We start from the raw sequence: 53,517 nt of genomic DNA on the forward strand, positions 1-53,517 counted from the left end.
GGCGGTGAGGCTTGGGTCGGTGGCGCGGCAGCTGGCGCAGCGCCCACGCCGCAACTGACGGACAACAGAAAAATCGAAAGCATGATTGCCAGCTTGAACCGGAACACGGATGGGCCCTCTTCGGCAGTCTCTGTAAGAAACTGAGTGCCTGGGCATCAGCAAAGTTCGGTTCGAAGTGGATGAAGATTCCCCGCCACCCGGTATCACGGCGGTCATCACACGCCGCGCATGGGAGCGATCAACCAGGGGATATTTGCATTCAGTTCAAATATGTTGTGCCGATACCTGTATTTTTCCGCACAAGTGAAACAACGACACTGCGCTCCTGATTTAAACCCACCGGAGTTTGCAGCCATGCCCATTGCCTTGCTCGCGCTGACCCTAAGCGCCTTCGCCATCGGGACGACCGAGTTCGTCATCGTTGGCCTGTTACCCACCATCGGCACCGACCTCGGGGTCAGCCTGCCATCCGCCGGCCTGCTGGTCAGCCTGTATGCCCTGGGTGTCGCCATCGGCGCCCCGGTGCTCACCGCCCTCACCGGCAAGGTCCCGCGCAAGTTGCTGCTGTTGTCGCTGATGGTGCTGTTCACCCTCGGCAACCTGCTGGCCTGGCAGGCGCCGAGTTATGAATCGCTGATCATTGCGCGGATCGTCACCGGCCTGGCCCACGGCGTGTTCTTCTCCATCGGCTCGACCATCGCCACCAGCCTGGTGCCCAAGGAAAAAGCCGCCAGCGCGATTGCGATCATGTTTACCGGCCTGACCGTAGCGCTGGTCACCGGCGTGCCCCTGGGGACTTTCATCGGCCAGCATTTCGGCTGGCGGGAAACCTTCCTGGCGGTCTCGGCCCTGGGTGTGATCGCCTTTATCGGCAGCCTGATCTACGTGCCGAAAAACATTGCCCACAGCAAGCCGGCGTCGCTGCTGCAACAATTGCAGGTGCTGAAACAGCCACGCCTGTTGCTGGTGTATGCGATGACGGCGGTGGGTTACGGCGGTTCGTTCATCGCCTTCACCTTCCTCGCGCCGATTCTCCAGGACATCTCCGGCTTCAGCGCCGGGACCGTCAGCCTGGTGCTGCTGGTGTATGGCATCTCGGTCGCCGTGGGCAATATCTGGGGCGGCAAGCTGGCCGACAAGCGTGGCCCGATCGGCGCGCTGAAACTGATCTTCCTGCTGCTGGCCGCCGTGCTGTTCGTCCTCACCTTCACCGCCAGCAACCCGTGGCTGGCCTTGGCTACAGTGCTGGTCTGGGGTGCGGTCGCCTTCGGCAACGTGCCAGGCCTGCAAGTGTATGTGGTCCGCCAGGCAGAGCATCACACTCCGCAAGCGGTGGATGTGGCGTCAGGCTTGAATATCGCCGCGTTCAACCTGGGTATCGCCGGCGGCGCCTGGGCCGGCGGCCTGATCGTCGCCCACCTGGGTCTGATTCATACCGCCTGGATCGGCGGGCTGGTGGTGCTGGTCGCCCTGGCGCTGACCGCCTGGAGCGGTCGCCTCGATCGCCTGGGGCCGGTGTATGCCGAACCCGCGCCAGGTTCGGCACGGGTGGTGGGCGGACACTGAGTCCGCCCCATGGGAGGCGGCTTGCTGTGGCGATGGTATCGACGCGATCTCCTGTCAGACCGCGTTGCCTGGATCGCCGGCAAGCCGGCTCCTACAGGGGGTTGGATTCGGACTTGAGGATCTCGGTGAGACTCAAGCCGCCGTGCCCCCAGTTGTCGGTATCGATTTCCTCGATCACCACATGGGTCAGGTCCGGAGCCTTGCCGAGCACCCGCTCCAGGGTCTCGGTGATTTCGGCGATGACCTGGGCTTTCTGCTCCCGGGTCACGCCCGTACGGGTGATGCGCACACTGACAAAAGGCATGTTGTTCTCCAAGGGATTGCGTCCACGTTGAACTCACTGTATTGATCAACCGCGGTCGGGGCAATATCGAGCCCCGACCTTTATTTGATCCTCGGTGTAATCAATCATGCGTAGACAATTCGATGACATCCTCCTTGGCAGCATCGAGCTGTTCTGCCTGGCCGCCGAAGCCGGCAGCTTCACCGCCGCCGCCTCGGTGGCCGGGGTCACGCCGGCGGCGGTGAGCCGGTCGATCTCGCGGATGGAGGAACGCCTGGGGGTGCGGCTGTTTACCCGCACCACCCGCAGCGTGCGCCTGACCGAAGGCGGCCGCGCTTATTTCGAACAGTGCCGGCAGGCGCTGACCCAACTGTCGGAGGCCCAGCGCGAGGTCATGGGCAAGCAGCAGGAACCCGCCGGCACCCTGCGCATCAGCATCCCCACCACCTATGCGCACCACCGGATCCTGCCACTGCTGCCGGCGTTCCGCGCCCGCTACCCGGCGGTGAAGGTCGAGACCCATATCAGCAACCGCAATATCGATTTCGTCGAGGAAGGGTATGACCTGGCGATCCGCGTCCGCGTGCTGCCCGACTCCGGGCTGATTGCCCGGCACCTGGAGGACGCGGCGCTGGTGATGGTCGCCAGCCCCGACTACCTGCGGCGGGCCGGAACACCCCAGTGCCTGGAGGACCTGCAACAGCACGAGTGCATCCAGTTCGAGCTGCCCAGCAGCGGTCGACGGATCGCCTGGCTGTTCAAGGAAGACGGCAAGGACCGGGAAGTGCTGGCGGACAGCGGCTATTGCTGCTCGGAGGACGTACTCGGTGGCGTGACCCTGGCCAGGCATGGCGCCGGCCTGTTCCAGACCTACCGTTTTATCGTCGAGCAGGAACTCGCCGAGGGTACGCTGGTGGAAGTACTCAAGCCCTACACCGGACGCTCGCGCCCCTTCACCCTGCTCTATCCCCATGGCCGACATGTACCGCAGCGGCTCAAGGCGTTCGTCGATTTCCTGCTGGAACAGCGGGCGAACTGGAAAACCTGAGCCGGCGTTCAGGCAGACCGGTCGAGAACCGCCAGCAGCTCGGGCATGGTCGCGGCAAAGCCGAGCTGCTCGGCTTCGCGGCGGATGGCACGCAGCAACTCGGCGCTCGAACGATCGCCATTCCGCAGCCAGTGCCCTGCCGCGCCGATCAGGCGCACATGGTGTCGGATCCAGGCACAGGAAGCCGACTCGGGAAGAACCGCCATCCGCTGTCCATGACTGATCGCCTGTTCGATATCGCCCGCCAGCAGGCAGATTTCGGCGGCGCTCACACGGAACTGCAGGACATTGTGCGCCAGGCACGCCTGGTCGAGCAGGGCCTCGCCCCGCTCCAACGCCTGGCGTTTGAGAACCTCGTCGTCGAGCATCAATGCCAGGCTGCCGTAGACCCAGGGGCCGATATAGCGTTGCAGGCCAAAACGCTCGACCCGCTCCACCGCCTCCATGATCAAGCCCTGCGCCCGTCCCCGCTCGCCCTGGCGCAGCGCCACCCGCGCCAGCCCTTCCAGGAGAATCGCCTCGAAACGACTGGCACCGAGGTTACGCGCCAGCTCAAGGGCTGCGGACAACGCCTGCCCCGCTTCGCCATCGCGGCCGGCCGCCGACAGCACCCAGGCGGCGGTCAGGCGGGAAAACACTTCCGCCCGGTGGTTGCCGATCCGGCGACTGCTCTCGATGGCCTGCATCGCGTCGCGCAGGGCCGGTTCCGAGTGGCCCAGGTAGAACTGCGCCGAACCCCGCGCACTGCGATTGCCCGCCTCCACTTGCACCAGCTCATGACGCTCGCACAGGCGCACACACTGATCAAAGACCTCGTAGGCGGTCTGCATGCTGCCCTGGGCATAGTAGGAATCGCCGATGCCGCTGAGGGCCTTGGCCTGGGTTTCGAGGTGCAGGCCGATGCGGGCAAAGGACAGGGACTCTTCGTGCAGGCGACGACACTCGGCATAGTCGCCCCGCGGGAAATAGATGTTGCCGCGCAGGTGATACAGCCGGGCCAGTGCCGTATGTGCCTGCTGCTCCCGGGCGACGGGCAGGGTCTGTTCGATCAGGTGCTCTTCTTCGTCCAGGCAATCGAGGGTGTTCAGTACCGCCGCCAGTCCCAGCGCCGCTTCGATCCGTTCTTCGTCCCGGGCGGCCAGTGTCAGTGCCTGCTGGAAACTGTCACGCGCCTCGAGCGTCCGGCCCAGGCCCGAGCATGCCTGGGCGCGGAGCAAGGCCAGGTCGAAGCTGCTCGCGGCCCGCTCGCCCCGACTGGCCGCCTGCTGTCCCAGGGCAAGGACGCTGTCGTACTGGCAGGCCTGGAGCTTTTCGCGCATCGCCACCAGTAGCGCGTCGAAGGCCTCCGGCGCGTCGGCGCGCAGCAGATGCTGGGCATGCAGGATGGGGTCGCGATGGCGGTAGAGCGTTGCCACCGCGCGGTGCAATTGTTCGCGCAGGGCCTGCGGCATCGCGTCGTAGAGACAGTGCATGACCAGATCGTGGACAAACATGTAGCTGCCCGGCTCGACCTCTCGCAACAGGCTCTGGCGCCACTGCACGTCGGGGACGTAGTCGGGCTTGCCCAGCGCCTCGCGCCAGAGCGCCAGTTCGAAGCGATTGCCGAGCACGGCGGCGTAATGCAGGGCCCGGCGCTGTTCCGGGGCAAACCGGTCCACCCGGGTCTGCACCAGATGCCGCAGGCTGTCCGGAAGCACGCCCTCCTGGCTCGACAGCAATTGCGTGAGGTACAACGGATTGCCCTGGGCCCGCGTCACGCAGTCGGCGCGATAGGCCGGATCGATCTCGGGAAACTGCTCCGCCAGCACGGCCGCCTCGCGGGTGCGGATCGGCGCGATATCGAGCAGGCTCATGGGATTGGCGCAGTGCGGGCGCAGCTGGCTTTCCAGCGGATCGCCCTCGGGGCGGGAGGTCAGCAGCCAGACGATCGGAGCCTCGTCGGTGGCATTGAGCAACTTGCCGAGCATGGCGAAAAATGTCGCGTCGCCCCAGTGCAGGTCCTCCATGGCAATCAGCAAGGGTTGCTGCACCGCGATCCGCAGCAGCAAGTGCAGCAACCCGTTGAACAGGCCTTGCGTGCGTGCCTCACTGCTCATCGCCGCATACAGCGCCTGTTGCGCCTTGAACGACTCGCCGGCGGGATGCAGGCCCGTCAGCATCTGCAGGAACATCAGTTGCTCGGCTGACAGTTTCAAGCCCATCGCCGCCGCTTCCAGCGCCGTCCCGCTCATGGGTGCCGACGTCCCCGGCGCCAGCAGGCTGCACACCAGTTGCCCGAGGGGCCAGAGGCCGTGGTCCATGCCGAAATCCAGCACATCGCCGCGATGGCAGGCAAAACCGCCCTGCCGGGCCATCTCGAAAAACTCGCTGACCAGCCGCGTCTTGCCGATGCCGGCCATGCCACGCAGGTAGACCACATGACCGTCCTGGCACTCCTGGGTGGCTTCGATCACCCCCTTGAACTGCAGCACTTCTATCGCCCGGCCCACCAGCGGCCGCGGTGCGTTTTCATCGAGACTGCGCTGGCGCTGGCATCGCCGATAGGCGGGAAACGCGGCATCGCCCGCGGCGAACTCGAACCGCGACGACAGTTGCTCGACCAGGTTCTGCGCGACATGCACCGGGGCATTGCCATGTTGCACGGGAAACCCATGGTGAATCAGGGCCAGCGCCTCGGCCGGCAGCGCCTCGACGTCGCGACGCTCGCGAACCAGCCGCAGCGCGATACCGTGTCCCGCCCGCACAAACTGCTCGCGGCTCAGCGCCAGGGCACACAGCAAGGCGCGTTCGCTGTCACTGCGATAGGCCTGTGGCGAACCGAACCGGGCGATGACCAGACCCGGCGCACCCTCGACCGGCACACCGCCGAACTGCCGGATCAAGCGTTGGATTTCTTCGGCAAACAGCAGCGCCGAGGCCGTGGTATCGGAGAGTGGGTCGGTGACGAAGCACAATTCCAGCACATAACGAATGACCGCATAATCCGCCGCCTGCGCCGGAAATACGCTGTCGTGGAATTCGCCAATGGCCTGCTCGATCTCGTCCAGTGCCGTCGCCACCGATTGCCCGAGCAGGGCACTGACATCGACGTCGAAGGCGCTGGCCAGGTGGCGAGCGGTGCGATACAGCACGGGCTTACCCGTCTCGGCCCGCTTGATGGACGCGATGGACACACACAGGTGACGGTTCAGGCAGGCTTCGGCGAGGGTTTCCTGGCTCAGGCCATGCTGTTTGCGCAGGCCTTTCAGCAACCCGCCATCGAGCAACACGCGGCCGTCGGAAATCACCGGCTCAGTCCTGGCCGTGGCGGAAAATGAAGGGTTCCTGGAATCCATGTCGATAGCCCCGGCCGCCCCGTCACCCTGGGCAGGCACGCCAATAACCGCACAAACGGATGTCGAGATCAGCGAATGCCGGGCCGTGATGGCCTGGCAGCCGGTCGAGTGTACCCCAGCATCCTGGCCGCGATCACTGGCTGAACCGACTGTTTGGTGATTTAACTGATACCGAACTGATACCGGACTGACACCGCTCTGAACTGTCTCCTCCGCCCCGCTCTTCCGATACTGGTTCCCGTCAGTTGGAACCAATCAATACAACCGGGCCGAGGGAGAAAACGATGAGCAATGACATCGGTGGTTCACAGTTGCTGGGACGTGGTTTGAACAAACTGGACTGGGCCAGCGAAAGCAAGGAATGCCAGAAAGTCGGGGATACCGAAAGCGCCAAGCGTACGGTGACCCATGACAACAAGTCCTACAGCATCGGCCAGCACGTCACGCTGGATCCGATGAGCAAGGAAGACTATTTCACGGAAAGCTTTTCCTCCCATGACGAGTATGAAAAGCACACCCAGTCGAGCATCGAGGCCAAGGGCAGCTACGGTGCCTTCTCCGCCGGCTTCAAGGCCACCTTCGGCAGCGATATCTCCCAGCTTGAAGAGCGCGAAGCCGCCATCTACAGCCACACCGTGCGCTTGTGGAAACTGACCCTGGCGGTCAATCCGGACAATGCCACCGAGGTGTTCAAGAACCGCGTCAAAGAACTGCCCCAGACCTTCGATCAGGCCGATCCCAAGACGTTCTTCAACTTCTTCGTCGATTTCGGCGCCGATATCGTCAACGAAGTGCTCGTCGGCGGCTCGCTGAACTATGCCATGACCGCGTCCAAGAGCTACCTCAGCAGCAAGACCAGCCTCAAGGCGATGGTCGAGGCAGAGTACGGTGCGTTTGTCAGCGCCACCGCCTCCACCGAGATCAAGGAAGAGGTCAAGCGCCACCTGGCCAATCGCAACAGCCGGCTGACCACCTCCGGCGGTACTCACTCCATCAGCTTCAACTCGCTCACGCCACGTGACTACAGCGCCGATTTCGCCGCCTGGCGCAATTCCCTGCCTGACAGCCCACGGGTCGTCGAACTGAAGCTGGCGCCGGTGTTTCTCTTTGTCAAGGAGGGGCCGACCCGCAACGCCCTGGAAGAGGCCTACCAGTGGTACACCAGCTACAAGGCGGAAATTGACGCGAACTGGGCCGACTCGGTGATCGTCATCGGTCGGGCCACGCGCCAGTCTTCGCTCAATGCCGCGGCCAACGGTCCGGCCTTGCGCACGGTGTTCGTCGACAACAAGAGCAAGAACACCAGCGAGAGCTTCCACTACCCACCCGCTGCCGACGCCAGCCCCACCGCCTTCGAACAGTTCTGGGATGCCCTGGCGCTGCTGCTGAAACAGAAGAGCGGACACAAACTGTTGCTGACCACGGAGCGCTGGCCGCGCCATGGCAACTACTACCCGAGCCGCGCCATGCGCGAAGCGCTGCTGGACAACGGCGCCAGCGAAAAGGCCCTCAAGCGCTGGGAAATCCTGACCAAGCATATGCAGCCCAACCCACAGGCCGGCCTGACCTATGCACTGGCGGGCAACGACCTGGAAGTGCCGGGAGTCGATGGCCTGATCGCCGGCTTCGGCAAGCCGGGCTATGACCTCAACCCACGGGTGAAAATCAGCGCGCGCCTGTCCCATGACTCCTTCGGCAGGGTGAAGCTGGTACAGACCGGCAGGACCATCGAGGACACGCAAACCGTCCTCTACCTGATACGCAACAACACCGGCGATCACCCGGCGCTGGCCGTCGACCCGCAGAACAAGACCCGGGTGGTCATGCAGGCTCCGGACACGGGCAATCCCGGGCAATTCTGGTACATGCCGGAGCTGGAAAAACCCTATCCGGAAATCAATAACCCGATCCTGCTGATCAACTACGAGACCGGCAGTTGCCTGCAGGGCATGCTCGACCAGGGCGATTGCCGGCTTCACCCCGTCAAGCCGGGCCGGCAGGAAGATGATGTGATCTGGGACCGCCGCGGCGGCGACATCTTTCACCTGCTGATGGTGTACTACCATATGCGCAGCCTGTGCCTGACCCAGGTCGAGAAACGCGCGGCGGTCCGCAAATGGCGCGAGCCCCATGGCATGGACTGGTTGCGCGAGCAGCAACAGCCGCATCGTTAAGGGCTGTCACGGCGGGTCTGCCACGATGGCCGGACCCGCCGTCGGCGTAACCGATCTTCCTTGCAGCCCCTGAATGAGCGATCTCTTCATGATGCAGTTTTTCAACAGCGTGCCCTTTATCGGCGAGGGCACGGAAACGGACCTCGACCTGCGAACCTTTCCCTACCTGTTCAATGACCGTGGCCTGGCGCAACCCAGTACCCAGGTGCGCGGCACCCTGATTCAGCTCAGCCCGGAGAATCCCGGCCTGGTTCGCGGCGCCCATTACGCAGGCATCAGCTGGAAAGACCGGCAGGTGCCGACCGCCAAGAGCTCGTACACCATCAAGGCCTTCGACTTCCACACACGGGAAGTGCGTTATGAGGCGATGTGGGCAACCCGGGAAACCGCACAGGCCTTCGGCATGACCCTGCTGGCCAACGGTGAATGCATTCGCTTCGACCATGACCAGTTGATCCTCGGCCAATACACCTACGGCAAATGGGCAGGCCATCAGTCGCCCTATCTCGGCCCGGAGCGCCAGCGCGAGTTGCTGACCTACAACCCGACCGACCTCGAATACCACAACTTCGCCCACGCCTTCTTCTCCCGGCACGGACGTTTGCCACTGGTCATCAGCGTCGCCCGCTGGCGCCCCCGGGAACACTCGATTCACCTGGCCGACCTGTGGGTGCACCCCGGCGATGCCCTGGTCCTGCCACCCAAGCACTATCCCCCCATCCCGCCGAGCGACAGCCCCGACCTCGGCCGATGGCCGGGAGTCGTCGACATGCACGGCAATCGCAACTCGGCGCTGGCCTGCTGGTTCAAGGACGGCGAGGACGCACTGCTGACCGAGACCATCCTGGCCAATGCCAAGCTGATGAGCTCCGATGTGGGCAAGCCGCATTACCACGAGGAGACCACGCCTACCCGACATGAACTGCCGCCGGGGTATCCACATATCGACTTGTAGGAGCCTGCTGCCGAGTGCGCTTTACGGCTTGTCCTGTTCGCGCGCGCTGATGATTTTCAGGGCGTCGCGCGTACACCACAGCCTACGCGCTGGCGTAATAACGTCTGCAGTGTCGCCTCATCGACGTAGCCGACGTCAGCGGTTATTGCTTCACACCGACCGTTGCAATAGCGGGTACGCAGGACATCGTTTTCAACCCGTAGTTGCAACGCACTCTGGATTACAGATCAGATAGCGCTGCGCAGTTAAGAAAAAATTGGGATAACCTGAAAATCTTATGATCTTACTGCTCCGCTGAAGAAAAATTGTTCGGACTGATCAAAAATGAGGATTTTCACTCAGATTCCAGCACCCGCACTTGAAGCCGAACTACAAGCCTGACTGAAGAGTGGACGAGCTTGCGTTACTCACCACGCTGCTATACTGAGTGCTCAGGTATTATGTGTCAGCCAGTAGTTGGCAAGCGCTCTCGCGCCTTCGTCATTGCTGTATTCATTGCGTTTACCTCCCAAGATAAAAGGAGAACGGTAATGAAGAAGAGCACCCCAAGCCCTGATTTTGCAGCACCAAACAAGGCAAACGACTCCGGCTCTGCCCAGCAGGCAAAAATCCCAGACCTCCCATGCAAAATAGTCTCGTCTGCAGACTCACGGAGTTATCTCTATTTTATCAGCCTGAACAATAGAGACATCAGGATTACTCGAGCAGAAAACTTGCCAGCTTACTCGCAGTGGAGGTTCCACAGTTTGGATCGTGGCACTTATAATATTCGGTCCCATCCGGATAGCGATCTGTATTTCACCTGGACAAATAACAATACGGTTTTCGTTAGAAGTTCTACTGGAGGGGATGATCAACGCTGGGAGGTTGTAGATGACGGAAGTGGCCTTGTATACATACGACGTGTCTTGGCTACTGGCGGGGGTGGATATTTGTGTGTCGACAATAACTTGACTGAGGGCTCCGCAGTAGAATTACGATATTTTGAAAATATTAAATGGCAGAAATTTATGCCAATACTGTAGTTTTGACTTTTCAGGAGTTGAGTAAACAGGGAAGGCGTTGGACTTTAACTGCGCGGCAGTAGGCTGCTGCTGAAAACTGCTCGGAATGAGCCAATCCGCAGACCTCACCAATAAACTTTTATTTCCAGGCCCCTGAAAATCCCCCCTAATCAAGGGTGTTTTGTATCGCAGACACCCTTACATCAACCGGAACCGCCGGAACCAGATGGCGGCTTCTTGACATATTTCCGAAGAGAAGCTCTGTATATACGGTATTCATCCATTACCGCCTCGTGTCACGTCCCAGAACAGATCAGGGTACTCGGTTCAGGAAGGAGTGGTCGACTACATCGAGCAGGTCACACAAACCCTGCTCAGGGAGCTCGAGGAAGATGCATGAGGCCTTGGTGAGCGCGTATGCTGCACAGGGTAGCGGTGTAGGTAGGTAACGGCAGGCAATAAAAAAGCGAAGCCAGATCAATGGCTTCGCTTTTAATGTTTACGGTCCTGAAAAAGCTGCGGGTCAGAACGGAATATCGTCATCGAAGCTGTCGAAGTCCGGAGCCGGCTGCGGTGCGGCCTGCTGTGGAGCTGGGCGCGACTGCTGCGGAGCCGACTGCTGTGGACGCGGCGCCTGCTGGCGAGGGGCTTGCTGGCGTGGCACGGACTGATCGTAGCCACCGCCTTGTTGGTCGCCCTGTTGTGGACGGCCGCCCAGCAGCTGCATGGTGCCCTGCATGTCGACGATGATCTCGGTGGTGTAGCGCTTGATACCGTCTTTTTCCCATTCGCGGGTCTGCAGCTTGCCTTCGATGTAGACCTGCGAACCCTTGCGCAGGTATTCACCGGCGATCTCGGCGACCTTGCCGAACATCGAGACACGGTGCCATTCGGTCTTTTCGACTTTCTGGCCGGTCTGCTTGTCGGTCCATTGTTCGCTGGTCGCCAGACTCAGGTTGGTCACGGCGTTGCCGTTAGGCAGGTAGCGAACTTCAGGATCCTGGCCGCAAGTACCGACCAATATGACTTTGTTAACCCCACGGGCCATAACGTTCTCCTAGGCTTCGCACGCTTGCGACGCAGGCTCATTGACCAGGCGCTCAAGGGTCGTGCGATCCAACAATTCGGTGTCCAATTTGATGTAAATGGCGGCCTCTTCGGCCACCACCACTGCATCCGTTACCCCTACGACGGCCAACAGGCGCTCGACCAGACCGGCTTCGCGGATCGCTTCGGGCGATAACGGCACGCGCAGGCTGGTCACGTAGGGAGGTTCACGCATGGTAACAGCAAAGGCCAGCCAGAGGGCAGCCAGACCGGCGCATCCAAGGAATACCGCCGACAAACCGCCATGCTGGAACATCCAGCCGCCCAGAATACCGCCGAGAGCCGAGCCAAGGAACTGACTGGTGGAGTAAACCCCCATCGCCGTGCCCTTGCCACCGGCCGGTGAAACCTTGCTGATCAGCGACGGCAGCGAAGCTTCCAGCAGGTTGAAGGCGATGAAGAACACCACCGTACCGATCACCAGGGCCCGCAGGCTGTTGCCGAACTCCCAGAAGAATAGCTCAGTGAGCATCAAGGTCGTCACGGCGCCGAGTAAAACTCGTTTCATTTTGCGTTTCTTCTCGCCGTAGATGATGAACGGGATCATCGCGAAGAAAGAAATCAGCAAGGCGGTCAGGTACACCCACCAGTGTTGCTCCTTGGGCAGGCCGGCCTTTTCCACCAGCGCCAGGGGCAAGGCGACGAAGCTGGACATCAGCATCGCGTGCAATACGAAGATCCCCAGGTCCAGGCGCAGCAGGTCCGGGTGCTTGAGCGTCGGCATCAGCGCCTGGCGCGCCACGCCGGACTCACGGTGCTGCAACGGCCCGATGGCCTTGGGCACCATGAAGGCGACGATCAGGATGCCCACCAGCGCCATCCCGCCGGTCGCGAGGAACAGCCCCGAGAGACCGAAGGCACGGGTCAGCAGCGGGCCGACGACCATCGCCACGGCAAACGACAGGCCGATGGTCATGCCGATCATGGCCATGGCCTTGGTCCGGTGCTGTTCACGGGTGAGGTCGGAGAGCAGGGCCATGACCGCCGCGGAAATCGCCCCGGCACCTTGCAGGACCCGGCCGGCGATCACGCCCCAGATCGAGTCGGCATTGGCCGCCAGCACGCTGCCGAGGGCAAACACGATCAATCCCAGGTAGATCACCGGGCGCCGGCCGATGCGGTCGGAAATGATCCCGAACGGGATCTGGAACAGTGCCTGGGTCAGGCCGTAGGCGCCGATGGCCAGGCCGATCAGTGCGGGGGTCGCGCCGGCGAGATCCATCCCGTAGGTCGCCAGGACCGGCAAGACCATGAACATGCCGAGCATGCGGAATGCGAACACCAGGGCCAGACCACCTGCCGCGCGGGTCTCGCCGCCACTCATGCGTTCGCTGTGGGGATCGTGCATGGAAAAACCTCGTGTGAACCGGCGGCGATTCTATCAGTCCCATCGTTTGAGGGGGTATAGGGCGACGCTTTGTCGCGAACTCGTTCAGCATCCTGTCATGCAAGCCTGCAATGCTGTGCTGCAATAGTGTGCATCCATCCAGTATTTAGCCTTATACTCCTGCGTTTACCGCCCGCCGTGCGAGGCCACTTTGGACAAGATCCTGATTCGTGGGGCTCGAACCCACAACCTGAAGAATATCGACCTGACCCTGCCCCGGGACAAGCTGATCGTGATCACCGGCCTGTCCGGGTCCGGCAAGTCTTCCCTGGCGTTCGATACCCTGTACGCCGAAGGCCAGCGCCGCTATGTCGAGTCGCTGTCGGCCTACGCCCGGCAATTCCTGTCGATGATGGAAAAACCGGACGTGGATACCATCGAAGGCCTGTCGCCGGCGATTTCCATCGAGCAGAAATCGACCTCGCACAACCCGCGTTCGACGGTCGGCACCATCACCGAGATCTACGACTACCTGCGCCTGCTGTACGCCCGCGTGGGTACGCCGCGCTGCCCGGACCACGATATCCCGCTGGAGGCGCAGACCGTCAGCCAGATGGTCGACCTGGTCCTCGCCCAGCCGGAGGGTGCCAAGCTGATGCTGCTGGCGCCGGTGATCCGCGAACGCAAGGGCGAGCACCTGTCGGTGTTCGAGGAGCTGCGGGCCCAGGGCTTTGTCCGGGCACGGGTCAACGGCCGGCTCTGCGAGCTGGACGAAGTGCCCAAGCTCGATAAACAGAAGAAGCACTCCATCGATGTGGTGGTAGACCGCTTCAAGGTCCGTGGCGATCTGCAACAACGCCTGGCCGAGTCCTTCGAGACCGCGCTGAAGCTGGCGGACGGCATCGCCCTGGTGGCACCGATGGATGACGAACCGGGCGAGGAGATGATCTTCTCCGCGCGCTTCGCCTGTCCGATCTGCGGCCATGCCATCAGCGAACTGGAGCCCAAGCTGTTCTCCTTCAACAACCCGGCCGGCGCCTGCCCGACCTGTGACGGCCTGGGGGTGAAGCAGTTTTTCGACATCAAGCGCCTAGTCAATGGCGAACTGACCCTGGCCGAAGGGGCGATACGCGGCTGGGACCGGCGCAACGTCTATTACTTCCAGATGCTCGGGTCGCTGGCGTCCCACTACGGCTTCAGCCTGGAAGTGCCGTTCAACACCTTGCCGGCGGACCAGCAGAAGCTGCTGCTGCAGGGTAGTGGCAGCCAGAATGTCGACTTCAAGTACCTCAACGACCGGGGCGATATCGTCAAGCGCTCGCATCCGTTCGAAGGCATCGTGCCGAACCTGGAGCGGCGCTACCGCGAAACCGAGTCGGCCACCGTGCGCGAGGAACTGGCCAAGTTCCTCAGCACCCAGCCGTGCCCGGATTGCCGTGGTACCCGCCTGCGTCGCGAGGCGCGGCATGTGTGGGTCGGCGAAAAGACCCTGCCCGCCGTCACCAACCTGCCGATCGGCGATGCCACCGACTACTTCGGCACGCTGAAACTGACCGGGCGACGTGGTGAAATCGCCGACAAGATCCTCAAGGAAATCCGCGAGCGCCTGCAGTTCCTGGTCAACGTCGGCCTCGACTACCTGACCCTCGACCGCAGTGCCGACACCCTGTCCGGCGGCGAAGCCCAGCGTATCCGCCTGGCCAGCCAGATCGGCGCCGGCCTGGTCGGGGTGATGTACATCCTCGACGAACCGTCCATCGGCCTGCACCAGCGCGACAACGACCGCCTGCTGGGCACCCTCAAGCACCTGCGCGACATCGGCAACACGGTGATCGTCGTCGAACACGACGAGGATGCCATTCGCCTGGCGGACTACGTGGTGGACATCGGCCCGGGTGCCGGCGTGCATGGCGGGCATATCGTCGCCCAGGGCACCGCGGCCGAGGTCATGGCGCATCCAGACTCCCTCACCGGCAAGTACCTGTCGGGCCGGGTGAAGATCGCGGTGCCGGGCAAACGCACGCCGCGCAACAAGAAGCTGTCGCTGACCCTCAAGGGCGCCCGCGGCAACAACCTGCGCAATGTCGACCTGGAGATTCCGATCGGCCTGCTGACCTGCGTGACCGGTGTGTCCGGCTCGGGCAAGTCGACGCTGATCAACAACACCCTGTTCCCCCTCAGTGCCACCGCCCTCAATGGCGCGACGACACTGGAAGCCGCGGCCCACGACAGCATCAACGGCCTGCAGCACCTGGACAAGGTGGTGGATATCGACCAGAGCCCGATCGGCCGTACCCCGCGCTCGAACCCGGCAACCTACACCGGCCTGTTCACGCCGATCCGCGAGCTGTTCGCCGGCGTGCCGGAGTCCCGCTCCAGGGGTTACGGTCCGGGGCGCTTCTCGTTCAACGTCAAGGGCGGGCGTTGCGAGGCCTGCCAGGGTGACGGCCTGATCAAGGTGGAGATGCACTTCCTGCCGGACATCTACGTCCCTTGCGATGTCTGCAAGAGCAAGCGCTACAACCGCGAAACCCTGGAGATCAAGTACAAGGGCAAGAGCATCCACGAAGTGCTGGAGATGACCATCGAGGAGGCCCGGGAGTTCTTCGACGCGGTGCCGGCCCTGGCGCGCAAGCTGCAGACACTGATGGACGTGGGCCTGTCGTATATCAAGCTGGGGCAGTCGGCGACCACCCTGTCCGGCGGCGAGGCGCAGCGGGTCAAGCTGTCGCGCGAGCTGTCCAAGCGTGACACCGGCAAGACCTTGTACATCCTCGACGAGCCGACCACCGGCCTGCACTTCGCGGATATCCAGCAACTGCTGGACGTGCTGCACCGCCTGCGCGACCACGGCAATACCGTGGTGGTGATCGAGCACAACCTGGATGTGATCAAGACCGCCGACTGGCTGGTGGACCTTGGGCCTGAAGGTGGTTCGAAGGGCGGGCAGATCATTGCCGTGGGGACACCGGAGCAGGTCGCGGAGATGTCGCAATCCCATACCGGGCATTATCTGAAGCCGCTGTTGCTGCGCGACCGGGCATAAAGCGGTGAAATGAAAAAGCCCCTGTCATCAAGTGGTGACAGGGGCTTTTTTATTGAGGCTGAAATGGCTATCGCCAGCAAGCCGGTTCCTACAAGGGTCAGGTATGGCGACACCTCTGCGGTGAGCGCCAAACTGCAGGAGCCGGCTTGCCGGCGATCCGCTGCACAGCAGCGGCCATTCTCAGAACTGCGATTGCAGGTAATTCTCCAACCCGATGGACTGGATCAGACCCAGCTGCTTCTCCAGCCAGTAGGTGTGATCTTCTTCGGTATCGGCCAACTGCACGCGCAGGATTTCGCGGGTCACGTAGTCCTTGTGCTGCTCGCAGAGCTTGATGCCCTTGCACAGCGCGGCACGCACCTTGTACTCCAGGCGCAAATCGCTGGCGAGCATCTCGGGCACGGTGGTGCCGGTGTCGAGGTCGTCGGGGCGCATGCGTGGCGTGCCTTCGAGCATCAGGATCCGACGGATCAAGGCATCGGCGTGTTGCGCCTCTTCTTCCATTTCGTGATTGATGCGCTCGTAGAGCTTGCTGAAGCCCCAGTCCTCATACATCCGCGAATGGATGAAATATTGATCACGAGCCGCCAGTTCACCGGTCAGCAACGTGTTGAGGTAATCGATTACGTCCGGGTGACCTTGCATCGCCCTACATCTCCCTGCTTGAAAGTCTGTAGTTTGAACCAAGCTGACCGGAAGGTCACTGTAAAAACAGTAGAAAAGTGAGAAATAGCAGAGAAAAATCGTCGAACGGAAGCGAAAAACCGCCCAAATGAGGGCGGTTCTGCTTCTCGTTTAGACTTACTTGAGCACTACGCCCAGCGCCTTCGCGACACCTTCTCCGTAAGCCGGGTCGGCCTTGAAGAAGTACTGCAGCTGACGCTGCACCACATCGTCGGAAACGCCTGCCATCGCGCCGGCAATGTTGTTGATCAGCAGGGTTTTCTGCTCATCGTTCATCAGGCGGAACAGCGCACCGGCGTGGCTGAAGTAGTCGCTATCTTCGCGATGGTCGTAACGATCCGCCGCACCGCTCAGGGCCAGGGCAGGCTCAGCGTAGCGAGGGGCCTGTTTCGGCGCATCGGCGTAGCTGTTGGGCTCGTAGTTCGGCGCAGCGCCACCGTTGCTGCCAAAGGCCATGGAGCCGTCGCGCTGGTAGCTGTTGACCGGGCTGCGTGGCGCGTTCACCGGCAACTGCTGGTGATTGGTACCGACACGGTAGCGGTGGGCATCAGCGTAGGCGAAGACACGGCCTTGCAGCATGCGGTCCGGCGACAGGCCGACACCTGGCACCATATTGCTCGGACCGAATGCCGCCTGCTCGACTTCAGCGAAGTAGTTCAGCGGATTGCGGTTCAGTTCCAGCTCACCCACCTCGATCAGCGGGAACTCTTTCTGCGACCAGGTCTTGGTCACGTCGAACGGGTTCTCGTAATGTGCCGCGGCCTGGGCTTCGGTCATGATCTGGATGCACACGCTCCATTTCGGGAAGTCACCACGCTCGATAGCGTTGAACAGGTCACGCTGGGCGTAGTCCGGATCAGTGCCCGCCAGACGCGCGGCATCGGCCGGCGCCAGGTTCTTGATGCCCTGCTTGGTCTTGTAGTGCCATTTCACCCAGTGACGCTCGCCCTTGGCGTTGATCAGGCTGTAGGTGTGGCTGCCGAAGCCGTGCATGTGACGGTAGCCATCCGGGATCCCACGGTCGGAGAACAGGATGGTGACCTGGTGCAGCGCCTCGGGCGAGTGCGACCAGAAGTCCCACATCATCTGCGCGCTCTTCAGGTTGCTTTGCGGCAGGCGCTTCTGGGTGTGGATAAAATCAGGGAATTTCAGCGGGTCGCGAATGAAGAACACGGGGGTGTTGTTACCCACGATGTCCCAGTTGCCTTCCTCGGTGTAGAACTTCAGGGCGAAACCACGTGGATCACGCTCGGTATCGGCCGAACCACGCTCGCCACCCACAGTGGAGAAGCGCAGGAAAGTCGGAGTCTGTTTGCCCACGGACTCGAACAGCTTGGCGCTGGTGTACTGGGTGATGTCCCTGGAAACGGTAAAGGTCCCGTAGGCGCCCGAGCCTTTGGCATGCACGCGGCGCTCAGGAATGTTTTCGCGGTTGAAGTGGGCAAGCTTCTCGATCAGGTGAAAGTCGTCGAGCAGCAGCGGGCCACGCGGGCCGGCGGAACGGGAATTCTGGTTATCGGCAACGGGGGCGCCGCTGGCGGTAGTAAGCGTTTTGTTCTGGCTCATGCTCATCCTTCCTCTCTCGGTCTTGGTGCTGCCGGCTAATCGGCTGCAGAGGAGTATTGACCATGAAGATGACAGGTACAAATTCATTAAATGATGTCTGGCGATAGGAAAGACCTATCGAACTGCAATCACTTATTAGCAGGCACAAAAAACCGGGCACTAGGCCCGGTTCTTCGTTTCAGACTGACGTCTTACTCGGCGGATACAGCTTCGCCGGCAGTAGCACGATCAACCAACTCGACGTACGCCATAGGCGCGTTGTCGCCAGCGCGGAAACCGCACTTGAGGATGCGCAGGTAGCCACCCTCACGGGTAGCGTAACGCTTGCCCAGGTCGTTGAAGAGCTTACCAACGATAGCCTTCGAACGAGTACGGTCGAAAGCCAGACGGCGGTTAGCCAGGCTGTCTACTTTGGCCAGAGTGATCAGCGGCTCGGCAACGCGGCGCAGTTCTTTGGCTTTTGGCAGAGTCGTTTTGATCAGCTCGTGCTCGAACAGCGACACCGCCATGTTTTGAAACATGGCCTTGCGGTGCGAGCTGGTGCGGCTCAGGTGACGACCACTTTTACGATGACGCATGGTTCATTCCTTACCAAACACTACGTTCGGTGATTACGACGATCAGGCAGTCGCCTTGTCGTCCTTCTTAAGACTTGCAGGCGGCCAGTTGTCGAGGCGCATGCCGAGGGACAGACCGCGGGAGGCCAGAACGTCCTTGATTTCAGTCAAGGATTTCTTGCCCAGGTTCGGAGTCTTCAACAGCTCTACTTCGGTACGCTGAATCAGGTCGCCGATGTAGTAGATGTTTTCCGCCTTAAGGCAGTTAGCCGAACGTACAGTCAGTTCCAGATCGTCAACCGGGCGAAGCAGGATCGGATCGATCTCGTCTTCCTGCTCGATAACCACTGGCTCACTGTCACCCTTGAGGTCGACGAACGCAGCCAACTGCTGTTGCAGGATGGTTGCAGCGCGGCGGATAGCCTCTTCAGGATCCAGAGTACCGTTGGTTTCCAGATCAATAACCAGTTTGTCCAGGTTGGTACGCTGCTCGACACGGGCGTTTTCCACCACGTATGCGATACGGCGAACCGGGCTGAACGAAGAGTCGAGCTGCAAGCGACCGATGCTGCGGCTTTCGTCTTCATCGCTCTGACGCGAGTCTGCTGGTTCATAACCACGACCACGAGCTACGGTGAGCTTCATGTTCAAGGCGCCGTTAGACGCCAGGTTGGCGATTACGTGATCGGGATTAACGATCTCGACATCATGATCCAGCTGAATATCGGCAGCGGTAACCACCCCCGAACCCTTCTTCGACAAGGTCAGCGTAACTTCGTCACGGCCGTGCAGCTTGATAGCCAGACCTTTAAGGTTCAACAGGATTTCAATGACGTCTTCCTGTACACCTTCGATGGCGCTGTACTCGTGGAGCACACCGTCAATCTCGGCCTCGACTACTGCACAGCCTGGCATTGAGGACAACAGGATGCGGCGCAGCGCGTTGCCCAGGGTGTGGCCAAAACCACGCTCGAGAGGCTCGAGAGTGATTTTAGCGCGGGTTGGACTGACAACCTGCACGTCAATGTGACGGGGTGTCAGGAACTCATTTACCGAAATCTGCATGGATGCACCTATTTTCTAGCCCTTACTTGGAGTAGAGCTCGACAATCAGGCTTTCGTTGATGTCGGCGGAGAGGTCACTGCGAGCAGGAACGTTCTTGAAAACGCCCGACTTCTTCTCAGTGTCCACTTCTACCCATTCTACGCGGCCACGCTGGGCACACAGATCGAGAGCCTGGACAATGCGCAGTTGATTCTTAGCTTTCTCACGAATAGCTACCACGTCACCAGCACGAACCTGGTAGGACGGGACGTTGACGGTTTTGCCGTTAACGCTGATCGACTTGTGCGATACCAGTTGACGGGATTCGGCACGAGTCGAGCCAAAACCCATACGGTATACAACGTTGTCCAGACGGCATTCGAGCAGTTGCAGCAGGTTTTCACCGGTTGCGCCTTTACGGCCGGCAGCTTCTTTGTAGTAGCCGCTGAACTGACGCTCAAGAACGCCATAAATACGACGGACCTTCTGCTTTTCACGCAGTTGGGTGCCGTAGTCGGACTGGCGACCGCGGCGTTGGCCGTGGATACCAGGTGCTGCTTCGATGTTGCACTTGGATTCGATAGCGCGCACGCCGCTCTTCAGGAAGAGATCGGTGCCTTCGCGACGAGCCAGTTTGCATTTTGGACCAATGTAACGAGCCATTCTTTACAATCTCCTGGATTACACGCGGCGCTTCTTCGGCGGACGGCACCCGTTGTGCGGGATTGGCGTCACGTCGGTGATGCTGGCGATCTTATAGCCACAGCCGTTCAATGCACGGACAGCGGACTCACGACCTGGACCTGGACCTTTGACGTTGACGTCGAGGTTTTTCAGGCCGTATTCCAGCGCAGCTTGACCAGCACGTTCAGCAGCTACCTGAGCAGCAAACGGGGTGGACTTGCGGGAACCGCGGAAACCCGAACCACCGGAGGTAGCCCAGGAAAGAGCGTTACCTTGACGGTCGGTGATGGTCACGATGGTGTTGTTGAAAGACGCGTGGATGTGGGCGATGCCATCAACCACTGTCTTTTTGATTTTCTTACGAGGACGAGCAGCAGGTTTTGCCATGACTAGATTCCTGTCGATTCGCTGGTGCGATTACTTGCGGATCGGCTTACGCGGACCTTTGCGAGTACGCGCGTTGGTCTTGGTACGCTGACCGCGTACTGGCAGACCACGACGATGGCGCAGACCGCGGTAGCAGCCCAGGTCCATCAAGCGTTTGATTTTCATGTTGATTTCGCGACGCAGGTCACCTTCAGTGGTGAACTTCGCCACTTCGCCACGCAGCTGTTCAATCTGCTCGTCGCTCAGATCCTTGATCTTTGCGGCTGGGTTGACCCCAGTCACTGCACAAATTTTCTGTGCAGTAGTGCGACCAACACCATAGATGTAGGTCAGCGAGATAACAGTGTGCTTGTTATCTGGAATGTTAACGCCTGCAATACGGGCCATTCAGTGGGACTCCAATTGACAGCTACCTACGCCCCGGAAGCCAAGAAATAGGGCGCGAGATAATATCGCTGTAATAACAAATAATCAACCCAGCAGCGCACTAGCTGCTGGGCTTCAAGCAGATCACACTCAGCCTTGGCGCTGTTTGTGACGCGGTTCCGCGCTGCAAATTACTCGAACCACACCTTCGCGGCGAATAATCTTGCAGTTACGGCACAGCTTTTTCACCGATGCACGAACTTTCATCACCAACTCCTCGAACCTTATGGGTGCTTCAGCGCAGCATGCCGCTGCCGTAGCCCTTCAGGTTGGCTTTCTTCATCAGGGATTCGTACTGGTGCGAAACGAGGTGCGATTGCACTTGGGACATAAAGTCCATCACAACCACGACCACGATCAGCAACGAGGTCCCGCCAAGGTAGAACGGAACGTTTGCTGCAACCACCAGGAACTGGGGCAGCAGGCACACGGCCGTCATATAAAGAGCACCGAACATGGTCAAACGGGTCAGAACGCCATCAATGTAGCGCGCCGACTGCTCGCCTGGACGGATACCCGGAATAAAGGCACCGGACTTCTTCAGGTTTTCCGCTACGTCTTTCGGATTGAACATCAACGCCGTATAGAAGAAGCAGAAGAAAATAATCCCTGCACTAAACAGCAGAATATTCAACGGCTGACCAGGAGCGATCGACTGCGAGATGTCCTGCAACCAGCCCATACCTTCAGACTGACCGAACCAGGCACCCAGCGAAGCCGGGAACAGCAAAATGCTGCTCGCGAAGATAGCAGGAATTACACCGGCCATATTCACTTTCAGCGGCAAGTGGCTTGTCTGCGCAGCGAAAACCTTGCGGCCCTGCTGACGCTTGGCGTAGTGAACAGCAATACGACGCTGGCCACGCTCAATGAACACCACGAAACCGATAATCGCTACTGCCAGCAAACCGATGGCAACCAGGGCGAAGATGTTGATATCACCCTGACGTGCAGACTCGAAAGACTGCCCGATCGCTCTCGGAAGACCGGCGACGATACCCGAAAAAATCAACATCGAGATACCGTTACCCACACCGCGCTCTGTAATCTGCTCACCCAGCCACATCATGAACATCGCACCGGCCACGAAGGTGGACACTGCAACGAAATGGAAGCCGAAGTCACCAGTAAAAGCGACGCCCTGACCAGCCAGACCAATGGACATGCCAATGGCTTGAACAAGGGCCAGGACGACGGTGCCATAGCGGGTGTATTGGCTGATCTTGCGACGACCAGCCTCACCTTCCTTCTTCAACTGCTCCAGCTGCGGGCTGACGGCGGTCATCAGTTGCATGATGATCGATGCCGAGATGTACGGCATGATCCCCAGTGCAAAAATGCTCATCCGCTCCAGCGCGCCGCCGGAAAACATGTTGAACAAGCTAAGAATGGTCCCCTCATTCTGTCGAAACAGGTCCGCCAGCCGGTCCGGGTTGATACCTGGAACTGGGATGTGTGCGCCTATCCGGTAGACGATAATCGCCAGGAATAGAAAACGCAGTCGAGCCCAGAGCTCAGATAACCCGCCTTTGCTGAGCGCTGAGAGAGCACCTTGCTTAGCCATTTATTCCTCGAACTTGCCGCCAGCTGCTTCGATAGCCGCACGCGCACCTTTGGTGGCGGCGATGCCCTTGATAGTTACAGCGCGAGTCACTTCGCCCGACAGCATGATTTTCACACGCTGTACGTTCTGGTTGATCACGTTGGCATCTTTCAGGGACTGCACGGTAACGATGTCGCCTTCCACCTTGGCCAGCTCGGACAGACGCACTTCTGCGCGGTCCATGGCTTTCAGGGAAACGAAACCGAACTTCGGCAGGCGACGATGCAGCGGCTGTTGACCGCCTTCAAAGCCTGGAGCAATGGTGCCACCGGAGCGGGAAGTCTGACCTTTGTGACCACGGCCACCAGTCTTACCCAAACCACTACCGATACCACGGCCCGGACGATGCTTTTCGCGACGGGAACCCGGCGCTGGACTCAGATCATTGAGTTTCATCGATTAACCCTCGACACGCAGCATGTAGTAAGCCTTGTTGATCATCCCGCGATTCTCGGGAGTATCCTGGACTTCTACAGTGTGACCGATGCGACGCAGACCCAGACCCTTAACGCACAGTTTGTGGTTAGGGATGCGGCCGGTCATGCTTTTGATCAGCGTTACTTTTACGGTTGCCATGATCACAGGATCTCCGCTGCAGTTTTGCCGCGCTTGGCAGCAATGGACTCAGGGGACTGCATGGCCTTCAAACCCTTGAAAGTGGCGTGAACCACGTTTACCGGGTTGGTCGAACCGTAGCACTTGGCCAGAACGTTCTGAACGCCAGCAACTTCGAGGACAGCACGCATAGCGCCGCCAGCGATGATACCGGTACCTTCAGAAGCAGGCTGCATGTAAACCTTGGAAGCGCCGTGGGCGGACTTCATGGCGTACTGCAGAGTGGTGCCGTTCAGGTCCACCTGGATCATGTTGCGGCGAGCAGCTTCCATAGCCTTCTGGATCGCAGCAGGCACTTCACGCGACTTGCCACGGCCGAAGCCTACACGGCCCTTACCATCACCAACCACGGTCAACGCAGTGAAAGTGAAGATACGGCCGCCTTTAACGGTTTTGGCTACGCGGTTAACTTGAACCAGCTTCTCGATGTAGCCTTCGTCGCGCTTTTGGTCGTTATTTGACATAACTTAGAACTCCAGCCCAGCTTCACGAGCAGCATCAGCCAGCGCCTTGACGCGGCCGTGGTACTTGAAGCCAGAGCGGTCGAAAGCCACCTGCGAGACGCCTGCGGCTTTAGCACGCGAAGCGACCAGCTGGCCAACCTTAGTGGCCGCGTCGATGTTGCCGGTGGCACCATCACGCAGTTCTTTATCCAAAGTCGAGGCACTTGCCAGGACTTTGTTGCCGTCGGCCGAAATGACCTGGGCGTAGATGTGCTGCGAAGAGCGGAACACGCAGAGACGCACGACTTCGAGTTCGTGCATTTTCAGGCGTGCTTTGCGAGCGCGACGCAGTCGAGTAACTTTTTTGTCGGTCATTTGCTATGCCCTACTTCTTCTTGGCTTCTTTACGACGGACGACTTCGTCCGCGTAGCGCACACCTTTGCCTTTGTACGGCTCTGGTGGACGGAAGTCGCGGATCTCGGCGGCCACTTGACCTACCAGCTGCTTGTCGATGCCCCTGATCAGGATATCGGTCTGGCTAGGAGTCTCAGCGGTGATGCCTTCCGGCAGTTCGTAATCCACTGGGTGCGAGAAGCCAAGAGCCAGGTTCAGCACTGTGCCTTTTGCTTGCGCCTTGTAACCAACACCGACCAGCTGGAGCTTGCGCTCGAAGCCTTGGCTTACGCCTTGGACCATGTTGTTTACCAACGCACGAGTGGTACCAGCCATTGCGCGAGTCTGTTGATCGCCGTTGCGAGCAGCGAAACGCAGCTCACCAGCTTCTTCAACAATCTCAACGGACGAATGGATGTTCAGTTCGAGAGTGCCCTTGGCACCCTTCACCGAAAGCTGTTGGCCGGCGAATTTTACTTCGACACCAGCTGGCAGCTTAACGGGGTTCTTAGCGACGCGAGACATGCTTATCCCCCCTTAGAACACAGTGCAAAGAACTTCGCCGCCGACACCGGCAGCGCGCGCAGCACGATCAGTCATCACACCCTTGTTGGTGGAGACGATAGACACGCCCAGACCGCCACGAACTTTCGGCAGGTCTTCGACGGACTTGTACTGACGCAGGCCTGGACGGCTAACGCGCTTCACTTCCTCGATGACCGGACGGCCTTCGAAGTACTTCAGCTCGATGGACAGCGACGGCTTGGCGTCGGTGGTGATCTGAAAACCCGCGATGTAACCTTCGTCCTTCAGGACTTTTGCTACAGCCACCTTCAGCGTGGAAGACGGCATGCTTACGACGGACTTTTCAGCCATCTGGGCATTACGGATTCGAGTTAGCATGTCCGCTAACGGGTCCTGCATACTCATGGGCTAGACGCTCCTGATACAAAAAAAATGAGCCTTGCGGCTGCAACTGTCGCCGAGGTACTCCGCACGCAAAAAGTGCGGGCTCAGGCGAGCCGGTCATTCTAGACACACACCAGAAATGAATCAAGCCCCAAAAGGGGCTTGATTCATACTCAAGGTCACCGGCGGTCAGGTTCTTGCGACCCCGACCGCAGTGACTTGGGCGGTATGGCTTACCAGCTGGCTTTGACCAGACCTGGTACGTCACCACGCATTGCAGCTTCACGCAGCTTGTTACGGCCGAGGCCGAACTTGCGGTAAACGCCGTGCGGACGACCGGTGATGCGGCAGCGGTTACGCATGCGCGAGGCGCTTGCGTCACGTGGCTGCTTCTGCAGGGCTACGGAAGCTTCCCAACGCGCTTCTGGACTTGCGTTCAGATCAACGATGATTGCTTTGAGCGCTGCACGCTTGACGGCGTACTTGGCAACGGTGAGCTGACGCTTCAGCTCACGGTTTTTCATGCTCTTCTTGGCCATTTTCCTACTCCAATCAGTTGCGGAACGGGAATTTGAAAGCACGCAGCAGTGCGCGACCTTCTTCATCCGATTTGGCAGTGGTGGTCAGGGTAATGTCCAGACCGCGCAGAGCATCGATCTTGTCGTAATCGATTTCCGGGAAAATGATCTGCTCTTTCACGCCCATGCTGTAGTTGCCACGACCATCGAAGGACTTGGCATTCAGGCCGCGGAAGTCGCGAACCCGAGGCAGGGAGATCGACAGCAGACGATCCAGGAACTCATACATACGATCGCGACGCAGGGTCACCTTGACACCGATCGGCCAACCTTCGCGGACTTTGAAGCCTGCGATGGATTTGCGAGCGTGAGTCACGACGACCTTCTGGCCGGTGATCTTTTCCAGGTCAGCAACAGCGTGCTCGATGACTTTCTTGTCGCCGATCGCTTCGCCCAGACCCATGTTCAGGGTGATCTTGGTAATGCGCGGAACTTCCATCACGTTCGCCAGCTTAAGTTCTTCCTTAAGCTTCGGAGCGATTTCCTTCCGGTAAATCTCTTTCAGTCGTGCCATGGTCTTCTACCTAGCAGTGTTCAAGCATCAACCGCTTTTTGGGTCGACTTGAAGACACGAATTTTTTTGCCGTCTTCTACTTTGAAACCAACGCGGTCAGCCTTGTTGGTTTCGCCGTTGAAAATGGCGACGTTGGAAGCGTGCAGTGGCGCTTCTTTCTCGACGATACCGCCCTGTACGCCCGACATCGGGTTAGGCTTGGTATGACGCTTGACCAGGTTCAAGCCACCAACGACCAGACGGTCGTCAGCGAGAACCTTAAGCACCTTACCGCGCTTACCTTTGTCTTTGCCGGCGATCACGATGATCTCGTCGTCACGACGAATCTTTTGCATGTCGGATCTCCTTACAGCACTTCTGGGGCGAGCGAGACGATCTTCATGAACTTCTCGGTACGAAGTTCACGGGTCACTGGCCCAAAGATACGGGTGCCGATCGGCTCTTGCTTGTTGTTCAACAGAACAGCAGCGTTGCCATCAAAGCGGATAATGGAGCCGTCAGCACGACGTACGCCGTGACGGGTGCGGACTACAACAGCAGTCATCACCTGGCCTTTTTTCACCTTACCGCGAGGAATTGCTTCCTTGACGGTAACTTTGATGATGTCACCGATACCAGCGTAACGACGATGGGAGCCACCCAGCACCTTGATGCACATAACGCGGCGAGCGCCGCTGTTATCGGCCACATCGAGCATGGATTGAGTCTGAATCATATAATTTCTCCGACCCCTAGTCCTTAGACTTCCACAGCGCGTTCGAGAACATCAACCAGTGCCCAAGACTTGGTCTTGGCCAGCGGACGAGTTTCACGAATAGTGACTTTGTCGCCGATATGGCACTGATTGGTTTCGTCGTGCGCGTGCAGCTTAGTCGAACGCTTAACGTATTTACCGTAGATCGGGTGCTTTACGCGACGCTCGATCAGAACGGTGATGGTTTTGTCCATCTTGTCGCTGACAACACGGCCAGTCAGCGTACGGACAGTCTTTTCGGCTTCAGCCATGATCACTTACCTGCCTGCTGGTTGAGCACAGTCTTCACGCGAGCGATGTCACGCTTAACTTGCGAGAGCAGATGAGACTGCCCCAACTGGCCAGTTGCTTTCTGCATGCGCAGATTGAACTGGTCGCGCAGCAGGCCGAGCAGTTGCTCGTTCAGCTGCTGTGCGGATTTTTCACGAAGTTCATTCGCTTTCATCACATCACCGTCCGTTTAACAAAGGAGGTGGCGAGCGGCAGCTTTGCAGCAGCCAGGGCGAAAGCCTCACGCGCCAGCTCTTCAGAAACACCCTCGATTTCATACAGGACTTTGCCTGGCTGAATCTGGGCAACCCAGTACTCCACGTTACCCTTACCTTTACCCATCCGAACTTCGAGTGGCTTCTTGGAAATAGGCTTGTCCGGGAATACACGGATCCAGATCTTGCCGCCACGTTTTACGTGACGGGTCAGAGCACGACGTGCTGACTCGATCTGACGAGCGGTGAGACGACCACGAGCAACAGACTTCAGCGCGAACTCGCCGAAGCTGACTTTGCTACCGCGCAGTGCCAGACCACGGTTGTGGCCGGTCATCTGCTTGCGGAACTTCGTACGCTTTGGTTGCAACATTTGGCGTACCCCTTACTTAGCAGCTTTTTTACGAGGCGCTGGTGCTTGTGGTTTCAGTTCTTCTTGGCGACCACCAATTACTTCGCCTTTGAAGATCCAAACCTTCACACCGATCACACCGTAGGTGGTGTGAGCTTCGTAGGTGGCATAGTCGATATCGGCACGCAGGGTGTGCAGTGGCACACGACCTTCGCGATACCATTCAGTACGTGCGATTTCAGCACCGCCGAGACGACCGCTCACTTGGATTTTGATGCCCTTGGCACCAATGCGCATTGCGTTCTGTACGGCACGCTTCATAGCGCGACGGAACATTACACGACGCTCCAGCTGCTGAGCTACGCTCTGCGCAACCAGCATACCGTCGAGCTCCGGCTTGCGGATCTCTTCGATATTGATGTGCACAGGCACACCCATTTGCTTGGTCAGGTCCTGACGCAGTTTCTCAACATCTTCACCCTTCTTCCCGATAACGATACCTGGACGAGCGGTGTGGATGGTGATGCGTGCAGTTTGGGCCGGACGATGGATATCGATACGGCTTACGGACGCGCTTTTTAGTTTGTCTTGGAGGTACTCACGCACATTCAGATCTGCGAGCAAATAGTCCGCATAAGTCCGACCGTCTGCGTACCAGACGGAGGTGTGCTCCTTGACGATTCCCAGGCGAATGCCAATGGGATGTACTTTCTGACCCATCTCTTCGACTCCGTTACTTGTCAGCAACCTTGACAGTGATATGGCAAGACCGCTTGACGATGCGATCAGCACGGCCTTTGGCACGCGGCATGATACGCTTCAGCGAACGCCCTTCGTTGACGAAAACGGTGCTGACCTTCAGGTCATCAACGTCTGCGCCTTCGTTATGCTCGGCGTTGGCTACGGCCGACTCCAGCACTTTTTTCATGATCTCGGCGGCTTTCTTACTGCTGAAAGCCAACAGGTTGAGCGCTTCGCCCACCTTCTTCCCGCGGATCTGGTCGGCGACCAAGCGGGCTTTCTGGGCGGAGATTCGAGCGCCCGACAACTTAGCGGCTACTTCCATTTCCTAACCCCTTAACGCTTGGCTTTCTTGTCTGCCACGTGCCCGCGATAAGTGCGGGTACCGGCGAACTCGCCCAGTTTGTGGCCGACCATGTCTTCGTTCACGAGAACTGGGACGTGCTGACGACCGTTGTGTACTGCGATGGTCAGACCGACCATTTGTGGCAGGATCATCGAACGACGCGACCAGGTTTTCACTGGTTTGCGATCGTTCTTTTCCGCCGCCACTTCGATCTTCTTCAGTAGGTGAAGATCGATAAAAGGACCTTTTTTCAGAGAACGTGGCACTGTCGTATCCCTCTATTTACTTGCGACGACGGACGATCATTTTGTCGGTACGCTTATTACCACGAGTCTTCGCGCCCTTAGTCGGGAAGCCCCACGGCGATACCGGATGACGACCACCAGAGGTACGACCTTCACCACCACCATGTGGGTGGTCAACCGGGTTCATGGCAACACCACGAACGGTTGGGCGAACGCCACGCCAGCGCTTGGCACCGGCTTTACCCAGGGAACGCAGGCTGTGCTCGGAGTTCGAGACTTCGCCCAGCGTTGCACGGCATTCCGACAGCACTTTACGCATTTCACCGGAACGCAGACGCAGGGTCACGTAGACACCTTCACGAGCGATCAGCTGAGCCGAAGCACCAGCGGAACGAGCGATCTGTGCACCTTTACCTGGCTTCAGTTCGATGCCGTGTACGGTGGAACCCACTGGGATGTTGCGCAGTTGCAGAGCGTTACCTGGCTTGATTGGAGCCAGAGCGCCCGCGATCAGCTGGTCACCAGCACTCACGCCTTTAGGGGCGATGATGTAGCGACGCTCGCCGTCTGCGTACAGCAGCAGTGCGATGTGAGCAGTACGGTTTGGATCGTATTCGATACGCTCGACAGTGGCAGCGATGCCATCTTTGTCGTTGCGACGGAAGTCGACCAGACGATAATGCTGCTTATGACCACCACCGATGTGACGAGTGGTAATACGGCCATTGTTGTTACGACCACCAGACTTCGATTTTTTCTCGAGCAGCGGTGCGTGAGGAGCGCCTTTATGCAGCTCCTGGTTGACCACCTTGACCACAAAACGGCGGCCAGGGGAAGTCGGTTTGCATTTAACGATTGCCATGATGCACCCCTTCCTTACTCAGCACTGCTGCTGAAATCGAGATCTTGGCCTGGCTGAAGGGAGATAACTGCCTTCTTCCAGTCATTACGCTTGCCCAGACCGCGAGCAGTGCGCTTGCTTTTACCCAGAACATTCAGGGTAGTCACACGCTCTACTTTCACGCTGAACAGGCTTTCGACGGCCTTCTTGATTTCCAGCTTGGTTGCGTCAGTAGCAACCTTGAAAACGAACTGACCTTTTTTGTCTGCCAGAACCGTAGCCTTCTCGGAAACGTGCGGGCCAAGCAGAACTTTAAATACGCGTTCCTGGTTCATCCCAGCAGCTCCTCGAATTTCTTCACGGCCGACACGGTGATCAACACCTTGTCGTATGCGATCAGACTAACTGGATCGGAACCTTGCACGTCACGGACATCAACGTGTGGCAGGTTGCGAGCAGCCAGGTACAGGTTCTGATCAACAGCATCCGACACGATCAGAACGTCGGTCAGGCTCATGTTGTTCAGTTTGCTCAGCAGGTCTTTGGTTTTCGGGGTTTCAACAGCGAAATCCTGAACAACGACCAGACGATCAGTACGCACCAGCTCAGCAAGGATGGAACGCATTGCTGCGCGATACATCTTCTTGTTCAGCTTCTGGGAGTGATCCTGAGGACGAGCTGCGAAAGTGGTGCCGCCGCCGCGCCAGATTGGGCTACGGATAGTACCGGCACGAGCACGGCCAGTACCTTTCTGACGCCATGGGCGCTTGCCGCCACCGGAAACGTCGGAACGGGTCTTTTGCTGCTTGCTACCCTGACGGCCGCCGGCCATGTAGGCCACGACTGCTTGGTGAACCAGCGTCTCGTTGAAATCGCCGCCAAATGTCAGTTCGGAAACTTCGATCGCTTGAGCGTCATTTACATTTAATTGCATGTCAGCTTCCCCTTAACCGCGAGCCTTGGCTGCTGGACGTACAACCAGGTTGCCGCCAGTAGCGCCAGGAACAGCGCCCTTGACCAACAACAGATTGCGTTCAGCGTCCACGCGCACTACTTCCAGGGACTGCACGGTCACGCGCTCAGCGCCCATATGACCGGACATTTTTTTGCCCTTGAATACACGACCAGGAGTCTGGCACTGGCCGATAGAGCCTGGAACGCGGTGGGATACGGAGTTACCGTGGGTGTTATCTTGCCCGCGGAAATTCCAACGCTTGATCGTACCCTGGAAGCCTTTACCCTTGGACTGACCGGTTACATCAACCAGTTGACCAGCGGCGAAGATTTCAGTGTTGATCAGATCGCCGGCCTGGTACTCGCCTTCTTCAAGGCGGAATTCCATTACGGTACGACCAGCGGCAACGTTCGCCTTGGCGAAGTGGCCAGCCTGAGCGGCTGTAACACGCGAAGCACGACGCTCGCCGACAGTAACTTGCACTGCACGGTAGCCATCAGTTTCTTCAGTCTTGAACTGGGTGACGCGATTCGGTTCGATCTCAATGACCGTGACCGGAATGGAGACACCTTCTTCGGTGAAAATACGGGTCATACCGCATTTACGACCGACTACACCAATAGTCATGTTGTAAACCTCATGAGTGTACGGGGCTTTCACCCGCTATGGCCGCCCATTTCAGAGCGTTACACGACTAAGACCGAGTCTTAGCCGAGGCTGATCTGCACTTCCACACCTGCCGCAAGATCAAGCTTCATCAGCGCATCAACGGTTTTATCCGTTGGCTGGACGATGTCCAGGACACGCTTATGAGTACGGATCTCGTACTGGTCACGCGCGTCTTTGTTGACGTGCGGGGAGACCAGAACGGTGAACCGCTCTTTACGGGTAGGCAGTGGAATTGGACCACGCACTTGAGCACCAGTACGTTTCGCGGTTTCCACGATTTCCTGGGTGGATTGGTCGATCAGGCGATGGTCAAAAGCCTTCAACCTGATACGGATTTGCTGATTTTGCATTGGATTTCAGACTCCGGCTGCTATTCCCACCGGGCGCAATACGCCCGTTAAAAGGAGGCGCAATTCTATAGACGCCCCTGATAGGTGTCAACCTAATAAAAAAGCCCCCGCTAGGCGGGGGCTTTTTCAAAGCATCGAAGCTATCTCAATGAGAAGCTTACTCGATGATTTTGGCTACGACGCCGGCGCCGACGGTACGACCGCCTTCACGGATAGCGAAACGCAGGCCGTCTTCCATCGCGATGGTCTTGATCAGAGTGACAGTCATCTGGATGTTGTCACCTGGCATTACCATTTCAACGCCTTCTGGCAGCTCGCAGTTACCAGTCACGTCAGTAGTACGGAAGTAGAACTGTGGACGGTAGCCTTTGAAGAACGGAGTATGACGACCGCCTTCTTCCTTGCTCAGAACGTAAACTTCTGCGGTGAACTTGGTGTGCGGCTTGACCGAACCTGGCTTGACCAGAACCTGGCCACGCTCAACGTCGTCACGCTTGGTACCACGCAGCAGAACGCCGCAGTTCTCGCCAGCACGACCTTCGTCGAGCAGTTTGCGGAACATTTCAACACCGGTGCAGGTGGTGGTGGTGGTGTCACGCAGACCAACGATTTCCAGTGGATCCTGGACGCGAACGATACCACGCTCGATACGGCCAGTTACCACGGTACCGCGACCGGAGATCGAGAACACGTCTTCGATTGGCATCAGGAACGGCTTGTCGATAGCGCGCTCTGGCTCCGGGATGTAGCTGTCCAGAGTTTCTACCAGTTTCTTGACGGCAGTGGTGCCCATCTCGTTGTCGTCTTTGCCTTCCAGCGCCATACGAGCCGAACCGATGATGATTGGAGTGTCATCACCTGGGAAGTCGTAGGTGCTCAGCAGGTCGCGAACTTCCATCTCGACCAGTTCCAGCAGCTCTGCGTCGTCTACCAGGTCAGCCTTGTTCAGGAAAACCACGATGTACGGAACGCCTACCTGACGGGACAGCAGGATGTGCTCACGGGTTTGTGGCATCGGACCATCGGCGGCCGAGCAAACCAGGATCGCGCCGTCCATCTGGGCAGCACCGGTGATCATGTTCTTCACGTAGTCAGCGTGACCTGGGCAGTCAACGTGAGCGTAGTGACGGATCTTCGAGTTGTACTCGACGTGCGCGGTGTTGATGGTGATACCGCGAGCTTTCTCTTCTGGAGCGCTGTCGATCTTGTCGAATTCAACGACTGCAGAACCGAAAACTTCGGAGCAAACGCGAGTCAGAGCAGCAGTCAGAGTGGTTTTACCATGGTCAACGTGACCGATGGTGCCAACGTTGACGTGCGGTAGGGAACGATCAAATTTTTCTTTAGCCACGACAATTAACTCCTTGCCTAAAGGGCTGAATCAGCCTTGTTTTTTAACGATAGCTTCGACGACGTTCGACGGAGCTTCGGAGTATTTGGAGAATTCCATAGAGTAGCTCGCGCGACCCTGGGACATGGAACGAACGTCGGTCGCATAACCGAACATCTCGCCCAGCGGAACTTCGGCGCGGATAACCTTGCCGGAGACCGTGTCTTCCATACCCTGGATCAGACCACGACGACGGTTCAGGTCACCCATCACGTCACCCATGTAGTCCTCAGGTGTTACAACTTCTACCTTCATGATCGGCTCAAGTACAACACCGCCGCCCTTGGACGCGAGTTGCTTGGTCGCCATGGAAGCAGCCACCTTGAACGCCATCTCGTTGGAGTCGACGTCGTGGTAAGAACCATCGAACACGGTAGCCTTCAGGCCGATCAGCGGATAGCCGGCAACAACGCCGTTCTTCATCTGCTCTTCGATACCCTTCTGGATCGCCGGGATGTATTCCTTAGGAACCACACCACCCACGACTTCGTTCACGAATTGCAGACCTTCCTGACCTTCGTCAGCAGGAGCAAAACGGATCCAGCAATGGCCGAACTGGCCACGACCGCCGGACTGGCGAACGAACTTGCCTTCGATCTCACAGGACTTCGTGATCTTCTCACGATAGGAAACCTGTGGTTTACCGATGTTGGCTTCGACGTTGAACTCACGGCGCATCCGGTCAACCAGGATGTCCAGGTGCAATTCGCCCATGCCGGAGATGATCGTCTGACCAGTCTCTTCATCAGTCTTGACGCGGAAAGACGGGTCTTCCTGAGCAAGTTTGCCCAGAGCGATACCCATTTTTTCCTGGTCATCCTTGGTCTTCGGCTCAACGGCAACCGAGATAACCGGCTCCGGGAAGTCCATGCGAACCAGGATGATTGGCTTGTCAGGCGAGCAGAGGGTGTCACCCGTGGTGACGTCCTTCATGCCGATCAGGGCCGCGATGTCGCCAGCGCGTACTTCCTTGATCTCTTCGCGGGTGTTTGCGTGCATTTGCACCATACGACCCACGCGCTCTTTCTTGCCCTTGACCGAGTTGATCACGCCGTCGCCGGAGTTCAACACGCCCGAGTAAACACGGGCAAAGGTCAGGGTACCCACGAATGGGTCGGTAGCGATCTTGAACGCCAGAGCCGAGAACGGCTCGTTGTCGTCTGCATGACGCTCCATTTCGACAGTCTCGTCATCCGGGTCGGAACCCTTGATGGCAGGAATGTCCACTGGCGCGGGCAGGTAGTCGATAACGGCGTCGAGAACCAGGGGAACACCCTTGTTCTTGAAAGAGGAACCGCAAACAGCCAGAACGATTTCACCGGCGATGGTCCGCTGACGCAGAGCACCTTTGATTTCCTCGACGGTGAGCTCTTCGCCCTCGAGGTACTTGTTCATCAGCTCTTCGTTGGCTTCGGCCGCAGCCTCGACCATGTTGCTGCGCCACTCTTCAGCCAGCTCCTGCAGTTCGGCAGGGATAGGACCGCGGATAGCCGCCATGCCCTTGTCGCTGTCGTTCCAGCGGACAGCTTCCATGCTGATCAGATCGATCTGACCTTCGAAGTTGTCTTCGGAGCCGATAGCCAACTGGATAGGCACCGGAGTGTGACCCAGACGCTGCTTGATCTGACCGATCACGCGCAGGAAGTTTGCGCCGGCACGGTCCATCTTGTTGACGTAAACAAGACGTGGAACGCCGTACTTGTTGGCTTGACGCCATACGGTTTCCGACTGCGGCTCAACACCCGAAGTACCGCAGAACACAACGACAGCGCCGTCGAGTACGCGCAGGGAGCGCTCTACTTCGATGGTGAAGTCAACGTGGCCCGGGGTATCGATGATGTTGAAGCGGTGCTTGGGGAACTGCTTGTTCGAGCCTTCCCAGAATGCGGTAGTCGCAGCGGAGGTAATGGTAATACCCCGCTCCTGCTCCTGCACCATCCAATCCATGGTCGCGGCGCCGTCATGCACCTCGCCCATCTTGTGGTTTACGCCCGTGTAAAACAGGACGCGCTCGGTAGTCGTGGTCTTACCCGCGTCCACGTGAGCAACGATACCAATGTTACGGTAGCGTTTAATATCGGTTGTACGAGCCATAAAGCCCTCGCAAAATGAGTGACGCTAAAATTAGAAGCGGTAGTGCGAGAAAGCCTTGTTGGCTTCAGCCATACGGTGCACGTCTTCACGCTTCTTAACTGCAGCACCTTTACCTTCGGCGGCGTCCAGCAGTTCGCCAGCCAAACGCAGAGCCATAGACTTCTCGCCGCGCTTACGGGCGAAGTCTACCAACCAGCGCATTGCCAGAGCATTACGACGGGACGGACGAACTTCAACCGGAACCTGGTAAGTAGCACCGCCTACACGGCGCGACTTCACTTCGACCAGCGGAGCGATGGCGTCGAGTGCTTTCTCGAAGAGTTCCAGGGGATCAGTACCGGCTTTACGCTCTTTAACCTTTTCCAGCGCGCCATAAACGATACGTTCGGCAACGGCTTTCTTGCCGCTTTCCATCACGTGGTTCATGAACTTGGCCAGGATTTGGCTTCCGTATTTTGGATCGTCAAGCACTTCGCGCTTGGCTGCTACGCGTCTTCTTGGCATGGATAAGCCCTCAAACGGTCTTCAGGTTAGCTCGGAACCACTACACCCTGAGGATGTACGCCCGACCTTACTCTTATCGACTCAGAAAAATAGAAATCAGTTTTTTGCTACCAAAAGCCACTACTACTTAGGCTTCTTGGTACCGTACTTCGAACGACCCTGGTTCCGGCCTTTAACGCCCGAAGTATCCAGAGAGCCGCGAACGGTGTGGTAACGAACACCTGGCAAGTCTTTTACACGACCGCCGCGGATCAGTACCACGCTGTGCTCTTGCAGGTTGTGACCTTCACCACCGATGTACGAGGAAACCTCGAAACCGTTGGTCAGGCGCACACGGCATACTTTACGCAGTGCCGAGTTAGGTTTTTTCGGCGTAGTGGTGTACACACGGGTGCACACGCCACGACGTTGCGGGCAGTTCTGCAGCGCAGGTACGTCGGATTTCTCGACGATACGCTTACGCGGCTGACGTACCAGCTGGTTGATAGTTGCCATCTACTAGCTCCACTGTTGTCTTGCGACGCTATTGTCTTGCAAGAAAAGCAAAATGGCAGGAACGAATCCCCGCCAAATTTAGGGGTACAAGAGTCTAAAGAGGATCTTGTCCCCAGTCAAGACAAGGCCCCGGCCTCCCCTCCCCGTCCATCGCAACAAAAAATGTCGCGATGATCGGAAAAAGGCTACCAGGGCCTCGCTTTCACTGCCGCAGAACTCAGTTACCGCTCGAGTTCAGGGCTTCGGTCAGTGCAGCTTCCACTTCACTGGCGCTTACGCGCAACGGTTTGTCCAGTTCACGGCGACGCTTGCGCTCGCTGTGGTAGGCCAGACCGGTACCGGCCGGGATCAGACGACCCACGACCACGTTTTCCTTCAGGCCGCGCAGGTAATCGCGCTTGCCGGTAACGGCCGCTTCGGTCAGTACGCGGGTGGTCTCTTGGAAAGAGGCCGCGGAGATGAACGATTCGGTCGACAACGACGCCTTGGTGATACCCAGCAACACGCGAGTGAACTTGGACACGAACTTGTCTTCGGTCGCCAGGCGCTCGTTTTCCACCAGTACGTGAGTCAGTTCCATCTGGTCGCCCTTGATGAAGCTGGAGTCGCCGGATTCGGCGATCTCAACTTTACGCAGCATCTGACGCAGGATGGTCTCGATGTGCTTGTCGTTGATCTTCACGCCTTGCAGACGGTAAACGTCCTGGATCTCGTTGACGATGTACTTGGCCAGCGCACTCACACCCAGCAGACGCAGGATGTCGTGTGGATCGCTCGGACCGTCGGAGATAACTTCGCCGCGGTTCACTTGTTCGCCTTCGAAGACGTTCAGGTGACGCCACTTCGGAATCAGCTCTTCGTACGGATCGCTGCCGTCGTTCGGGGTAATGACCAGACGACGCTTGCCCTTGGTCTCTTTACCGAACGCGATGGTGCCGCTGACTTCAGCCAGAATCGAGGCTTCTTTCGGACGACGGGCTTCGAACAGGTCGGCAACACGCGGCAGACCACCGGTGATGTCACGGGTCTTCGAAGTCTCTTGCGGAATACGAGCGATAACGTCACCGATCGCGATCCGCGCACCGTCCGCAACACCGACCAGGGCGTTGGCTGGCAGGAAGTACTGAGCGATTACGTCAGTGCCTGGCAGCAACAGATCCTTGCCGTTGTCGTCGACCATCTTCACCGCAGGACGGATGTCCTTGCCGGCTGCCGGACGGTCTTTCGCATCGAGCACTTCAATGTTGGTCATACCGGTCAATTCGTCGGTCTGACGCTTGATCGTGATGCCTTCTTCCATGCCCACGTAGGTCACGGTACCTTTCATTTCGGTAACGATCGGGTGAGTGTGCGGATCCCACTTGGCCACGATGGCGCCAGCGTCGACCTTGTCACCCTCTTTAACCGAAATCACCGCACCGTACGGCAGCTTGTAGCGCTCGCGCTCACGACCGTAGTCGTCGGCGATTGCCAGCTCACCGGAACGGGACACCGCAACCAGGTGACCATCGACACGCTCAACGTGCTTCAGGTTGTGCAGACGGACAGTACCGCCATTCTTCACCTGAACGCTGTCGGCTGCCGAGGTCCGGCTTGCCGCACCACCGATGTGGAACGTACGCATGGTCAGCTGGGTACCCGGCTCACCGATGGACTGGGCAGCGATAACGCCGACCGCTTCACCGATGTTCACCTGGTGACCACGAGCCAGGTCGCGACCGTAGCACTTGGCGCAGATGCCGTAGCGGGTTTCACAGCTGATTGGCGAGCGCACGATCACTTCGTCGATGCTGTTCAGCTCGATGAATTCAACCCACTTCTCGTCGACCAGGGTGCCAGCAGGAACGATGACGTCCTCGGTACCCGGCTTGAATACGTCACGGGCGATGACTCGACCCAGAACGCGTTCACCCAGCGGCTCTACAACGTCGCCGCCTTCGATGTGCGGAGTCATCAGCAGGCCGTGCTCGGTACCACAGTCGATCTCGGTCACGACCAGGTCTTGTGCAACGTCCACCAGACGACGGGTCAGGTAACCGGAGTTCGCGGTTTTCAACGCGGTATCCGCCAGACCCTTACGAGCACCGTGAGTCGAGATGAAGTACTGGAGTACGCTCAGGCCTTCACGGAAGTTCGCGGTAATCGGCGTTTCGATGATGGAGCCGTCCGGCTTGGCCATCAGGCCACGCATACCGGCCAGCTGACGGATCTGCGCAGCAGAACCCCGTGCACCCGAGTCGGCCATCATGTACATCGAGTTGAAGGACTCCTGGTCGACTTCGACACCATGACGGTCGATGACCTTCTCTTTCGAGAGGTTGGCCATCATCGCCTTGGAGACTTCGTCGTTCGCCTTGGACCACAAGTCGATTACTTTGTTGTACTTCTCGCCCTGGGTTACCAGGCCGGAGGCGTACTGACTTTCGATCTCTTTCACTTCGTCGGTGGCAGCACCGATGATGCGGGCTTTTTCATCCGGGATAACGAAGTCGTTAACACCGATGGAAACGCCGGAAATGGTCGAATAGGCAAAACCGGTGTACATCAACTGGTCAGCGAAGATCACGGTCTCTTTCAGACCAACCACGCGGTAGCACTGGTTGATCAGCTTGGAGATCGCCTTCTTCTTCATCGGCAGGTTGACGACGTCGAACGACAGACCTTTCGGAACCACCTGGAACAGCAGCGCACGGCCGACAGTGGTGTCGACGATACGGGTGTTCTGGACGCTGCCGCCATCACGGTCGTTCACGGTTTCAGTGATACGAACCTTGATCTTGGCGTGCAGCGCGGCTTCGCCGGCGCGGAATACGCGGTCGACTTCCTGCAGGTCCGCGAAGATACGACCTTCGCCCTTGGCGTTGATCGCTTCACGGGTCATGTAGTACAGACCCAATACAACGTCCTGCGACGGAACGATGATCGGCTCACCGTTGGCTGGCGACAGGATGTTGTTGGTCGACATCATCAACGCACGCGCTTCCAGCTGGGCTTCCAGTGTCAGCGGTACGTGCACGGCCATCTGGTCGCCGTCGAAGTCGGCGTTGTACGCAGCACAGACCAGAGGGTGCAGCTGGATAGCCTTGCCTTCGATCAGTACCGGTTCAAACGCCTGGATACCCAGACGGTGAAGGGTCGGTGCACGGTTGAGCAGTACGGGGTGTTCGCGAATCACTTCGGCGAGAACGTCCCAGACCTCTGGCAGCTCGCGCTCGACCATCTTCTTGGCGGCCTTGATGGTGGTCGCCAGACCACGCATTTCCAGCTTGCCGAAAATGAACGGTTTGAACAGCTCGAGGGCCATCTTCTTCGGCAGACCGCACTGGTGCAGACGCAGGGTCGGGCCTACGGTAATTACCGAACGACCGGAGTAGTCAACACGCTTACCGAGCAGGTTCTGACGGAAACGACCCTGCTTACCCTTGATCATGTCAGCCAGGGATTTCAGAGGACGCTTGTTCGAACCGGTGATGGCACGACCGCGACGACCGTTGTCCAGCAGGGCGTCCACAGCTTCCTGCAGCATGCGCTTTTCGTTGCGCACGATGATGTCGGGAGCGGACAGGTCCAGCAGACGCTTCAAACGGTTGTTACGGTTGATCACCCGACGATACAGATCGTTGAGGTCGGAAGTCGCGAAGCGGCCGCCATCCAGTGGAACCAGTGGACGCAGGTCTGGCGGCAGAACCGGCAGAACGGTCAACACCATCCACTCAGGCAGGTTGCCGGAGCCCTGGAAGGCCTCCATCAACTTCAGGCGCTTGGACAGCTTCTTGATCTTGGTTTCCGAGTTGGTTTGCGGAATTTCTTCGCGCAGACGGCCAATCTCGTGTTCCAGGTCGATCGCGTGCAGCAGTTCGCGGACAGCTTCGGCACCCATGCGGGCGTCGAAGTCGTCACCGAACTCTTCGAGGGCTTCGAAGTACTGCTCGTCGTTCAGCAGCTGGCCTTTTTCAAGGGTGGTCATGCCCGGGTCGATAACGACATAGCTCTCGAAGTAGAGAACGCGTTCGATATCACGCAGGGTCATGTCCATCAGCAGGCCGATACGGCTCGGCAGGGACTTCAGGAACCAGATGTGGGCAACCGGCGAAGCCAGCTCGATGTGCGCCATGCGCTCACGACGAACCTTGGCCAGCGCGACTTCAACGCCGCACTTCTCGCAGATCACACCACGGTGCTTCAAGCGCTTGTACTTACCGCACAGGCACTCGTAATCCTTTACCGGGCCAAAGATCTTGGCGCAGAACAGGCCGTCACGCTCTGGTTTGAACGTACGGTAGTTGATGGTTTCCGGCTTTTTAACTTCACCGAACGACCACGAACGGATCATCTCAGGCGATGCCAATCCGATACGGATGGCGTCGAACTCTTCGACTTGACCCTGGTTTTTCAGCAAATTCAGTAGGTCTTTCAAGGCCTTTCCTCCTGGCGGAGCAGAGAGCGGGCAGTGCTGCCCCGCTCTCGATTCGCGTCACGTGTTATTCGGTTTCCAGATCGATATCGATGCCGAGGGAACGAATTTCCTTGATCAACACGTTGAAGGACTCGGGCATGCCCGGCTCCATACGGTGATCGCCGTCCACGATGTTTTTGTACATCTTGGTCCGACCGTTCACATCGTCCGACTTCACTGTGAGCATTTCTTGCAGAGTGTATGCGGCACCGTATGCTTCCAGTGCCCAGACCTCCATCTCCCCGAAACGCTGACCACCGAACTGCGCCTTACCACCCAGCGGCTGCTGGGTAACCAGGCTGTACGAACCGGTAGAACGAGCGTGCATCTTGTCGTCTACCAAGTGGTTCAGCTTCAGCATGTACATGTAGCCAACGGTAACCGGACGCTCGAACTTGTTGCCGGTACGACCATCGAACAGTTGCATCTGGCCGCTTTCCGGCAGGTCTGCCAGTTTCAGCATGGCCTTGATTTCAACTTCCTTGGCACCGTCGAATACCGGAGTAGCCATTGGCACGCCAGCTCGCAGGTTCTTCGCCAGATCCAGGATTTCCTGGTCGGAGAAGGTGTCCAGCTCTTCGTTGCGACCGCCGATCTCGTTGTAGATCTCGTGCAGGAACTTGCGCAGGTCAGCAACCTTGCGCTGCTCCTCGATCATACGGTTGATCTTCTCGCCCAGACCTTTGGCCGCGAGGCCCAGGTGGGTTTCAAGGATCTGACCGACGTTCATACGCGATGGTACGCCCAGCGGGTTGAGAACGACGTCGACCGGGGTGCCATTGGCATCGTGCGGCATGTCTTCAACCGGCATGATCACAGAGACCACACCCTTGTTACCGTGACGACCGGCCATCTTGTCGCCCGGCTGAATGCGACGACGGATTGCCAGGTAGACCTTGACGATCTTCAGTACGCCCGGAGCCAGGTCATCGCCTTGCTGCAGCTTGCGCTTCTTGTCTTCGAACTTGTCGTCCAGCAGACGGCGGCGATCGACGATGTAGGCCTGGGCCTTCTCGAGCTGCTCGTTCAGGGCGTCTTCAGCCATGCGCAGCTTGAACCACTGGCCGTGCTCAAGACCGTCGAGGATCTCGTTGGTGATCTCCTGGCCTTTCTTCAGACCGGCGCCGCCTTCGGCGGTGTGACCGACCAGGGCGGAACGCAGACGTTCGAAAGTCGCGCCTTCAACGATACGGAACTCTTCGTTGAGGTCCTTGCGGATCTCGTCGAGCTGGCTCTTCTCGATGGACAGGGCACGGCTGTCGCGCTCAACGCCATCGCGGGTGAAGACCTGTACGTCGATGACAGTACCCTTGGTGCCGGTCGGCACGCGCAGGGAGGTGTCTTTGACGTCGCTGGCCTTCTCACCGAAGATCGCACGCAGCAGTTTTTCTTCCGGAGTCAGTTGGGTCTCGCCTTTCGGAGTGACCTTACCGACCAGGATGTCGCCAGGGCCGACTTCGGCGCCGACGTAGACGATACCGGCTTCGTCCAGCTTGTTCAGTGCGGCTTCACCCACGTTCGGGATGTCCGCAGTGATTTCCTCTGGGCCAAGCTTGGTGTCACGGGCCACACAGGTCAGTTCCTGGATGTGGATCGTGGTGAAGCGGTCTTCCTGAACAACGCGCTCCGACAGGCAGATGGAGTCTTCGAAGTTGAAGCCGTTCCACGCCATGAAGGCGATGCGCATGTTCTGACCCAGTGCCAGTTCACCCATGTCGGTGGACGGGCCGTCGGCCATGATGTCGCTGCGCTGAACGCGATCACCCTTGCTCACCAGCGGACGCTGGTTGATGCAGGTGTTCTGGTTCGAGCGGGTGTATTTGGTCAGGTTGTAGATGTCGACACCGGCTTCGCCCGGTTCAACTTCGTCATCGGCAACACGGACCACGATACGGCTGGCATCGACGGAGTCGATCACGCCGCCACGACGAGCCACGACGCAAACGCCGGAGTCACGGGCAACGTTGCGCTCCATGCCGGTACCTACCAGCGGCTTGTCGGCGCGCAGGGTCGGTACAGCCTGACGCTGCATGTTCGAACCCATCAACGCACGGTTGGCGTCGTCGTGCTCGAGGAACGGAATCAGCGACGCGGCGACCGAAACTACCTGCTTCGGCGAAACGTCCATCAGGGTGACGTCTTCCGGCGCCTTGACGGTGAATTCGTTCAGGTGACGAACAGCTACCAGCTCGTCGATCAGGACTTTCTTGTCGTTCATCGTGGCCGAAGCCTGAGCGATCACGTGATCGGCTTCTTCGATGGCGGACAGGAACACGATCTCGTCGGTGACCAGAGCGTCTTTCACCACGCGGTACGGGCTCTCGAGGAAGCCGTACTGGTTGGTGCGCGCATAAGCGGCCAGGGAGTTGATCAGACCGATGTTCGGACCTTCCGGCGTTTCGATCGGGCAGACACGACCGTAGTGCGTCGGGTGTACGTCACGAACTTCGAAGCCTGCGCGCTCACGGGTCAGACCGCCCGGGCCGAGTGCGGAGACACGGCGCTTGTGCGTGATCTCGGACAGCGGGTTGTTCTGGTCCATGAACTGCGACAGCTGGCTGGAACCGAAGAACTCCTTCACCGCGGCCGCGACCGGCTTGGCGTTGATCAGGTCTTGCGGCATCAGGCCTTCGCTTTCGGCCATCGACAGACGTTCCTTGACCGCACGCTCGACGCGCACCAGGCCAACACGGAACTGGTTCTCGGCCATTTCGCCTACGCAGCGAACACGGCGGTTACCCAGGTGGTCGATGTCGTCGACGATGCCCTTGCCGTTACGGATGTCGACCAGGGTCTTCAGTACCGCGACGATGTCTTCCTTGCACAGCACGCCCGAACCTTCGATCTCGGTACGACCGATACGACGGTTGAACTTCATCCGGCCGACGGCAGACAGGTCATAACGCTCAGGGCTGAAGAACAGGTTGTTGAACAGGGTCTCGGCGGCATCCTTGGTCGGTGGCTCACCAGGACGCATCATGCGATAGATCTCGACCAGCGCTTCCAGTTGGTTGCTGGTGGAGTCGATCTTCAGCGTGTCGGAGATGAACGGACCGCAGTCGATGTCGTTGGTGTACAGCGTCTCGATGCGAACAACCTGGGCCTTGGCGATTTTCGCCAGGATCTCGGTGTTCAGCTCGGTGTTGCACTCTGCCAGGATTTCGCCGGTAGCCGGATGCACGATGACCTTGGCGGTAGTGCGACCCAGGACGTAGTCCAGTGGCACTTCCAGCTCTTTGATCCCGGCTTTTTCCAGCTGGTTGATGTGGCGAGCGGTGATACGACGACCCTGCTCGACAATAACCTTGCCTTTGTCGTCCTGGATATCGAGGACCGCGATCTCACCGCGCAGGCGCTGAGGCACCAGCTCCAGGCTCAGGGTCTCGCCCTTAACGTGGAATACGTTGGTGGTGTAGAACGCGTCGAGAACTTCTTCGGTCCCATAACCCAGCGCGCGCAGCAGCACGGAAGCCGGCAGCTTGCGGCGACGGTCGATACGGACGAACACGCAGTCTTTCGGGTCGAACTCGAAGTCCAGCCACGAACCGCGGTACGGAATGATCCGCGCGGAGTACAGCAGTTTGCCGGAGCTGTGCGTCTTGCCGCGGTCGTGGTCGAAGAACACGCCCGGGGAACGGTGCAGCTGGGAAACGATTACACGCTCGGTACCGTTGATTACGAAGGTACCGTTCTCAGTCATCAGGGGGATTTCACCCATGTAGACTTCTTGCTCTTTGATGTCCTTGATCGCTTTGTTCGACGATTCTTTGTCGAAAATGATCAGGCGCACTTTCACCCGCAGCGGAACCGCATAGGTCACGCCGCGCAATACGCATTCCTTGACATCAAAGGCCGGTTCGCCCAGACGATAGCCAACGTACTCCAGAGCAGCGTTGCCGGAGTAGCTGATGATCGGGAAAACGGATTTGAAGGCCGCATGCAGACCGACGTCACGGAACTGGTCCTTGGTCGCGCCCGCCTGCAAGAATTCGCGATACGAATCCAGCTGGATAGCCAGGAGGTACGGTACGTCCATGACGTCCGGCAACTTGCTAAAGTCCTTGCGGATACGTTTTTTCTCAGTATATGAGTAAGCCATCAGCGTTCCCCAGCTTGGTCACCTGCTTGTTTGGCCTCTCCCGACGGGAGCAGCCAGAAAATCGTGCAAACCCCTTGGTTTGCGCCACCGCATCGGGTGGTTGAAGCACGTTAGAGGCGCCGGCCGAGCCGGTCGCCAATAACGGAAAAAGGCCGGTGGCAAGAGCCACCAGCCATCAGCCTGTCGCTTAACGCTCGGGCTGGAGACGCACAGTCGAAAGTTACTTAACTTCGACGTCAGCGCCTGCTTCTTTCAGCGCGGCAGCAGCTTTGTCAGCGGCGCCTTTGTCAACACCTTCCAGGATGACCTGAGGAGCGGTGTCAACCTTTTCCTTGGCTTCTTTCAGACCCAGACCGGTCAGTTCACGTACAGCCTTGATGACGTTGACTTTCTTCTCGCCAGCGGCTTTCAGAACAACGTTGAACTCGGTTTGTTCTTCAACAACGGCAGCAGCAACAGCTGGGCCAGCCGAAGCGGCAGCAGCGGAAACGCCGAAGGTTTCTTCCATTGCCTTGATCAGCTCAACAACTTCCAGAACGGTTTTCTGGCCGATTGCTTCGATGATTTGTTCGTTAGTCAGAGACATGACTCAATTCCTGAATTGGGGGACAGCCTGTACGGCCATCGAAATAAACAAAATACGCGAGAAAGGAAATGCTCAGCCTCAGGCTGCGGCAGCTTCTTTCTGCTCGCGGATTGCCGCCAGAGTACGAGCCAGTTTGCTGGTAGCGCCTTGAATCACGCTCATCAGCTGGGAAATGGCTTCGTCACGGGTTGGCAAGCTTGCCAGCACGTCGATCTGGTTCGCTGCGAGGAACTTGCCCTCGAACGCAGCTGCCTTGATCTCGAACTTGTCCTGACCCTTGGCGAACTCTTTGAAAATACGGGCAGCAGCGCCCGGATGATCCTTGGAGAACGCAATCAGGGTAGGGCCGGTGAACACGTCGTTGAGAACACTGTATTCAGTGTCAGCAACAGCGCGCTTGAGCAGGGTGTTACGTACAACACGTACGTATACGCCAGCTTCACGAGCCTCTTTACGGAGTCCGGTCATTGCGCCTACTGTTACGCCACGGGCATCAGCCACGACAGCGGACAGAGCGACTTTGGCAGCCTCGTTGACTTCAGCGACGATGGCCTTCTTGTCTTCGAGATTAATTGCCACGGGTTCAACTCCTGCTTGTTACCGTTTCATCTGGCCGAAGCCGGATGTCGTTTTGGTGTCTGATTCGGTAAGGAACCGGGAGCACCATCTGCGTAGGCTTGTGGTTTAAGGCTTGCGCCGCCTACGGTCTTGGATAGCCCCCGCCAGGCAGGGACCCCAATCTTTCAATGGGTGCAATCGCTTGCACCCACTTTTGTCTTACGCGTCCAGCGAGCTCTGGTCGATGACCAGACCTGGGCCCATGGTGGTGCTCAGGGTAACGCGCTTGACGTAGATACCTTTCGAGGAAGCTGGCTTGATACGCTTCAGGTCGGCGATCAGGGCTTCAACGTTTTCCTTCAGCTTGACGGCATCGAAGCCGACCTTGCCAACGGAAGTGTGGATAATGCCGTTTTTGTCGGTGCGATAACGAACCTGACCAGCCTTGGCGTTCTTGACCGCGCCGGCTACGTCTGGAGTTACGGTACCGACTTTAGGGTTAGGCATCAGGCCACGTGGACCGAGGATCTGACCCAGTTGACCTACAACACGCATTGCGTCCGGGGAAGCAATGACCACGTCATAGTTCAGGTCGCCGCCTTTCATTTCGGCAGCCAGGTCGTCCATGCCAACGCGATCGGCGCCGGCAGCCAGAGCAGCTTCGGCAGCTGGACCCTGGGTGAACACGGCAACACGAACGGTCTTGCCAGTGCCGTGTGGCAGCACGGTAGCGCTACGTACGACCTGGTCGGATTTACGTGGGTCAACGCCCAGGTTTACAGCAACGTCAACGGACTCGCTGAACTTGACAGTCGACAGCTCGGTCAGCAGAGCGGCGGCGTCTACAAAGTTGTAGGCCTTGCCTGCTTCGATTTTGCCGGCGATAGCCTTTTGGCGCTTGGTCAGCTTAGCCATTACACACCCTCCACGTTAAGGCCCATGCTACGAGCAGAACCGGCGATGGTACGCACGGCTGCATCCATATCAGCTGCAGTCAGATCCGCGTTTTTGGTCTTCGCGATTTCTTCCAGCTGAGCACGGGTCACGGTGCCAACCTTAACGGTGTTAGGACGAGCAGAACCGCTGGTCAGGCCAGCAGCTTTCTTCAACAGAACCGAAGCCGGGGTCGACTTGGTTTCGAAAGTGAAGCTACGGTCGCTGTAGACAGTGATGATCACTGGAGTCGGCAGACCTGGCTCAAGACCCTGGGTACGGGCGTTGAAGGCCTTGCAGAATTCCATGATGTTCACGCCGTGCTGACCCAGAGCTGGACCGACGGGTGGGCTAGGGTTGGCCTGAGCGGCCTTCACTTGCAGCTTGATGTAAGCGGTAATCTTCTTGGCCATGAGGCACTCCAATTACGGGTTCGAACGCCTCGAAAGGCTCCCCGGTTACTTGCGCGTTTATCCCAGTGACGACAAAACCCCACAGCCTAGGGCTGTGGGGTTGGGATGCTTGCTCAGCTAGACCTTTTCGACCTGACTGAACTCCAACTCTACCGGAGTAGAGCGACCGAAAATGAGCACCGCGACCTGGATCCGGCTCTTCTCGTAGTTAACTTCTTCGACCGTGCCGTTGAAATCTGCGAACGGACCGTCGGTAACACGTACCACTTCGCCCGGCTCGAACAACGTCTTCGGCTTCGGCTTGTCGCTACCATCAGCGACACGACGCAGAATGGCCTCGGCCTCTTTGTCGGTGATCGGTGCAGGCTTGTCGGCGGTACCGCCAATAAAGCCCATCACCCGAGGAGTATCCTTGACCAAGTGCCAAGTCCCCTCGTTCATATCCATCTGTACCAGCACGTAACCAGGGAAGAACTTGCGTTCGCTTTTGCGTTTCTGGCCATTACGCATTTCCACTACTTCTTCAGTAGGGACCAGAATTTCGCCGAAGCCATCTTCCATGCCTGCCAGCTTTACCCGCTCGATCAACGAGCGCATGACATGCTTCTCGTAACCCGAGTAAGCATGCACAACGTACCAACGCTTAGCCACGGGACACCCTTAGCCAACAATCAAGGAAACAAGCCAGCCGAGCAGGGAATCGAGCCCCCACAACAGCAACGCCATAACCAGCACCACAGCCACGACAATCAACGTGGTCTGCGTGGTTTCTTGGCGAGTCGGCCATACGACTTTACGGATTTCGGTGCGAGCTTCCTTGGCCAGTACAAAGAACGACTTGCCTTTGGCGGTCTGCAGGCCTACAAAGGCAGCTACAGCAGCAATGACAAGCAGAGCGAGTACACGGTACAGGATCGGCGAACCAGCGTAGTACTGGTTGCCAACAACACCAATCACCACCAGAGCGACTACAACGAGCCACTTGAGAAGATCGAAGCGAGAGCCTTGGGCTTCAGTGTTGGAGGTCATCTAAGAGGATCCTGTGAAAAGAAAGCCAGACACACCGAGTGAATCTGGCAGGTCAGGAGGGAATCGAACCCCCAACCTACGGTTTTGGAGACCGTCGCTCTGCCAATTGAGCTACTGACCTAAAACTTGAATCAGGCCGACCATTATGTCGGCCTGAGAGAGGTATTTCAACTACTTATTCGATTACTTTTGCTACGACGCCGGCGCCGACGGTACGACCGCCTTCACGGATAGCGAAACGCAGGCCGTCTTCCATCGCGATGGTCTTGATCAGAGTGACAGTCATCTGGATGTTGTCACCTGGCATTACCATTTCAACGCCTTCTGGCAGCTCGCAGTTACCAGTCACGTCAGTAGTACGGAAGTAGAACTGTGGACGGTAGCCTTTGAAGAACGGAGTATGACGACCGCCTTCTTCCTTGCTCAGAACGTAAACTTCTGCGGTGAACTTGGTATGCGGCTTGACCGAACCCGGCTTGACCAGAACCTGGCCACGCTCAACGTCGTCACGCTTGGTACCACGCAGCAGAACGCCGCAGTTCTCGCCAGCACGACCTTCGTCGAGCAGTTTGCGGAACATTTCAACACCGGTGCAGGTGGTGGTGGTGGTGTCACGCAGACCAACGATTTCCAGTGGATCCTGGACGCGAACGATACCACGCTCGATACGGCCAGTTACCACGGTACCGCGACCGGAGATCGAGAACACGTCTTCGATTGGCATCAGGAACGGCTTGTCGATAGCGCGCTCTGGCTCCGGGATGTAGCTGTCCAGAGTTTCTACCAGTTTCTTGACGGCAGTGGTGCCCATCTCGTTGTCGTCTTTGCCTTCCAGCGCCATACGAGCCGAACCGATGATGATTGGAGTGTCATCACCTGGGAAGTCGTAGGTGCTCAGCAGGTCGCGAACTTCCATCTCGACCAGTTCCAGCAGCTCTGCGTCGTCTACCAGGTCAGCCTTGTTCAGGAAAACCACGATGTACGGAACGCCTACCTGACGGGACAGCAGGATGTGCTCACGGGTTTGTGGCATCGGACCATCGGCGGCCGAGCAAACCAGGATCGCGCCGTCCATCTGGGCAGCACCGGTGATCATGTTCTTCACGTAGTCAGCGTGACCTGGGCAGTCAACGTGAGCGTAGTGACGCACAGCCGAATCGTATTCAACGTGAGCGGTGTTGATGGTGATACCGCGAGCTTTTTCTTCCGGGGCACTGTCGATCTTGTCGAACTCGACCTTGGCCGAACCGAAAACCTCGGAGCAGACACGGGTCAGCGCAGCAGTCAGAGTGGTCTTACCGTGGTCGACATGACCAATGGTGCCAACGTTGACGTGCGGCTTATTACGTTCGAACTTTTCCTTAGCCATCGAAATCACCCTTAGGAGAAGAATTGAGCAAGCTACATCGACCATTAAAACAAAGGCAGATATTCTCATATCTGCCTTGTTATATATGGAGCTCTTGAGCGGATTTGAACCGCTGACCTCACCCTTACCAAGGGTGTGCTCTACCAACTGAGCTACAAGAGCGAAACACTTTGCACAAACAGCAAACTTGGAGCGGGTAGCGGGAATCGAACCCGCATCATCAGCTTGGAAGGCTGAGGTTCTACCACTAAACTATACCCGCGGAGCTTGCTGCTTCCGCTGAAATTATGGTGGAGGGAGAAGGATTCGAACCTTCGAAGTCTGAGACGTCAGATTTACAGTCTGATCCCTTTGGCCGCTCGGGAACCCCTCCAATCGAGGCGCATTCTACATCATGCTGAACCTCTGTCAAGCAATTTCTCATTTAAAAATATGAGGTTAGCTGCGTTGACCTCGCTTCCCAGCCAGTCCCTCAAGAGGTGTTCACTGCGAAGCGGGCGCCATTCTATGCAAACTATTCGGCAGTTGCAATGCCTTCGCACAACATTATTTTATGTTTTAACTCATTGAATTCTTTAGCAAGATTCTGCAGAAGGGCGTCATCCAGCAAATGCCGGCTTTCGGGTGCGATACGCAGCCAATAGCCCGCGGAATCCGGAACATTCACCCGCTGTACACGCGCCTTGATATCCATTCCCTGCAGGCGCTGCTGAATCGACTGGGCGACATCCTGGCGTGCCACCCCTCCCAGATACAGGCACTCGGACTCCTCTTCCTGGTCCCTGGCGGCGGTTTTGCGCGCCCCGGCGTTATCCGACTCGCTCAACAACTGGATATCCTGGTGCGCACTGCGATAAAGCGACAGAGGAGCCACCTCCTTCGCCCTCAGTGGCACCTCCTGCTGATGCCAGACGTAATAGACACCATTGAGTACCAGCAACAACAGAAACAACCAACGCATAGAAACCTCAGCTCAACGGGCAGGCAATGGCCAGGCCGACAAATACCAGATCAGGCACCCACCTGGCTCCGGGAACAACCTCGCTGACCAATGCCGCGTCGCCTCCGGTGAGGAATACCCTGAAGTCATCCCCCCAGTACTCGCGAGCCTGCTCCAATTGGGTAAGGACAAAACCCCGGAGCATCAACAGACAGCCGCGCTCCACCGCCTCGACGGTTTCCTGCCCGGGCGCCAGGCTGGCCAGCGCAAGCTCGGCGGCCACATCGTCATAGCGGATCCGCCGAGTATGGGTACGCAACTGGTTACGCATCAACTGCATTCCAGGACAAATGAAGCCACCCAGGTGCAGGCCGTCCTCGGCGACGAAATCCGCGGTGACCGCCGTGCCGAAATCCAGCACCAGGCACGGCCCACCGGCCAGCCGGAAACCACCGAGCAAGGCCAGCCAGCGATCAAGCCCCAAGCGCTCAGGATCTTTGTAACCATTGCGCACACCCGCCATTTCTTCCGCGGGCTGCGCACACGCCACCTCGATGCCAAAGGCATCGACAAGCGCCGCGACCAGACGATCCGTTTCCTCTTCGGTACGCACACTGACCAGGCGACACCACGCCAACTTCAACGTGGAACCCTCACGCAATCGCTGCAGCAGCATCTGGTCGGAGTCGACGACACCACCAGCGACCACTTCTTCACCATCGGCCAGAATGACGCGCCACTTGATAAAGCTGTTACCGCAGTCGAGCTCAAGAATCATTGCGCAACCTCAAGCTGAGCTCGCCACCGCTGAACACTTTCTCGACACCGGCAACCTTCAGGCGAAGCGCGCCCTGCTGGTCAATGCCGAGCACCGTGCCATCGATCACGTTGGCGCCAGCGACCAGGGAAACCTCCCGCCCCTGCCAGAGATGATTCTGCTCCCACTCCGCCTGTATCGCAGAAAAGCCCGATGCCTGATGCCGCTGCAGATAATCCTGAAGCTTCTCGCTCAAGGATGCGATCACCTGATTGCGGTCCACCGCGCGCCCCGTCTCGAGCCTGGCGGATGTCCATTGCTGATCAACCTGATCGGCGACCTGCATGTTGACGTTGATACCGATGCCCAGCACAACGTGACAGACATCCGCCGGGTCCCCGACCAGCTCCAGCAGGATACCAGCGATTTTCCGGCCACCTACCAGGACATCGTTCGGCCATTTCAGGCCCGCCCCGGGATACCCAGCTCCCGCAGGGCGTGCAACACCGCGAGGCCCACCACCAGGCTCAAACCCTCGAGCTGACGCATGCCGCCATCGACCCTGAGCAACAGGCTGTAATAGATATTCTCGGCGAATGGACTGACCCACTGGCGTCCGCGACGACCACGGCCTGCCGTCTGCCGTTCGGCCACGACAACAAAGGGCGCAGGAGCAGCACGCTCGACCAGGCGCAACGCTTCGGCGTTGGTCGAGTCGATCGACTCATAGACATGTACCGGCCAGGCCGGCGATGACCTGGCGGCGGCGATAGCCTGCTGATCAAGCAGCACCAGGGGAGAGGCCAACTGATAACCACGACCACGCACCTTGTGGATCGATAGCCCCAGTTCGGCCTCTAACTGCTGAAGCTGCTTCCAGACAGCGCTGCGACTGACGCCCAACGCCGCCCCAAGCGCCTCGCCAGAGTGAAATCGACCATCTTTCAGGAGTTTTAACAACGTCAGCATGCAGGTCTCGCCTCACAATGAGGCACGCATGATAGCCATGAGCCGGAGCCTTGCATACTGCGGGGACGCCGCAGAGACAGCCTCATCCCCGCCCCCTGTGGGAGCCGGCTTGCCGGCGATGGCGGCCGCCAGATCCCCACAGGGCTCAAGGACCTCCTCGTTGCGAGTTTTCCGCGGCACAAAAACAAAACCCCAACTGCTTTCGCAATTGGGGTTTCGGAATTTAATCTTGACGATGACCTACTCTCACATGGGGAAACCCCACACTACCATCGGCGATGCATCGTTTCACTGCTGAGTTCGGGATGGGATCAGGTGGTTCCAATGCTCTATGGTCGTCAAGAAATTCGGGTACCGAGTCGTGGCCTTGAGGCCGCGCTTCAGCAAATCGGGTATGTGATCGATATTCGGTGTTTTGTGAGCCGCAAACTTTCGGTTCGTTTCGTCTTCATACACCGCAATCTGGTCTCTTTCGCCTTTCAGCTCAAAGCAGCAGATTGCTTGGGTGTTATATGGTCAAGCCTCACGGGCAATTAGTACAGGTTAGCTCAACGCCTCACAGCGCTTACACACCCTGCCTATCAACGTCGTAGTCTTCGACGGCCCTTCAGGGAACTCAAGGTTCCAGTGAGATCTCATCTTGAGGCAAGTTTCCCGCTTAGATGCTTTCAGCGGTTATCTTTTCCGAACATAGCTACCCGGCAATGCCACTGGCGTGACAACCGGAACACCAGAGGTTCGTCCACTCCGGTCCTCTCGTACTAGGAGCAGCCCCTCTCAAATCTCAAACGTCCACGGCAGATAGGGACCGAACTGTCTCACGACGTTCTAAACCCAGCTCGCGTACCACTTTAAATGGCGAACAGCCATACCCTTGGGACCGGCTTCAGCCCCAGGATGTGATGAGCCGACATCGAGGTGCCAAACACCGCCGTCG

At 58.4% G+C, this 53,517-nt stretch carries 57 protein-coding genes, 4 tRNA genes, 2 rRNA genes and 1 pseudogene (2 of these 64 cut by a window edge); 6 read left to right on the top strand and 58 right to left on the bottom strand.

The window, feature by feature from the left end:
* On the bottom strand, nt 1-83 hold the 5' end (the start) of the coding sequence (locus KI243_RS29165) for a mechanosensitive ion channel domain-containing protein (RefSeq protein WP_212810182.1). It extends 1,996 nt beyond the left edge of the window; 83 of the gene's 2,079 nt are visible here — the first part of the coding sequence; the start codon lies at nt 81-83; the stop codon falls past the left edge of the window.
* Nucleotides 84-354: 271 nt separating this feature from the next.
* Here KI243_RS29165 and KI243_RS29170 point away from each other — a divergent pair, with 271 nt between their 5' ends.
* The gene (locus KI243_RS29170) at nt 355-1,566 is read left to right on the top strand and encodes an MFS transporter (protein WP_017123267.1); all 1,212 of its coding nucleotides are present in this window, start codon (nt 355-357) and stop codon (nt 1,564-1,566) included.
* 91 nt (nt 1,567-1,657) lie between these two features.
* Here KI243_RS29170 and KI243_RS29175 read toward each other — a convergent pair whose 3' ends face one another.
* Complete coding sequence (locus tag KI243_RS29175; protein WP_017123266.1) at nt 1,658-1,870, bottom strand: 4-oxalocrotonate tautomerase family protein; 213 nt, start codon at nt 1,868-1,870, stop codon at nt 1,658-1,660.
* Between the two features lie 106 nt (nt 1,871-1,976).
* On the opposite strand from KI243_RS29175, the gene KI243_RS29180 reads away from it, so the two are divergent.
* Complete coding sequence (locus tag KI243_RS29180) at nt 1,977-2,897, top strand: LysR family transcriptional regulator (protein ID WP_177083872.1); 921 nt, start codon at nt 1,977-1,979, stop codon at nt 2,895-2,897.
* A gap of 8 nt (nt 2,898-2,905) precedes the next feature.
* On the opposite strand, the gene KI243_RS29185 is transcribed toward KI243_RS29180, so the two are convergent.
* Nucleotides 2,906-6,232 carry a tetratricopeptide repeat protein gene (locus tag KI243_RS29185; RefSeq protein WP_212810183.1) on the bottom strand — a complete coding sequence of 1,109 codons (3,327 nt, stop codon included), beginning with the start codon at nt 6,230-6,232 and terminating at the stop codon, nt 2,906-2,908.
* Nucleotides 6,233-6,516: 284 nt separating this feature from the next.
* Here KI243_RS29185 and KI243_RS29190 point away from each other — a divergent pair, with 284 nt between their 5' ends.
* The 3 genes from KI243_RS29190 (at nt 6,517) to KI243_RS29200 (ending at nt 10,386) form a co-directional block, all read left to right on the top strand.
* Nucleotides 6,517-8,406, top strand: coding sequence for an MAC/perforin domain-containing protein (locus KI243_RS29190; protein WP_212810184.1), 1,890 nt, complete (start codon nt 6,517-6,519; stop codon nt 8,404-8,406).
* Between the two features lie 73 nt (nt 8,407-8,479).
* Nucleotides 8,480-9,361 carry a hypothetical protein gene (locus KI243_RS29195; RefSeq protein ID WP_244861789.1) on the top strand — a complete coding sequence of 294 codons (882 nt, stop codon included), beginning with the start codon at nt 8,480-8,482 and terminating at the stop codon, nt 9,359-9,361.
* Nucleotides 9,362-9,891: 530 nt separating this feature from the next.
* Nucleotides 9,892-10,386 carry an RICIN domain-containing protein gene (locus KI243_RS29200; protein ID WP_177107393.1) on the top strand — a complete coding sequence of 165 codons (495 nt, stop codon included), beginning with the start codon at nt 9,892-9,894 and terminating at the stop codon, nt 10,384-10,386.
* A 502-nt stretch (nt 10,387-10,888) separates the two neighbouring features.
* Here KI243_RS29200 and KI243_RS29205 read toward each other — a convergent pair.
* Together KI243_RS29205 and KI243_RS29210 are read right to left on the bottom strand one after the other, a co-directional pair.
* Nucleotides 10,889-11,413 carry a single-stranded DNA-binding protein gene (locus KI243_RS29205; protein WP_212810185.1) on the bottom strand — a complete coding sequence of 175 codons (525 nt, stop codon included), beginning with the start codon at nt 11,411-11,413 and terminating at the stop codon, nt 10,889-10,891.
* Nucleotides 11,414-11,422: 9 nt separating this feature from the next.
* A complete protein-coding gene (locus KI243_RS29210; protein WP_017123258.1) occupies nt 11,423-12,820 on the bottom strand; it encodes an MFS transporter in 1,398 nt (465 codons plus the stop codon).
* Between the two features lie 190 nt (nt 12,821-13,010).
* Between KI243_RS29210 and uvrA the strand changes: the two genes are divergently transcribed.
* Nucleotides 13,011-15,845, top strand: coding sequence for an excinuclease ABC subunit UvrA (gene uvrA, locus KI243_RS29215; protein ID WP_177107394.1), 2,835 nt, complete (start codon nt 13,011-13,013; stop codon nt 15,843-15,845).
* Between the two features lie 180 nt (nt 15,846-16,025).
* Here the strand turns inward: uvrA and bfr are convergent, their stop codons facing one another.
* The 53 genes and pseudogenes from bfr to KI243_RS29475 all read right to left on the bottom strand — a co-directional run.
* A complete protein-coding gene (bfr, locus tag KI243_RS29220) occupies nt 16,026-16,490 on the bottom strand; it encodes a bacterioferritin (protein WP_017123256.1) in 465 nt (154 codons plus the stop codon).
* Nucleotides 16,491-16,646: 156 nt separating this feature from the next.
* Entirely contained in the window at nt 16,647-18,095 is a 1,449-nt protein-coding gene (locus KI243_RS29225; protein ID WP_017123255.1) for a catalase, read from the bottom strand.
* A 191-nt stretch (nt 18,096-18,286) separates the two neighbouring features.
* Nucleotides 18,287-18,673, bottom strand: coding sequence for a 50S ribosomal protein L17 (gene rplQ / locus KI243_RS29230; protein WP_017123254.1), 387 nt, complete (start codon nt 18,671-18,673; stop codon nt 18,287-18,289).
* Between the two features lie 42 nt (nt 18,674-18,715).
* The gene (gene rpoA, locus KI243_RS29235; RefSeq protein WP_003176403.1) at nt 18,716-19,717 is read right to left on the bottom strand and encodes a DNA-directed RNA polymerase subunit alpha; all 1,002 of its coding nucleotides are present in this window, start codon (nt 19,715-19,717) and stop codon (nt 18,716-18,718) included.
* Nucleotides 19,718-19,739: 22 nt separating this feature from the next.
* Complete coding sequence (rpsD, locus tag KI243_RS29240; protein ID WP_017123253.1) at nt 19,740-20,360, bottom strand: 30S ribosomal protein S4; 621 nt, start codon at nt 20,358-20,360, stop codon at nt 19,740-19,742.
* A gap of 18 nt (nt 20,361-20,378) precedes the next feature.
* On the bottom strand, nt 20,379-20,768 hold the full coding sequence (rpsK, locus tag KI243_RS29245) for a 30S ribosomal protein S11 (protein ID WP_007924177.1): 390 nt from the start codon (nt 20,766-20,768) through the stop codon (nt 20,379-20,381).
* A 30-nt stretch (nt 20,769-20,798) separates the two neighbouring features.
* Nucleotides 20,799-21,155, bottom strand: coding sequence for a 30S ribosomal protein S13 (gene rpsM, locus KI243_RS29250; protein ID WP_003186020.1), 357 nt, complete (start codon nt 21,153-21,155; stop codon nt 20,799-20,801).
* Between the two features lie 129 nt (nt 21,156-21,284).
* A complete protein-coding gene (rpmJ, locus tag KI243_RS29255) occupies nt 21,285-21,401 on the bottom strand; it encodes a 50S ribosomal protein L36 (RefSeq protein WP_002555468.1) in 117 nt (38 codons plus the stop codon).
* A gap of 28 nt (nt 21,402-21,429) precedes the next feature.
* Entirely contained in the window at nt 21,430-22,758 is a 1,329-nt protein-coding gene (secY, locus tag KI243_RS29260; RefSeq protein WP_017123252.1) for a preprotein translocase subunit SecY, read from the bottom strand.
* A complete protein-coding gene (gene rplO / locus KI243_RS29265; RefSeq protein ID WP_007924183.1) occupies nt 22,759-23,193 on the bottom strand; it encodes a 50S ribosomal protein L15 in 435 nt (144 codons plus the stop codon).
* Between the two features lie 3 nt (nt 23,194-23,196).
* A complete protein-coding gene (gene rpmD, locus KI243_RS29270) occupies nt 23,197-23,373 on the bottom strand; it encodes a 50S ribosomal protein L30 (RefSeq protein WP_003176408.1) in 177 nt (58 codons plus the stop codon).
* Between the two features lie 2 nt (nt 23,374-23,375).
* Complete coding sequence (gene rpsE, locus KI243_RS29275; protein WP_010443918.1) at nt 23,376-23,876, bottom strand: 30S ribosomal protein S5; 501 nt, start codon at nt 23,874-23,876, stop codon at nt 23,376-23,378.
* A 3-nt stretch (nt 23,877-23,879) separates the two neighbouring features.
* A complete protein-coding gene (gene rplR / locus KI243_RS29280; RefSeq protein WP_010443919.1) occupies nt 23,880-24,230 on the bottom strand; it encodes a 50S ribosomal protein L18 in 351 nt (116 codons plus the stop codon).
* 10 nt (nt 24,231-24,240) lie between these two features.
* Nucleotides 24,241-24,774, bottom strand: a complete 534-nt coding sequence (gene rplF, locus KI243_RS29285; protein ID WP_007896774.1) for a 50S ribosomal protein L6 — start codon at nt 24,772-24,774, stop codon at nt 24,241-24,243.
* 12 nt (nt 24,775-24,786) lie between these two features.
* Nucleotides 24,787-25,179: a 30S ribosomal protein S8 gene (gene rpsH, locus KI243_RS29290; RefSeq protein WP_007955638.1), complete on the bottom strand. Its 393-nt coding sequence runs from the start codon at nt 25,177-25,179 to the stop codon at nt 24,787-24,789.
* Nucleotides 25,180-25,391: 212 nt separating this feature from the next.
* Nucleotides 25,392-25,697 carry a 30S ribosomal protein S14 gene (rpsN, locus tag KI243_RS29295; RefSeq protein ID WP_017123250.1) on the bottom strand — a complete coding sequence of 102 codons (306 nt, stop codon included), beginning with the start codon at nt 25,695-25,697 and terminating at the stop codon, nt 25,392-25,394.
* A 13-nt stretch (nt 25,698-25,710) separates the two neighbouring features.
* Complete coding sequence (rplE, locus tag KI243_RS29300; protein WP_017123249.1) at nt 25,711-26,250, bottom strand: 50S ribosomal protein L5; 540 nt, start codon at nt 26,248-26,250, stop codon at nt 25,711-25,713.
* A gap of 20 nt (nt 26,251-26,270) precedes the next feature.
* The gene (gene rplX, locus KI243_RS29305; RefSeq protein WP_007896770.1) at nt 26,271-26,585 is read right to left on the bottom strand and encodes a 50S ribosomal protein L24; all 315 of its coding nucleotides are present in this window, start codon (nt 26,583-26,585) and stop codon (nt 26,271-26,273) included.
* An 11-nt stretch (nt 26,586-26,596) separates the two neighbouring features.
* The gene (gene rplN / locus KI243_RS29310) at nt 26,597-26,965 is read right to left on the bottom strand and encodes a 50S ribosomal protein L14 (RefSeq protein ID WP_002555479.1); all 369 of its coding nucleotides are present in this window, start codon (nt 26,963-26,965) and stop codon (nt 26,597-26,599) included.
* Between the two features lie 23 nt (nt 26,966-26,988).
* On the bottom strand, nt 26,989-27,255 hold the full coding sequence (gene rpsQ, locus KI243_RS29315; RefSeq protein ID WP_003176419.1) for a 30S ribosomal protein S17: 267 nt from the start codon (nt 27,253-27,255) through the stop codon (nt 26,989-26,991).
* Between the two features lie 2 nt (nt 27,256-27,257).
* A complete protein-coding gene (gene rpmC / locus KI243_RS29320; RefSeq protein WP_002555481.1) occupies nt 27,258-27,449 on the bottom strand; it encodes a 50S ribosomal protein L29 in 192 nt (63 codons plus the stop codon).
* Nucleotides 27,449-27,862 carry a 50S ribosomal protein L16 gene (gene rplP, locus KI243_RS29325; protein WP_003228729.1) on the bottom strand — a complete coding sequence of 138 codons (414 nt, stop codon included), beginning with the start codon at nt 27,860-27,862 and terminating at the stop codon, nt 27,449-27,451. Before rplP ends, rpmC begins: the two co-directional genes overlap by 1 nt.
* Before the next feature lie 12 nt (nt 27,863-27,874).
* The gene (rpsC, locus tag KI243_RS29330; RefSeq protein WP_007924192.1) at nt 27,875-28,561 is read right to left on the bottom strand and encodes a 30S ribosomal protein S3; all 687 of its coding nucleotides are present in this window, start codon (nt 28,559-28,561) and stop codon (nt 27,875-27,877) included.
* A 13-nt stretch (nt 28,562-28,574) separates the two neighbouring features.
* On the bottom strand, nt 28,575-28,907 hold the full coding sequence (gene rplV / locus KI243_RS29335; protein ID WP_003103908.1) for a 50S ribosomal protein L22: 333 nt from the start codon (nt 28,905-28,907) through the stop codon (nt 28,575-28,577).
* 11 nt (nt 28,908-28,918) lie between these two features.
* Entirely contained in the window at nt 28,919-29,194 is a 276-nt protein-coding gene (gene rpsS / locus KI243_RS29340) for a 30S ribosomal protein S19 (RefSeq protein WP_002555486.1), read from the bottom strand.
* A gap of 16 nt (nt 29,195-29,210) precedes the next feature.
* Nucleotides 29,211-30,035, bottom strand: coding sequence for a 50S ribosomal protein L2 (rplB, locus tag KI243_RS29345; protein ID WP_003317104.1), 825 nt, complete (start codon nt 30,033-30,035; stop codon nt 29,211-29,213).
* A gap of 14 nt (nt 30,036-30,049) precedes the next feature.
* On the bottom strand, nt 30,050-30,349 hold the full coding sequence (gene rplW / locus KI243_RS29350) for a 50S ribosomal protein L23 (RefSeq protein WP_002555488.1): 300 nt from the start codon (nt 30,347-30,349) through the stop codon (nt 30,050-30,052).
* Nucleotides 30,346-30,948 (bottom strand): 50S ribosomal protein L4, encoded by a 603-nt coding sequence (rplD, locus tag KI243_RS29355; RefSeq protein ID WP_042934176.1) that lies wholly within the window; start codon nt 30,946-30,948, stop codon nt 30,346-30,348. Before rplD ends, rplW begins: the two co-directional genes overlap by 4 nt.
* 12 nt (nt 30,949-30,960) lie before the next feature.
* A complete protein-coding gene (rplC, locus tag KI243_RS29360; RefSeq protein WP_017123246.1) occupies nt 30,961-31,596 on the bottom strand; it encodes a 50S ribosomal protein L3 in 636 nt (211 codons plus the stop codon).
* Between the two features lie 80 nt (nt 31,597-31,676).
* Nucleotides 31,677-31,988, bottom strand: a complete 312-nt coding sequence (gene rpsJ, locus KI243_RS29365) for a 30S ribosomal protein S10 (RefSeq protein ID WP_003186070.1) — start codon at nt 31,986-31,988, stop codon at nt 31,677-31,679.
* A gap of 157 nt (nt 31,989-32,145) precedes the next feature.
* Nucleotides 32,146-33,339, bottom strand: a complete 1,194-nt coding sequence (tuf, locus tag KI243_RS29370; protein WP_095160007.1) for an elongation factor Tu — start codon at nt 33,337-33,339, stop codon at nt 32,146-32,148.
* A 30-nt stretch (nt 33,340-33,369) separates the two neighbouring features.
* Nucleotides 33,370-35,472, bottom strand: coding sequence for an elongation factor G (fusA, locus tag KI243_RS29375; RefSeq protein WP_042934139.1), 2,103 nt, complete (start codon nt 35,470-35,472; stop codon nt 33,370-33,372).
* 30 nt (nt 35,473-35,502) lie between these two features.
* On the bottom strand, nt 35,503-35,976 hold the full coding sequence (gene rpsG / locus KI243_RS29380; RefSeq protein ID WP_017123206.1) for a 30S ribosomal protein S7: 474 nt from the start codon (nt 35,974-35,976) through the stop codon (nt 35,503-35,505).
* A 123-nt stretch (nt 35,977-36,099) separates the two neighbouring features.
* Nucleotides 36,100-36,471, bottom strand: a complete 372-nt coding sequence (gene rpsL, locus KI243_RS29385) for a 30S ribosomal protein S12 (protein ID WP_002555494.1) — start codon at nt 36,469-36,471, stop codon at nt 36,100-36,102.
* Between the two features lie 217 nt (nt 36,472-36,688).
* Nucleotides 36,689-40,888 (bottom strand): DNA-directed RNA polymerase subunit beta', encoded by a 4,200-nt coding sequence (gene rpoC / locus KI243_RS29390; protein ID WP_017123207.1) that lies wholly within the window; start codon nt 40,886-40,888, stop codon nt 36,689-36,691.
* 64 nt (nt 40,889-40,952) lie between these two features.
* Nucleotides 40,953-45,026: a DNA-directed RNA polymerase subunit beta gene (rpoB, locus tag KI243_RS29395; protein ID WP_042934140.1), complete on the bottom strand. Its 4,074-nt coding sequence runs from the start codon at nt 45,024-45,026 to the stop codon at nt 40,953-40,955.
* A 220-nt stretch (nt 45,027-45,246) separates the two neighbouring features.
* The gene (gene rplL / locus KI243_RS29400; protein ID WP_017123209.1) at nt 45,247-45,612 is read right to left on the bottom strand and encodes a 50S ribosomal protein L7/L12; all 366 of its coding nucleotides are present in this window, start codon (nt 45,610-45,612) and stop codon (nt 45,247-45,249) included.
* A 78-nt stretch (nt 45,613-45,690) separates the two neighbouring features.
* Nucleotides 45,691-46,191, bottom strand: a complete 501-nt coding sequence (gene rplJ / locus KI243_RS29405) for a 50S ribosomal protein L10 (RefSeq protein ID WP_017123210.1) — start codon at nt 46,189-46,191, stop codon at nt 45,691-45,693.
* A 198-nt stretch (nt 46,192-46,389) separates the two neighbouring features.
* Entirely contained in the window at nt 46,390-47,085 is a 696-nt protein-coding gene (gene rplA, locus KI243_RS29410) for a 50S ribosomal protein L1 (protein ID WP_017123211.1), read from the bottom strand.
* Nucleotides 47,085-47,516 (bottom strand): 50S ribosomal protein L11, encoded by a 432-nt coding sequence (gene rplK / locus KI243_RS29415; RefSeq protein ID WP_003176435.1) that lies wholly within the window; start codon nt 47,514-47,516, stop codon nt 47,085-47,087. The genes rplA and rplK overlap by 1 nt, the downstream gene beginning before the upstream one ends.
* A gap of 117 nt (nt 47,517-47,633) precedes the next feature.
* On the bottom strand, nt 47,634-48,167 hold the full coding sequence (gene nusG, locus KI243_RS29420) for a transcription termination/antitermination protein NusG (protein WP_010443972.1): 534 nt from the start codon (nt 48,165-48,167) through the stop codon (nt 47,634-47,636).
* Nucleotides 48,168-48,176: 9 nt separating this feature from the next.
* Entirely contained in the window at nt 48,177-48,545 is a 369-nt protein-coding gene (gene secE, locus KI243_RS29425) for a preprotein translocase subunit SecE (RefSeq protein WP_017123213.1), read from the bottom strand.
* A gap of 45 nt (nt 48,546-48,590) precedes the next feature.
* Nucleotides 48,591-48,666: transfer RNA gene (locus KI243_RS29430), tRNA-Trp, on the bottom strand.
* A gap of 54 nt (nt 48,667-48,720) precedes the next feature.
* Complete coding sequence (gene tuf, locus KI243_RS29435) at nt 48,721-49,914, bottom strand: elongation factor Tu (RefSeq protein ID WP_175653476.1); 1,194 nt, start codon at nt 49,912-49,914, stop codon at nt 48,721-48,723.
* Nucleotides 49,915-50,000: 86 nt separating this feature from the next.
* A tRNA-Thr gene (locus tag KI243_RS29440) sits at nt 50,001-50,076 on the bottom strand.
* 26 nt (nt 50,077-50,102) lie between these two features.
* Nucleotides 50,103-50,176: transfer RNA gene (locus KI243_RS29445), tRNA-Gly, on the bottom strand.
* 26 nt (nt 50,177-50,202) lie between these two features.
* Nucleotides 50,203-50,287, bottom strand: a tRNA-Tyr gene (locus KI243_RS29450).
* A gap of 141 nt (nt 50,288-50,428) precedes the next feature.
* Complete coding sequence (locus KI243_RS29455) at nt 50,429-50,875, bottom strand: hypothetical protein (protein ID WP_212810186.1); 447 nt, start codon at nt 50,873-50,875, stop codon at nt 50,429-50,431.
* Between the two features lie 7 nt (nt 50,876-50,882).
* Nucleotides 50,883-51,632: a pantothenate kinase gene (locus tag KI243_RS29460; RefSeq protein ID WP_177088671.1), complete on the bottom strand. Its 750-nt coding sequence runs from the start codon at nt 51,630-51,632 to the stop codon at nt 50,883-50,885.
* A 67-nt stretch (nt 51,633-51,699) separates the two neighbouring features.
* Nucleotides 51,700-52,072, bottom strand: a pseudogene (locus tag KI243_RS33185) (hypothetical protein); the annotation flags it as partial.
* A gap of 1 nt (nt 52,073) precedes the next feature.
* The gene (locus KI243_RS33190) at nt 52,074-52,580 is read right to left on the bottom strand and encodes a biotin--[acetyl-CoA-carboxylase] ligase (protein ID WP_348529712.1); all 507 of its coding nucleotides are present in this window, start codon (nt 52,578-52,580) and stop codon (nt 52,074-52,076) included.
* A 227-nt stretch (nt 52,581-52,807) separates the two neighbouring features.
* Nucleotides 52,808-52,923, bottom strand: a 5S ribosomal RNA gene (rrf, locus tag KI243_RS29470).
* A gap of 169 nt (nt 52,924-53,092) precedes the next feature.
* A 23S ribosomal RNA gene (locus KI243_RS29475) occupies nt 53,093-53,517 on the bottom strand (it continues 2,467 nt past the right edge of the window).

Origin of the sequence: Pseudomonas sp. Ost2 (genome assembly GCF_018326065.1) — a bacterium.
Classification (GTDB): Bacteria; Pseudomonadota; Gammaproteobacteria; order Pseudomonadales; family Pseudomonadaceae; genus Aquipseudomonas; species Aquipseudomonas gingeri.

Bases quoted from the DNA above. Each gene is read 5' to 3' on its own strand.
- KI243_RS29170 (WP_017123267.1), top strand. From the start codon at position 355: ATGCCCATTGCCTTGCTCGCGCTGACCCTAAGCGCCTTCGCCATCGGG.
- KI243_RS29175 (WP_017123266.1), bottom strand. From the start codon at position 1,870: ATGCCTTTTGTCAGTGTGCGCATCACCCGTACGGGCGTGACCCGGGAG.
- KI243_RS29180 (WP_177083872.1), top strand. From the start codon at position 1,977: ATGCGTAGACAATTCGATGACATCCTCCTTGGCAGCATCGAGCTGTTC.
- KI243_RS29185 (WP_212810183.1), bottom strand. From the start codon at position 6,232: ATGGATTCCAGGAACCCTTCATTTTCCGCCACGGCCAGGACTGAGCCG.
- KI243_RS29190 (WP_212810184.1), top strand. From the start codon at position 6,517: ATGAGCAATGACATCGGTGGTTCACAGTTGCTGGGACGTGGTTTGAAC.
- KI243_RS29195 (WP_244861789.1), top strand. From the start codon at position 8,480: ATGAGCGATCTCTTCATGATGCAGTTTTTCAACAGCGTGCCCTTTATC.
- KI243_RS29200 (WP_177107393.1), top strand. From the start codon at position 9,892: ATGAAGAAGAGCACCCCAAGCCCTGATTTTGCAGCACCAAACAAGGCA.
- KI243_RS29205 (WP_212810185.1), bottom strand. From the start codon at position 11,413: ATGGCCCGTGGGGTTAACAAAGTCATATTGGTCGGTACTTGCGGCCAG.
- KI243_RS29210 (WP_017123258.1), bottom strand. From the start codon at position 12,820: ATGCACGATCCCCACAGCGAACGCATGAGTGGCGGCGAGACCCGCGCG.
- bfr (WP_017123256.1), bottom strand. From the start codon at position 16,490: ATGCAAGGTCACCCGGACGTAATCGATTACCTCAACACGTTGCTGACC.
- KI243_RS29225 (WP_017123255.1), bottom strand. From the start codon at position 18,095: ATGAGCCAGAACAAAACGCTTACTACCGCCAGCGGCGCCCCCGTTGCC.
- rplQ (WP_017123254.1), bottom strand. From the start codon at position 18,673: ATGCGTCATCGTAAAAGTGGTCGTCACCTGAGCCGCACCAGCTCGCAC.
- rpoA (WP_003176403.1), bottom strand. From the start codon at position 19,717: ATGCAGATTTCGGTAAATGAGTTCCTGACACCCCGTCACATTGACGTG.
- rpsD (WP_017123253.1), bottom strand. From the start codon at position 20,360: ATGGCTCGTTACATTGGTCCAAAATGCAAACTGGCTCGTCGCGAAGGC.
- rpsK (WP_007924177.1), bottom strand. From the start codon at position 20,768: ATGGCAAAACCTGCTGCTCGTCCTCGTAAGAAAATCAAAAAGACAGTG.
- rpsM (WP_003186020.1), bottom strand. From the start codon at position 21,155: ATGGCCCGTATTGCAGGCGTTAACATTCCAGATAACAAGCACACTGTT.
- rpmJ (WP_002555468.1), bottom strand. From the start codon at position 21,401: ATGAAAGTTCGTGCATCGGTGAAAAAGCTGTGCCGTAACTGCAAGATT.
- secY (WP_017123252.1), bottom strand. From the start codon at position 22,758: ATGGCTAAGCAAGGTGCTCTCTCAGCGCTCAGCAAAGGCGGGTTATCT.
- rplO (WP_007924183.1), bottom strand. From the start codon at position 23,193: ATGAAACTCAATGATCTGAGTCCAGCGCCGGGTTCCCGTCGCGAAAAG.
- rpmD (WP_003176408.1), bottom strand. From the start codon at position 23,373: ATGGCAACCGTAAAAGTAACGCTGATCAAAAGCATGACCGGCCGCATC.
- rpsE (WP_010443918.1), bottom strand. From the start codon at position 23,876: ATGTCAAATAACGACCAAAAGCGCGACGAAGGCTACATCGAGAAGCTG.
- rplR (WP_010443919.1), bottom strand. From the start codon at position 24,230: ATGACCGACAAAAAAGTTACTCGACTGCGTCGCGCTCGCAAAGCACGC.
- rplF (WP_007896774.1), bottom strand. From the start codon at position 24,774: ATGTCTCGCGTCGCTAAGAACCCCGTTAAGCTGCCAGCTGGTGTCGAA.
- rpsH (WP_007955638.1), bottom strand. From the start codon at position 25,179: ATGAGTATGCAGGACCCGTTAGCGGACATGCTAACTCGAATCCGTAAT.
- rpsN (WP_017123250.1), bottom strand. From the start codon at position 25,697: ATGGCCAAGAAGAGCATGAAAAACCGTGAGCTGAAGCGTCAGCTCACC.
- rplE (WP_017123249.1), bottom strand. From the start codon at position 26,250: ATGGCACGACTGAAAGAGATTTACCGGAAGGAAATCGCTCCGAAGCTT.
- rplX (WP_007896770.1), bottom strand. From the start codon at position 26,585: ATGCAAAAGATTCGTCGTGACGACGAGATCATCGTGATCGCCGGCAAA.
- rplN (WP_002555479.1), bottom strand. From the start codon at position 26,965: ATGATTCAGACTCAATCCATGCTCGATGTGGCCGATAACAGCGGCGCT.
- rpsQ (WP_003176419.1), bottom strand. From the start codon at position 27,255: ATGGCTGAAGCCGAAAAGACTGTCCGTACGCTGACTGGCCGTGTTGTC.
- rpmC (WP_002555481.1), bottom strand. From the start codon at position 27,449: ATGAAAGCGAATGAACTTCGTGAAAAATCCGCACAGCAGCTGAACGAG.
- rplP (WP_003228729.1), bottom strand. From the start codon at position 27,862: ATGTTGCAACCAAAGCGTACGAAGTTCCGCAAGCAGATGACCGGCCAC.
- rpsC (WP_007924192.1), bottom strand. From the start codon at position 28,561: ATGGGTCAGAAAGTACATCCCATTGGCATTCGCCTGGGAATCGTCAAG.
- rplV (WP_003103908.1), bottom strand. From the start codon at position 28,907: ATGGAAGTAGCCGCTAAGTTGTCGGGCGCTCGAATCTCCGCCCAGAAA.
- rplB (WP_003317104.1), bottom strand. From the start codon at position 30,035: ATGGCAATCGTTAAATGCAAACCGACTTCCCCTGGCCGCCGTTTTGTG.
- rplW (WP_002555488.1), bottom strand. From the start codon at position 30,349: ATGAACCAGGAACGCGTATTTAAAGTTCTGCTTGGCCCGCACGTTTCC.
- rplD (WP_042934176.1), bottom strand. From the start codon at position 30,948: ATGCAATTAAATGTAAATGACGCTCAAGCGATCGAAGTTTCCGAACTG.
- rplC (WP_017123246.1), bottom strand. From the start codon at position 31,596: ATGACTATTGGTGTAGTCGGTCGTAAATGCGGTATGACCCGTATTTTC.
- rpsJ (WP_003186070.1), bottom strand. From the start codon at position 31,988: ATGCAAAATCAGCAAATCCGTATCAGGTTGAAGGCTTTTGACCATCGC.
- fusA (WP_042934139.1), bottom strand. From the start codon at position 35,472: ATGGCTCGTACAACCGATATTAAACGCTACCGTAACATTGGTATCGTT.
- rpsG (WP_017123206.1), bottom strand. From the start codon at position 35,976: ATGCCAAGAAGACGCGTAGCAGCCAAGCGCGAAGTGCTTGACGATCCA.
- rpsL (WP_002555494.1), bottom strand. From the start codon at position 36,471: ATGGCAACTATCAACCAGCTGGTACGTCAGCCGCGTAAGCGTATCGTC.
- rpoB (WP_042934140.1), bottom strand. From the start codon at position 45,026: ATGGCTTACTCATATACTGAGAAAAAACGTATCCGCAAGGACTTTAGC.
- rplL (WP_017123209.1), bottom strand. From the start codon at position 45,612: ATGTCTCTGACTAACGAACAAATCATCGAAGCAATCGGCCAGAAAACC.
- rplA (WP_017123211.1), bottom strand. From the start codon at position 47,085: ATGGCTAAGCTGACCAAGCGCCAAAAGGCTATCGCCGGCAAAATCGAA.
- rplK (WP_003176435.1), bottom strand. From the start codon at position 47,516: ATGGCCAAGAAGATTACCGCTTACATCAAGCTGCAAGTGAAGGCCGCT.
- secE (WP_017123213.1), bottom strand. From the start codon at position 48,545: ATGACCTCCAACACTGAAGCCCAAGGCTCTCGCTTCGATCTTCTCAAG.
- tuf (WP_175653476.1), bottom strand. From the start codon at position 49,914: ATGGCTAAGGAAAAGTTCGAACGTAATAAGCCGCACGTCAACGTTGGC.
- KI243_RS29455 (WP_212810186.1), bottom strand. From the start codon at position 50,875: ATGCGTTGGTTGTTTCTGTTGTTGCTGGTACTCAATGGTGTCTATTAC.
- KI243_RS29460 (WP_177088671.1), bottom strand. From the start codon at position 51,632: ATGATTCTTGAGCTCGACTGCGGTAACAGCTTTATCAAGTGGCGCGTC.
- KI243_RS33190 (WP_348529712.1), bottom strand. From the start codon at position 52,580: ATGCTGACGTTGTTAAAACTCCTGAAAGATGGTCGATTTCACTCTGGC.